Raw genomic sequence first — 44606 nt, 5'->3', positions numbered from 1 at the left:
CGACAAACATCTTTGACCAATCTACCAGCTTCAACCGCTTTCAATATTCCAATGATCTGTGTCTCTGTAAATCTGCTCTTACGCATTTCTGTTCTCCTTTGGCATATAAGTTTGCCTCAAGAACTCTGGTTATGCATGGCTTGATTTTACGGGAGGGTTACAAGGGAGTAGATGCAAAGCCATAATCAGGCCGAGAGCCCCCAATACAACGTTGAGAATGCGCTTAGCGATTAAATTTGTCCCACTATATTTCTTTGCTGCGATTAACCCAGCCATTGCGGCGATGCAAACGACCCCGGGAAACGTAATGAGATTCTCAATGTAAGCACAACTCATCGTGAGAACTAAGAGCACGATCCAAACCGCAGCCCGATAAATAAATAAAACGGATAACGCCGTCGCTACAAACAGATAGGCAGACAATGGAAGATGCATATTCAGTCGCGGAGAGATTTTTACTTAACAAAACAATACCAACGAAAAACAATAGCAGAAGTTTGACATTGATTGCTATTTTGAAATAAATATTTCATCGCTAGTTGTTACGGTGAACTCAATATAGGCTCAATTAATTATAAATATAATAATTATATTAAAACTTTTCTTATACCAATTATTTGTGGAATGAATACATGCCCGAAACCAAAATTAACACTTAAGCACTTAACAAATATTCCATTAAGAAGTACATATGTAGGTAATGATTAGATTAACCCGCAATTTTCAGATCCAATATTAAAAAAGGTGAACACGATCGACAGAATCAGATCTCTTTTCGCTTATGTTGAAGTTGCAAATAGTATCGGCGTTCATAGCTAAAACAAACTAACATGAGAAAAACAATGGATCGTTCGACATACTCGAATCGAATACATCATGGCAATTTATTAGTTTAAGTAACAAGTGGTTCATTAGAAATATGTTGGTTTTAGGACGCACCAAAGCATTTTGGCTAGTCAAAAATGAATCGCGGTACCTGATAGTGCAGCGATGACCGGAGACGCTTGTTATGGAGTTGTTTGCCAGCAATGAAACGGTTTCAACCCTGGAACAAGCCCTCAGCGATCGGACTGATGTGGCTTCTATCGCTATGCAGCTTGAGCTGGCATGGTATTTACGTCAGCGCGACGGGCAACGCGCACTTCGCATGTGCGAAGTGATAGAACAACTGCTGGCGACATATCAACTCAATGCCGGAGAGCAAAAAAAAATACAAGCACGTTTGCAGTTAATACGTGCAGAAAATGATTGGTTAACGACCAACTTCGACAATGCGCGTCAGCAAATCGATATAGCTCTTCAATTATTTTCCGACATTGCAGACCATCCGGGTTTAGCAGACACGCATTGGCTAGCAGCGCAAATTGAAGCCGATGCCGGCGAAATTCAACTTCAGCAACAGGAACTTGCTTTATGTATGGTACAGGCAGAATTGGCACAAGATAAAATCAGGTATGAAATTGCTAATGCCTGCATTGCCCGTCAAAATGTACTGCGAATGCACCATCCCGATGAAGAACAATGGGTGCGTCACTTTGAAAGTTTGACCATATATCAAAATCAGGGATTACTGACGTGGGTATTTGACTTCCTCGGTGTACAGGCCGGTCAATACAGTGATTTTGCAACTGCTACAACCCAGTTGATACGAGCGACAGAGGCAGCAGCTAACAGTGGTCAGATTACCCGAGCGATTGTTATCTCTGCCAACATTTGTTATAGCCTGGCAGGTCTGCGGGATACTGAGGGATCGCTAAAATGGGGCCAACACGCTCTCAAACTGGCACGCCAAAAAGATTGGCCTATTTCTTTGGGGATTAGCCTCACGCAAACAGCTGACGCATTTCGAAAAATCGACCAGTTGGATTCCGCGAAAGAATTATTGAATGAGGCTTTGCAAACGCTGCACAATGTAACCGAATCGCGCAGTTACGTGATTGCATTGCGCTCCCTGTCTGACATCGCGCTAGCACAATTGGAATTTCACAACGCCTACAACTATTTTAAACGCTTAGAAAGTCACCCGGTCGCCAGGCTACAACAGGATTTTCAGTGTATTGCTCTACGTGGTCAGGCACAGGCCTTATTACACTTAAACCAGATTGACGCTGCGTTAGAGGCGGCCCAAACAGCTCTCACAATTGCCAATGCAAATAATTACCCTGACTATCAAATTGCATCGCTTTGGGCACTGGCGGATATTTTTTCTGCTCATCCTGAACTCCGCTCCACCAAATTAAACCAAGGTGTATCGAGTCTGCAGTTTTTACTGCAAGCAGTTGAAATTGGAGAAAAAATTCAAGATTACGCCATCTCAGACAAACTGTACGCAAGAATCGCTGCTGAGTATGCAACACTAGCAGACTTTTCAAATGCCTATGCCTACTCATTACTGGCATTTTCCTCACGTGAAAAAAGTCTCAATATTGATGTTAAAAACAGTGCAATTGCATTGCAATTAAGGTTGCAAACAGAAAAAGCGATCAGCGAAAGTGAACACCATAAAGCGATCGTCGAAGAACAGCAACGCCGAGCAACGATCCTCGAACAAGCCAACGAGACGCTTTGTGTCCTTGGCACCATCGGGCAGGAAATCACGACGCAGCTGCAGATCGATAACATTTATCAAGTGATATCACATCACGTTAACGCATTGTTAGATGTAACGCATTTTTCTATTTTTCTTCTCGACAGCACAGGTTCAACACTGACCCTCACTTATGGAATGGAAGCGGGAAAGCGATTACCTCAACATCAATTTTCGGTTGACGACCAAATTTATTACTCATCACGTTGTATCCGTGAACGTCGTGAAATTTTGGTCGACAATTTTGAAACAATCAATGCAGCAGCGCAATTGCCGGACACACTGAAAATGGAGAGCCTCTTGTTCTCACCTCTGATTGTAGCTAACCGTATTATCGGTGTGATGACCATGCAGTCAAGAAGGAAACGCGCATACGGAGAAAGAGAACAACTCATTTTCCGCACGCTTTGCTCATATAGTGCGATCGCACTAGACAATGCACACGCTTACAGTCAGTTAATGGATGCAAGAAATCAATTAGTCGATCAGGAAAAAATGGCAGCGCTCGGCTCTCTGGTTGCAGGCGTTGCTCATGAGATGAATACACCAATTGGCAATAGCTTGCTCATCGCTAGTACAATTTCTGAACGGACGAAAACCCTTAGCAGTCTGATTGAAAATCAAAACTTAAAGCGGACAGAACTCCTGGATTACCTGGATAATGTCAAAGAAGGATCTAAACTCATACTCAATGGTTTGACTACCGCGGCGACAATGTTAAGTAGTTTTAAACAGGTGGCGGTTGACCGGAATACTGAACATAAGCGCCAGTTTAATTTACGCACGACTTGTCAGGATATTGCCGCGTCGATTCGCAACAGAATCACAAATTCAGGACACGAGTTACAACTCCTTATTCCAGATGATATTGAGATGAAAAGCTATCCTGGTCCGCTGGGGCAAGTGGTAACCAATATGATAGAAAACGCCCTACTCCATGCCTTCGCGGATCGTAGTCATGGTCACATGATTATCGCGGCCGAGCGCTATGGGACCGATCAGATACGTCTGCAATTCAGCGATGACGGAAATGGTATCAGCGAAAAAAACATTGGCCATATTTTCGAACCTTTTTTTAGCACGCGCTTCGGGCAAGGAGGTAGCGGTTTAGGTCTGAGCATCAGCTACAACATCATCACATCGATTTTGCACGGACAATTAAACGTCAAAAGCAAAGTAGGTGAAGGCACTTGTTTTACGATGTTGTTGCCTATCGAAGCGCCAGATATGAAAGACTAACCACTTTTTACGATTGCTGATTGAGTAAAATTAATTAACCAGCTCTCGCATCATCACAACCGATGTTTGCTGAAATCCCTCACGTTCAAAAAAGTCGTGTGCTTTATGATTAGTGATACCACTCTCCAAAAATAATCTGTGCACGTCGTTGACCTTCAGGTTCTCAATAATAAAATCTAAAAATCGCTTGCCAACGCGCATCCCTCTTGCATCGGGTGAAATAATAATGTCTTCCAGAACCGCAAAGCGTTTGGTGTTAAAGACACCGTTCGTATCTCCACTCAAGCTGAGGAAAGCAACACCAAGCAGGCGATGCTGAAGATATACGCAATAGATCTTTGCCGTGCATGAAGCATCACCCTGCGTTTTTAATATCGCATTTGCCTGATCAAAAATAAGCCGGCGTAAATCCGGATTCCATACGCCTGGCGCAAGAGCACGTCCGCCTTGCAATTCTGAGTGAGAAATATAGTCAGCATTTGCATTTGCACAAAAAAAATCAGCGATATCGTCCGCCGTCGCCAGTCTTGAAAAGTTTAATTCATCTTGAGTCATAAGAGAGTTCAGGTTTTATGGAAAAGCTCTGTTAAGGCGAGCCAACATGGTTGCATTGAGTTCACGGTTATGACGATTCCAACGACTGATCGTCTGATCGAGATCGGCTTTCAGTTTCAATGCAGTCTCTTTGTCACCACGACTTATTGCCCATATCGCATATTCCGCGCGGGTATCAAAATTGCCGAATTTTTGTAATGCAAATTCAAATTCAGTACGTGCTTCATCCGTATGTCCTGCGCCAGCTAAAGCTTTTGCCATCAGTACTGATACTACTTCCGGCGCATTATTAGGGGCACTTTCTTTTAAAATTCTCAAATGCGAGATACAGGCTTCATAACGTTGGCACGCAAAATTAGCACGGGCGGCGCCCAGACGAATTGCAGGGTCACTGGCGAACGGGCCTTGCAAACAGGTTTCGTAATTTTTTGCGGCATCCTCTGCCTGATCTGCCGCCAATAACGCCGCTGCAAGACGCATCTGATTTTGCGCCGTCGGTGTGTAATCAAAAGCAGCATGCGCTTCACGTAACTCACGATTCGGGTCTAATATTTTACCTGCGGCAGACATCACTTTTTTTGCACCATGCTGTATGCGTGTACTCGGTAAATAAATCGCAACGCCATAGACCAGACTACCTAATAGTGGGAACATAAACAAAATCATCAGCCAGTACATATTCTGACCACTACGTATTACGTGAATCGCGAAAAAAACAGCGATAAAAACATGAATACCAATACCAAAGAAATACATTATTTTTCCTAAAATTTATTATTAACGCTGTCACCAGCAAAGCCGGTCAGTGTCGCATTCGCCCAATTGGCGCAAACCGCTTGCTGATGCTCACTTTTTACACCTGTCGTTTTCAGTTTCAGTACCTGAATGCCACGTACATCAATTTCTGGTTTTACTACCGCGGGTACTTGTATCAAACCGCTGTCAAACAAGAGTTTATCATCTCCCCACACCTGAAATTGCAAACCACCGTGGCTACGGCATAGATCATCAATACCGACATCGGCACGGAAAATTTGCCAATCGCCATGCAATTCATAGGCGATCTGATGTTCACCTGATGTTCCGATACCTTTATGAAATTGCAGACCATTCATCTGCATGAGCTTTTTCTCTTTCTTCGCTTGTGGCGTCGCCACCTGGTCAAGGTAGAAATCCCTCGCTACCTTGGATTGAAGTGCAACATCCGATAAGAACAACTGTTGCTTTTTCAGATGCGGTAATGGTTTTTCTAAAATGCTAAATTCAGAAATTGTGATCGGCGTTACCACCACCGGATTCAAAGAATTGTAAGCTTTGGCATTATTTTTAACTTCATTCACCGTCAACACCATCGCGTCTTGTGCATCGCCATCATCGTTCTGATCATACGTACTCAGAATGCGGAAACGGAATAAGCGACCTGGCTTTGCAGCGAATTCGATTTTTTGCTTTTCTTGCTGACGTTGGAGACGCCCAGAAAACACTGGCTTACCCCACTCGCCATTATTATCCGCCAGATAAACCTCAACATCTTTTGCTTGTCCGTATTCCCAATTTTTATCATTGCGCGGCGCAATTTCAAAGCCGTTTACCATGCGGCGTTCGCCCAAAGTCAATGAAAATTCATGTGCACCATTTTTTTGAGCCTGATCACGGACTGTTCTGAACCAGGTGTCAGGTTTGCCATCAAACGCATTTTCTAAAGGGTATCCGGGTTCTTCAGGTGGTCGGCTGAGAACACTGATACTGTCAGGCGGTACCGTGTTGCCCAAATCTGGTGCTGACGGATAGCCAGCAGTAACGGTCAACATTTTATCCGCAGCGATCTTGATCACAAAATCGTGTGCCTGATTAACTGCCAGCGCAGCTGTTTTAACGTAGACAACTCCGTACTTATCTTGCGCATCGAAATACCAACCGGCATTCGCTTTTTCAAATTCAGTTTTGGTAGAAAAAGAAGTGATTTTATGTCCGGCGAATGTAACGCTATCCGGCTGCACTCGTGTATGTACCTGGAGTTGCAAAGCACGTTGCGTCAGCATGCCTGCATACTGCCCCTGCACTGGAGCGATATGTATCTTTACATCTCCGGCGACAAGTTCCGGGGCATCAACCTCAAAGGTTTGGGTACTGAATTGTCCGGCTTGATACTGACGCGTTTCACCATCATCTTCGTAGAGCGTAAAGTGTGATTTACCATACGGATAGATATCGAGGGTCAACACATCCTTAGGCACTTGACCGTCATACAGCGCAACCGGATACATAGGCAAGATAGCCCCAGCCTTGACCATCACCGACAAACGCTCCAGCGTTACTTGTTGATCGATGGAAAGTCCCTCAGAACCAGCCTTGACGACGCGACCATCCCAATAATCTATCCATACGCCTTGCGGCAAATAAATATCTTTGCGCCAGCCTCGACTAGCCGCCTGACTACGAAATACCGGCGCTATCAAAAAGTCTTTACCCAGGAAAAATTGATTTTGATATCGCTCATCGTTGGCATGCAGATCTTGCGCGTGATCCCACATCAGCCCGCGCACTAGTGGTGCTCCAGTTTGTGCAGCCTCGTGCGCATACGTGTACATATACGGCATCAAGCGCATTTTTAGTTTCAAATAGTCGCGGTTGATGCTGCGGTAAGGCTCATCAAACCACCACGGGTGTTTGCGCTCTGCCTTAGACCAGCCGGACATGCCCATCAAGACGGGGGTAAAAGTCTTCCATTGCAAATCACGGGTATAAGTCTCCGGACTTCCACCAAAAATACCGTCGACGTCACCGGTCGCGTAAGCCTGACCCGACAAACCGGAACCGATCAGCGTTGGAATGTGCCACCGTATGTAATCCCAACTGCCCGATTGATCGCCCGTCCAGGTCACTGCGTAACGCTGCGTGCCAGCCCAGCCCATGACAGTCCAGACAAAAGGACGCGCATCAGAGTGATCTAAAATTCCTTGGACAGCGGCCATATTGGCGTCTAAAGAAAACTGATAACCTTTGCCAGTCCACGCAACGTCAAGCTTCTGCGCACGGGTTCCGGCAGTGCCGACTTCCCACTTAATTTTATCGACGCCACTTTCTGTCCACAAACCAGTTTTAAAACCATATTTTTTAAGACCAGCCACGACTTCTGGCAATTGGCTATAACCGCAGCCATAGCCGTCATTCGGTAAAATCCAGCCGCCTGGCATGTCGTATTCACGGTATTTTGCGGCAACGGATAGAATCACGTCCGGAGTTTTGCCGGTAGGTCCATCGCTCCAACCTGCTGGTACGGTGCCTGGCTTTTTAATGTTATCGCCATCGTTATAACAATCGGCATCGCCAAATTCGTAGGCCCAGCGTGGCAACAATTGTGCTCTTCCAGTCAGTTCGGTATAAGCAGCAAGAACCTCATGGATAGACGGTCCAACAAAATAGTAGGCATCAAAGCGTGCTTCCTGATGCTTCGTGGTCAAAAAGTCGTTCGCCCGAAAATCATAGCTGCCATTGCTCCAGGTATTACGCAATACCCCATAGCCCTTGTTGCTCATGTAAAACGGTGCCGGGCTGGGACGATCACCCTCCTCCCAACCGCCAGAGTAAGACACTTCGAGATTCTTACCTTTGAACACCACGCTACCATTTTGCTGTCCACCACCATACAATATTTCATCCGCTGCACTGCTGAGGGTCTGAAAGCTTGCCTTTTCACCGATTTCTAAAGCTTGGCGCTCTTGCCAAATTGGGGTTTGGTTATCCGCGTGGTACAAAGCCAGACGTAGAGGCTTTTTGTAGATACGCAAAGACATGGAAGCGGTTTGCAACAATTGATAATCCGTGTGATCCGTCAATGCATAACTTACTTGCGGGTAGTCGGTTTTGATAACAATCGGAGCAGCCCGGTTGCCAGCTTCACTTAATTGTCCGTGCAACCCCGCCTGTATCCTGAACATATCCGGACGTAGCAGGCTGATACGCATCAGGCTGCCATTGTCGGTGTTGAGGTCTATCTGCGTTTGCGCAGCATTAGCTAAGGATTTCGGACTGCCGGATAAATTTCCTATGGATACTGCCGAAACAGGCGCTACAAAGGTCAAGCTGATGGCGCTAGCGATGAAGGTCTTACGTAACCACGTCTGCATTGTTTTTTCTCCAGGTAACTTAGCAATTGTTACTTATTCACTATTATCGTTTGTCAAGGTTGGGATTTCCATCAAAAATATCCGTTGCTGCGACCCGAGCTATCGATTCCGATGCAATAGGAAACTTTATATTGCGAGAAGTTCATATCATTTCGTTGAAATTTTATTTATTCATAGGTAATTTTCTGTGCTTTACCAAAAAATCGCAAGAAAACACCATTGCATGAAGAAATATCAAAGTTTGCTTCAGTTTCCTATGACAATATGTATAAATCTATCTACGAATTTGGTATAAAGTTGAGTCAGGATGAAAGCTGATTTTTAGAGCGATAAAAATGATCCCAGTGCCGGTATTTTTGAAAAAATTAAAGACTGGCAATAAAAAAATAAACGCAAAAAAGACGCCGAGCAGCCCGGAGACCTATTTTTTAAGATATAACGCCCCTGAGCTGATGGTTTCTTTTTTATGAGACAAATTCACCTTGTAACCCCATCATGCGTATCTTGCTTGCAGAAGACGATAGTGTCCTGGCCGACGGCCTGACCCGTTCATTACGCCAATCTGGTTATGCCACCGATTGCGTGCACAACGGACAAGAGGCAGACACTGCCTTAACCACACAGGATTTTGATTTACTGATACTAGATCTTGGTCTGCCGAAAATGAGTGGACTGGAAGTGTTGCGTCGCCTGCGCGCTCGCAACTCCCACTTGCCAGTACTAATTTTGACCGCAGCAGACTCAATTGAACAAAGGGTTAAAGGTCTGGATCTGGGCGCAGATGATTACATGGCAAAACCGTTCGCCTTATCCGAACTCGAAGCCCGCGTCCGTGCATTGACCAGACGCGGCGCCGGCGGTGGCCCGACCATCATCAAACACGGGCCGCTCAGCTACGATCAGGTCGGACGCATCGCCTATATCCATGAGCAAATGCTGGATCTATCAGCGCGTGAGTTAGGTTTATTGGAAGTTTTACTTCAGAGAACCGGGCGTCTGGTATCTAAAGATCAATTGGTTGATCATCTATGCGAATGGGGTGAAGAAGTCAGTAATAATGCGATTGAAGTCTACGTCCATCGCTTACGCAAAAAAATTGAAATCGATGGCGTCAGGATTGCGACAGTGCGCGGTTTGGGCTATTGCTTAGAAAAATTCTTTGTTGCACCTGCTGCTAAAACAGTAACTGATGCAACCACGGTCACCCACAGCGAAACACAATGAATACAGAAAGCAGTGTAAAACCAGTGGCAGCGCAGCCATCGTCCGAGAATACACTGCTCAATCTATCCGAGGAAGTCAACCAACGCTCCTTGTTTGGTGAGATTCTGGATTGGATGCTGGCACCGTTGCTGCTGCTTTGGCCTATGAGCATTGCAATCACTTATCTGGTCGCGAAGTCAATTGCTAACCAACCATTTGACCATACGCTTGAAAATAAGCTCACAGTATTGTCGCAACAAATCAAACAAGTTGATGGCAAGCTGGTGTCGCAAATGACCCAGCAAGCCCGCGATATGTTGCGCGCTGATGATCTGGATACGCTATATTTTCAGGTAAAGTCGATGAACGGTACGGTGATTGAAGGCGATCCCAATCTTCCCCCACCCGACGAAGATGAAAAGCCTGCAGCGGGTAACACACAGTTTCGAACAAGCAGTTTACGTGGCGTCGACTTGCGCATCGCTTATGCCTATATCGAAGTCCCCAATACATCTTTGACTGACGCAGGCACTGCAGAGGTGGCAACACAAAGTTCGAAAAGCAATCGTCAACTAATTCTGGTTCAGTTAGCAGAAAGTCTCGAAAAACGCTCCAACCTCGCTAACGAAATCATCAAAGGTGTGATTCTCCCACAATTCATCATTCTGCCGATTGCGCTGGCACTCGTGTGGTTTGCACTTAGTCGTGGTCTATCACCGCTCGCCGAGTTACAGCAAAGAATACGTGCGCGTCGTCCAGATGATCTAAGCCCGATTGATCCGCGTCAGGTACCAGAAGAAATTACTCCGCTGGTCAACTCGCTCAACGACATGTTAGGCCGACTGACAATGACCATCAATAGCCAAAAACGGTTTATCGCTGATGCTGCCCATCAAATGAAAACGCCGCTAGCGGGTATGCGCATGCAATCGGAGCTTGCCCTACGACAAACTGATAGGGAAGAAATCCATCGTTCCTTGTTGCAACTATCCACCAGCTCAGAAGCCGCGACCCGTCTGATTAATCAATTGTTGATGATGGCAAAAGCGGAAAATCAAACGCCATCTAACCGATCTTTAGAGCGCGTTAATTTAAATGAATTGGCGATGGATGTTGTACGTGAATGGATACCGTCTTCATTTTCTAAACACATAGATCTCGGTTTTGAACAAACAGATGAAGCGATCATCATTTTTGGCAATCCCATCATGTTGAAAGAGATGTTGAGCAACCTGATCGATAATGCGATTCGCTACACGCCCGCAGGGCATAGCGTTACCGTCAAAGTCAATGACAACCAGGCACAACAACTTGCGATTTTAGAAGTGGAAGACAACGGACCTGGCATTCCACTTGCGGAACGTGAGCGTGTATTTGAACGCTTTTACCGGATATTAGGAAGTAATGTGCAAGGCAGCGGTCTGGGGCTTGCCATCGTGCGTGAGATCGTTTTGCAGCATGACGCGCAAATTACCGTCAGCGAAAATCCACATCCGCAAGATAAGCAATTTCCGGGTTGTGTATTCCGTATTTATTTCAGATTAAATCCTTTTGATGACTTCATTCCTGAGTCCGACTGAGACCTATTCCAATGCAAAAAAAGACTGGCAAAATATCCTCTGACTATTGGCGCAATGCCAAGCGCTTAACCAGCATATTGCTACTTTTATGGTTCAGCCTGACATTCGGCTGTTTGTTTTTTGCCCGCGAGTTATCGACACTACATTTTTTTAGCTGGCCTTTGTCATTCTACATTGCCGCACAAGGATTAACTCTGAGCTTTGTCTTCATTTTGGCGACGTATTCGATTGGGATGCACTGGATCGGTCGAACAAAAAAAGAAGGTGACGATTAATGTCTCAAGCAAATTATTCCCGAAAATTAACCAAGTATTATCTCTGGTACACGGCACTGTTTTTTGTGTTCCTGATCAGCCTGGCGATACTTGAGCGCGAAGGTGTTCCACGGTCATGGATAGGCTATCTGTTTATGTTCGTGACCATCGTCATTTACGCCGGCATTGGCGTTTTATGCCGGACATCGGATATCACTGAATACTATGTTGCGGGACGCCGGGTCCCCGCCGTTTTTAACGGCATGGCCACTGCGGCAGACTGGATTTCTGCGGCCAGTTTTTTGAGTCTGGCAGGAGGATTATTTTTACAAGGATTTGACGGCTTTGCGTACATTGTTGGCTGGACCGGAGGATTCTGTCTGGTGGCAATGCTGGTCGCGCCATACATACGTAAGTTTGGGCAATACACGATCCCGGATTTTTTAGGCGCCCGTTTTTCTGGTCCGGCCGGAACCAACATGGTCAGATTGCTTGCCGTATTTGCGACGGTGTTTATTTCTTTCATTTACGTTGTTGCGCAAATCTATGGTGTCGGGCTGATTACCTCGCGCTTTACGGGTGTGGATTTTTCAGTGGGCATTTTTCTTGGACTAGCGAGTATTTTGGTATGTTCGTTTTTGGGTGGCATGCGCGCTATCACTTGGACGCAGGTGGCGCAATACATCATTATTTTGATTGCATTTATGATCCCTGCCATATGGTTATCGATCAAACATAGCGACAATCCCATTCCGCAAATATCTTATGGTACATTTTTACCGAAACTCAGTAGCCTGGAACATACGTTTGAAAATGATCCTAAAGAAAATGAAGTACGGGCAATTTACCAATTGCGCGCCAATGAGTTTCAGGAAAAAATTCAGCTCCTTCCGACTTCCTGGGAAAATGGGCGTGCGGAGTTAGCCAAAGACTTAGAAAAACTAAAATCTGAATCGGGCAATCTGATTGCCATCAAAAATGCCAGCCGTATTTTGGCGAATTACCCAGCCACACCCGAAGAGGCGCGTAATCGCTGGACCGAGGTCCGAAATACCTACCTCACCAAAGCGCAACCTGGTTTCTCACAATACTCACCGTATGCAGCAAAGACCACATCTGAATCTGACGTCAAGCGAAATAACTTTATCGCCCTGGTATTGTGCCTGATGATGGGTACAGCTGCACTACCACATGTATTGACACGCTACTACACCACACCGTCAGTGACCGCTAGCCGTGACTCGGTATTCTGGTCGCTTTTCTTTATCATGTTGCTCTACATTACAATCCCGGCGATTGCTATTTTGATCAAGTATGATATCTACACCTCATTAGTCGGCACACAGTTTTCTAATTTGCCGTCGTGGGTGACGTATTGGGCAAATATTGACAAGCTCAACCCGCTCATCAGCATTATTGACGTAAATAAAGATGGCATCGTGCAGCTATCTGAAATCAATATTGACGGCGATATCATCGTCCTGGCGACACCAGAAATTGCCGGATTGCCGTATGTCATTTCTGGTTTAGTTGCTGCGGGCGGATTAGCTGCTGCGCTATCAACCGCAGATGGTTTGCTGTTGACGATTTCCAATTCTTTATCACACGATGTCTATTACAAGATTCTTGACCCATCAGCCTCAACGCAAAAGCGTGTGACGATTTCCAAATTGTTTTTGCTCGTTGTCGCTTTGTTCGCGGCGTATATTGCTTCATTGAAACCTGCTGATATTTTGTCCTTAGTTGGTGCAGCTTTTTCTGTTGCAGCCTCGACCTTATTTCCTGCACTGGTATTGGGCATATTCTGGAAACGGACGAACCATCAAGGTGCAGTCGCTGGCATCATTACAGGCTTTTGTGTATGTGTGTTTTACATGCTTTACACGCATCCCTTGTTCGGCGGCAACATGCAAAATCAATGGTGGCATATCGCACCGATATCCGCCGGTGTATTTGGCGTACCTGCCGGGTTTATTACGATGGCGATTGTTAGCCTTTTTACGCCTAAACCAGATGCAAAAACCCTGGAACTGATTGATTACCTACGCGCCCCCTGAGATCGATGCAGATACCAGGTGTCAGGTGGCATGTTTCTTGATATAGTCAAAATCAACAGCACTCGCGGAACGATGACATGGCAAAATTTTTTAATGAAATGACTGCTGAAGATGCAACCAGCGCAAATGGTCTCAATATCACGCGTGAGCATTATCGCGATTTTGATCAGTGGCTAAAACAACAAACTGCCGAACGTCTTCAACGTAAACGGGCAGAAGCTGACCTGAGTTTTCGCCGCGTCGGCATCACTTTTGCTGTCTATGGTGATGATGCAGGCACAGAACGCCTGATCCCTTTCGACATCATTCCACGCATTATTCCGGCGCATGAGTGGCAACAATTGCAAACAGGCCTGGTACAGCGCGTGCAAGCACTGAATATGTTCATTCATGATATTTATCACGATCAGAACATCATTAAAGCCGGCATTATTCCGCCCGAGCAAATTTATAAAAATGCGCAGTATCGACCTGAGATGCAAGGCATATCAGTCGCGTCTGATATCTATGCCCATATTGCCGGCGTCGATATCGTGCGCGCTGGTCAGGGTGAATTTTACGTTCTGGAAGACAATCTACGTGTCCCCTCTGGTGTGTCGTATATGCTGGAAGACCGCAAGATGATGATGCGCCTTTTTCCAGAATTATTTAGCAGCAATAAAATCGCGCCAGTCGATCATTATCCAGATATGTTGCTCGACAACCTGCGTTCCGTCGCACCGATGGGCATTGATGATCCTACTGTGGTCGTGATGACGCCCGGGATGTATAACTCTGCCTATTTTGAGCATGCATTTCTGGCTCAGCAAATGGGCGTGGAGCTGGTTGAAGGGAAGGATTTGTTCGTCAACGATAACGCTGTCTACATGCGCACCACCCGCGGTCCCAAACGGGTGGATGTGATCTATCGCCGCATCGATGATGATTTCTTAGATCCACTCGCATTCCGGCCTGATTCTTCCCTCGGCGTGCCGGGTTTGTTATCCGTTTATCGCTCTGGTCGCGTGACCCTCGCCAATGCGATAGGCACGGGCGTTGCTGATGACAAATCAATTTATCCTTACGTGCCGGATATGATTAAGTTTTATTTATCGGAACAGCCGATTTTAAATAATGTCCCGACTTATCAATGTCGCAAACCCGAGGATCTGGCTTATACCTTAGCCAATCTCGCCGATCTGGTTGTCAAAGAAGTACACGGTGCGGGTGGCTATGGTATGTTGGTGGGCCCGGCATCGACCAAACAACAAATTGAAGACTTCCGTCAGCGTGTGATTGCTAAGCCTGATGGCTACATCGCCCAACCTACATTGGCCCTGTCAGCATGCCCGACTTTTGTGGAGAGTGGCATAGCCCCAAGGCATATCGATTTAAGACCGTTTGTGTTGTCGGGCAAGACTATTTCTATGGTACCCGGCGGCTTGACCCGCGTTGCGTTGCAAGAAGGTTCATTGGTCGTCAATTCATCGCAAGGCGGTGGCACAAAAGATACCTGGGTCTTAGAAAAATAAACGTCAGATCACAAAAATAGTTCGTCGCGCAACCATGCGTACAAGGAAACATCATGTTAAGTCGCACCGCTGATCATTTATTCTGGATGGCACGCTACACTGAACGTGCCGAAAATACCGCCCGCATGTTAGATGTGAACGTGCAAACCTCAATGCTGCCGCAATCCGCAGAAAATGCAGAACAAGGCTGGCGTGCCATGTTGGGCATTTCCGAACTGCAATCAGCGTATGATCATCACTACGGCTTACTGACCAAAAAAGATGTGTTGGACTTTATGGTGCGTGATCCCATGAATCCTTCCTCCATCGCATCCTGTTTGAAAGAAGCCCGCGAAAATGCACGTGCTGTGCGTGGCACACTGACGACGGAAGTATGGGAAACGCAAAATGCCACCTGGCTGGAAGTGCAAGAAAAACTCGCCAGCGGCATGCTGGAACAAGACCCGGGACAATTTTTCGAATGGGTCAAATTCCGCTCACACCTATCCCGTGGTGTGACGCTGGGAACGATGCTCAAGGATGAGGCTGTGCACTTTATACGCCTGGGTACATTTTTAGAACGTGCCGATAACACCGCGCGGATATTGGATGTGAAATTTCATAGTGCAAAAGAAATTGAAAGCGGCAAGCAACTCATGCAAAGAGATTTCTATTATTGGGGTGCGCTTTTGCGTTCAGTTTCTGGATTTGAAATCTATCGTAAAGTGTATCGCGACGTGATTACGCCAGAACGTGTCGCCGAACTGTTAATGTTACGCGGTGATATGCCACGCTCTTTATTGGCTTGCATGGATGAAGTAGTCGCGAACCTGGCCGAAGTACGCAATGATGTGTCGGCGGATACGGAAAGACTGGCCGGAAAACTGCATGCGGAATTTAAATTCGCCAGAATTGAAGATATTTTGCAGGCTGGCTTACACGATACACTGACAGAATTTTTGGAACGTATTTTTGAATTAGGCAATCGCATCAGCCGCGATTTTCTGGTTCCTTTAGCCGCTTAACGTTATATGCAACTCGTCATTTCGCATCAGACAACGTATCAGTATTCGCTGCCGTCAACCTATACCATTCAGCAATTGCGGTTGACGCCACGCATAGAACAGCATCAACAAATCATCCATTGGGAAGTACAGACCGCGGGCAATAAAACGGCATTTATCGATGCTTATGGCAATCAGTCGCATACGTTGACGATTACCGGTGCTCACTCAGCAATTAGCATTCTGGCACAAGGTATCGTCGACATCAGCGCACCTGCATACGGGCGCATTAGCGACGCAGAAAATTTTTCGCCGTTGGTATTTACTGTACCGACGCGCCTGACTGAGGCAAGCCCGGCAATTATGGCGTTTGCGCATCAAGCATTACCGCGCAATCAGTCCGCCACAACGACCGAATTACTTGATCTGGCAAGCAAAATACAAATGACGGTAGCTTACCGCAGCGGCACCACAATCGTCACCAGTACGGCCGATGATGCACTAAGTATGGGTCTGGGCGTTTGCCAGGATCACGCTCATTTGTTTCTGGCCTGCTGTCATGTACGTGGCATACCAGCCCGTTATGTGTCTGGCTATATCGATCCTGAAACCAGCGGTCATGCTGATAGCCATGCCTGGGTCGACGTCTGGGCGCAAGACGCCGATTACGACGGCTGGGTTAGCATCGATGTAACGCATGCTCGTCTGATGGATGATACGTATTGCCGTCTGGCGATAGGTCGAGATTATGACTCGGCGGCGCCAGTACGTGGCGTACGACGCGGCGGTGGCACAGAAACCTTACAAGTGAGTGTACGGGTCACACCACGATAATCTCGATTCAGACCATCCTGCCTTGAGCTTGAGGTAAAATTCAGACTTTGCAGCTATTTGCTTGATTGAAATTATGACTTACTGTGTTGGCATGCGCCTCGACGCCGGGCTGGTTTTTTTGTCGGATTCCCGTACCAATGCTGGGGTGGATCAAGTTGGCACCTTCCGCAAAATGTCGGTATTTGAAAATCCCGGCGACCGTTTAATGGTCTTGATGACTGCCGGTAATTTATCTATTTCACAATCCATCCGCGAACTCCTGTCTGATTTCAAAGACAGCAACGGCAATAGCATCTGGAATGCACCTAACATGTACGAAGCCGCCCGTATTCTGGGTGAAACTGTACGCACAGTGCATCAGCGTGACGCCAAAGCATTGGCGGATTTTGGCATCGACTTTAACGTCAGTCTGATGTTTGGCGGCCAAATCGGTGAGGAGCGTTGTCGTTTATTTCAAATTTACGCCGCCGGTAATTTTATCGAAGCGCATAACGAAAATACCTATTTCCAAATCGGTGAAGCCAAATATGGCAAGCCGATTTTAGACCGCGTTATCAATCCATCAACGAGCTTAGACGATGCCGCAAAATGCGCGCTGATTTCAATGGATTCCACCTTGCGTTCCAATGTTTCTGTCGGATTACCTTTGGATTTGCTAGTGTATGAAAATAATCGGCTTGCAGTGACACGCTTTGTTACCATCGATGAAAAAAACCACTATTTCCAGATGATACGCAGTAGCTGGGGTCAGCAATTGAAAGCAGTGTTTGAAGGCATCGATGCACCAATCTGGGATGCTGACAACACGGTCAATACAAACAGTCCCGCCGGACATGCGACGAACTCTACTGTGTTATCCCATGCCAGTTCGCGCAACACACCAGTGATGGTCGCGCATCCACGCAACCAGGATAACAAAACTTCTTCCGGCGAAATTCAATCGTTTGCCGAACAAAATGGCTCCGGTAAACAACATTAAATTTATCGTTGCCTTAAGTACGCTTTGAGCTAAGCAGGGCGATGCCAGTCGCAATTGGCTGCATGGTCATGCACCATGCCAATTGCCTGCATATAAGCGTAAATAATGGTTGAACCAACGAATTTAAAACCGCGCTTACTCAGATCTTTGGATATCAGATCTGACAGCGGTGTGGTGACAATACGCTCACCATTGTTGTGTATCGGTGTGCCATTCACATAGGCCCACAGATACGCGTCCAGGCTGCCTTTTTCTTCGCACAAACGCAAATAGGCTTTGGCATTGTTGATTGTCGCAGCGACCTTAAGACGATTACGGACGATGCCTGGATTAGCCAATAAACTCGCCACCTTAGCGTCGTCATAGGTTGCAATTTTATGGGCATCCCAATGATCAAACGCCAGCCTGTAATTTTCGCGCTTATTCAAAATTGTTTCCCAACTCAAGCCCGCCTGAGCACCTTCCAGATTCAACATCTCAAATAAGCGACGCTCGTCATGGCAGGGGACGCCCCACTCATGATCATGATAGTGAAGATACAACGGATTGGCGGGGTTAGCCCAGGCACAACGTATTTTTTGCATAAAAATGTGTAGATAATCAGATAACGGATTTTCTCATTTTACATCCAAAAAGACGAATTTCTCGTTTAAAAATATATCGCTTCAATGGCCGTTGTTGATGGCGTGATCAAAACCAAGCACGCACCTGACTCTCAATAATTGCAAATTACACACCATACCAGTTTGGCAGTTGATGAAGACAACTTGTCACCTTTCGAGGTGTTTGATTGAAATCATACGCCATAAACTGTTTACGCGATGTTTTAAAACTACATAGAAAGCCTGTCAGAACATCGGCGTAGCAAGCCCTACCGTATCGCATCAGAAATCGAAATATTTTGTGAACTTCATTCAATTTTTAGAATTGAAAAGGAATTTTCATGCCAAATAATAAAAATAGAATGTGGGATATTTTTGTCAATATCGCCATGGCTGGCGTCTTCATTTGTATCTGCAATACATCCCCCGCCTTGGCCGCAACAGGAGACTTAGGCGTTTCCATAAATGAGCCTACCTCGAATAATTCATCTTTGGAAGTTGCGGTCGACAAACAGCAGAAAAAAAACACTGATAATTGCAGCGACTACAGAACACTCACCATCAGTGGTCTGGAACTACTTTCAAAACAATCCCGCACGCAAATCCTGAATAACTTACCAGGCTGCATAGAACAAGAAGAGCTCAATCAATTTTCGAGACTTGTAACTGAAGTCTTTATACAAGCCGGATACTTCAAAATTCAAATAAGCAATCAATCGCCATTCGGCAGCCAACAAATTCACCTACATATTGAACCTGTTCGAATCGACAATATTCTCGGCGCCAGTAAGACCATCAATCCCAATTTTATTTTCCCAAACTATAAAGATCATCCTTATCTCAATGTCCAGGATCTTGATCAGGCTTTAGAACAAATCAATCGACTCAGCAGTAACCAGGCAGAAATAGAGATTTATCCAAGTTCAGAAAATGGCGTCACGATCAGCGTGAAGAACCAGGATAAAAGTCGCTTTCACGGCAGCCTGATGATAGACAACACTGGCCAGAGTGGAACTGGGAAAATTGTGAAGCGAGCGAATTTCTCTCTGGATAGTCCGCTGGGCTTTTCCGACTTGATGATGTTTGGAGGTAGCAAATCGTCGAGTAGCCAAAGCGCCTATTTTTCATACAACCTTCCATTGGGGTATTGGTTAATCAGTGCCAATATCAGCCAATCAAACTATCAATCGCTATTACAACTCACGAACAGTACAGCCCAACAAAGTGGTCAAACACCACAAGATTCAATCCGATTAGAACGAGTCATTCAACGTAACACAAACACTATTAGTAACGTATTTGGACAATTGTCTCGCACTAATACACGCAGCGAACTCTTAGATAGTGTGATTGATGTATAAAGTCCGGTCATCACTAAATCACAACTTGGATTTAGTTGGACAAGTCTGTTCCCGTCTTCTAGTTTGAATACCAGTTTCGAATGGCAAAGAGGATTGGGAATGTTCAAGTCGACAAAGGATGTCTCTGACATTTCTGTCGATTATCCACATGCACGATTCGATAAATTTTTGCTGTCTGCGAACTGGAGCGGCAATACCCTTATTCAGAATCAAGCTCTGATCTATGAACATCAATTCTTTACTCAGTATTCAAAACAGCGCTTATACGCAATTGAACAAATGAGTGCCACGGACAGATCCAGTGTTCGTGGTCTGTCTGACTGGGGTGCGGCTGGTGATAATGGCTTCACATTACGCAATACATATTCCCTTCCTATCAATCAATACAGCATCTTTTTCCGCCCAAGACTCGGTCTTGATATCGGAGAAGTATGGAACTCCGGAACAAATCATCAGAAGCAAAAAGCTGCCAGTGCAAGCATAGGTCTGACTCTTCAACTAAAAACCGCGACCTTAGATATGGAATACGCGAGAGGAAAGACCTCGCTGATGCCAACCTTGTTAAATAAATTTTCGGCCACTAGCTCATGGTCGTTCTGAAGTCATAGGCGTGAATAGCTTATGACTTGTTGAAGTAGTTGAGCCTTTATTGTTTCTATGTTTTACACTCAGGGAGTAAAAAAAATGAAAACTAAATCTAAGTATAAGTGGAAATTATCACAAACGAGCCGGGTGGCTGTTCTGATTGGTCTTGCCTGCCTCAGTATGCGCCCGGTAACCGCGCAAATTGTGACTACCGGTAGCACCTCAGTCAGAAATCAAAATGGCGTAGACATTGTCAATATGCCAGTAAAGCGTTTCAGAGTAAGCTTAAGGAGTTTGGCATGGTTTGCTCCATGAGTCGTAAGGGAAATTGCTGGGATAACGCACCTACCGAGAGCTGGTTTAACAGCTTCAAGAATGAGCGTTATCATGGAATTCGATATGCAACCCATGATGCAATGAAAGCTGCGAGCTTTGAATATATTGAGGTGTTTTATAATCGAACACGGCAGCATTCGACATTAGGTTACCGCTCTCCAGTTCAATATCTGGAAGACTGGATGAAGAAACAAAATCAAGAGAATCTCGCTGCATGACATTCACCTGATGGTGAACTAATTATCGAGGGAAGCTCATTGTTAGGGCCGATTCTTGCAAAAATGGGGGGTATTGGCTTGACACTTTTGGCAAAAATAGCGCTTCTTTTTATTCCATTAGGAATGACATCTGCAGTGATACCTGCGCATTTCGCATGTGGGAAATACTCTTAAGTAAATGGAGGGAATATGAATAATAATGAAAAAAGAAATGGGGCGCGTTTCGACGACGAGCAGAAAAAATTATTTATAGAAACCATTATCTTGTCTTGTCTTGGGCCAATTGGTCTCGTACAACTTATCTTAAAAAAGACTATAAATTTAAAGCAATTTTTCTGTTTACTTTTGGTTTGGATTTCATTTTTTTGGTGTCGATATTACACAGGTTTCCTGTTTCCAGAAGTTTTATACGAAGTTTTTATTATTAGCTTCTTTGTGTATGGGACTATGATTTTCTATTTAATTAAAACCGAAGTTGATGTATTAACTATTATTTTAGTGATGAGTGTCTTTCTAATTATGAATTTAATTGGGTACTCAGAGCTCGTTGTTTTTCGTTCTGAAAAGCATCTGATTTTTATAGATATGTTAATTTCTGGGTCGGGTATTTTGGGATATGTAATTGCTACTTATTATGCGTTTGAGAATAGAAAATGAATGCAGGGAAATTCGAGATGTCTGAGAACATTATTTTTTTGTCTAAATTGCATAAAAAATTAATCAATAAATATGGTACTAAAACATTTTATTCAAGAGCTATGGTAAATGGTGAGATCGGAAATCAATCGATTCCTGTTGAACTTCGAATACTTTCATATGCGAGGTTTATGTCACCTGCTGAATTTGATGAGTCACAAAAGAAAATGCAATTAGATTTTAGCTACGAAGAAATTCGCGCTCAATTACAAAAGAATGAAGTCAGAATAAGCGAGATTAATCCTTCTTCCTCCTCTTGTTTAGAAATATTTTTGCCTGTGGTCGTTGACAAAATGTTTGACTGAATTTACCACATTGACTATCTGCGCAGAAGTGGTTCCGGATTTTCGAACAGTAGTTTAAGTGGACGCTTTGCTTCAAAATCTCGGCCAGAAGGCCGAATTCAGGAGCATAATCATGACCAAGAGAACAAGACGTAATCACTCAGGCACTTTTAAAGCGAAAGTGGCGCTGGCGGCGCTACGCTGTGACAAGACGTTGATCGAAATAGCGCAGCACTATGAGGTTCATCCAAACCAAGTGACAAAATGGAAGTGTTGATCTGTTCAAGAGTCAAGCCAGACACACCCAGCACCTTGAGAGCGTCAACATCACGGGCCAAAAGTTGGGAATAAGTGCGTCGTACATAAGACGAATGCACGTAATAAATTTCCAATTTTTGGTGCACTGTCATTGTTGACTCCACTAAATTTCTTTAAGGAATTTTAAATGACTCTATTTGCACCAATCAACTGTGGAAACAAAATACAACGTAAAGTAACAAAAAATATCAACATGATAGATAAATTTCCACTTCATCAGTGATACTGGTGAAATTTTGACTTTGTAATGTTGGCGCATGATCGACACTTTTACCAAAAAAAAACCTCTGTAAATTCGATACAGAGGTTCTTTTAGAATTGCCATTTGCTAATCTATTTCACATGACATTGCACCTGGTGCAGAGACTCACTGCGCCCAGTGTTCAGATCAATTAGGAGGCATTGATTTGCTCGCTTAAGTAAACGAACCCTGTGCGGCATCTCAATATCTCGCCCTTGTATCAGATCGCCTTGCGGATTGCGTTGATGACGGCGTTCCAATACAACGTCGCTGTCTTGCATCCAGTCCTTCTCGGACAACAGGACATCGCTAAAACCACTGATCCTGGCTGTAACCTCTTGCAGCTCCTGCAAGGCGAGCTGGCTAGCATTGCATAACAAAGCTGGCCGCTCTTCTGGCGTTGCACCACCTGACTGGCACGCTGTTAAGGCAATGACAGTCAATGTGTGTAACAAGATCCGGTGTGTTTTCATATACCAGGTTTAGGTGTAACGATTCGCATTTCCTGACTTTGCGGACGAATTAAATTGAATTTAAGTGAATCGAATCCAGTTACGGTTGTACTGGTCACATTCGCCGGGCAAACATTGGTCAGACGATAGTTGAGCGCCGTCTTTAACATGGCCTCAGAAGGATCACCCCGCAGACGAGTGAAGTCGTCGGGAGCATTACATGTTGGTGCAAAGCCATCCGCATAATCACCATAGCCGATGTTATTTTGACCTTTGAACTGAATTGAAAAATAGGTGTAAGAACAGTTATCCTGCGGAACAAAACCATATGGCTTACCACGTGTTGTCGCACCGATCAAATCAACTTTTACGCCAACGCCACGCAAACTATTAATAATAGATTCGCTAGCGGATGCTGTTCCTCCCGACACCAACAAACTGACGTGATTCAGTCCCAGAGTTGGCAAGGCTTGATTCGTCGTACTTGATGAATAAAATGGATAGATTTGATTTTTCGAGGTCAACTTATCATTGTAAGTGAGTTGTTCGAAAATTTTGTTAGAGGTGATCGTCGGACCAGCAATCATGTACGCCAACTCACTTGCAATGTATAGCAGACCGCCACCGTTATAACGAAGATCGATGACGAGATCAGTAACACCCGCGGCTTTCAATTGGCTAATCGCACTCATTAATTCGGCTTCGGATTTTTGAATGTGTGTATCGAAAGCAAAGTAGCCAACAGCACCATTTGCAGTTTGAATCGTACTCACGTTTTTAACGGTCGCAACAGTATAGGTTGCTGGTGTCATGGTGACTGGTGATTTTCCGCTAAACCCTATGGTATGTGCAGCCAATTTGCTTGGAAATAAACCTTCGTTCAGAATGTTGATGCCGGCCTGAGTATTGTCGTTGACCAAATCAACTCCATCCACCGTCAATACTTTGTCGCCACGTTTTACGCCAGCAAGTGCTGCAGGTGATCCACTGGCAACTTCAGCTGCAATAAATACTCTTGGAGGCACAAGTGATTGTGCTGCCCACTGAACGCCATAGTCCTGCGAAATACCAGAAGAAGCCGCATTCCAGGATGCCGTCGTTTGAGACCAGTGAAATTGATCAACAGGTTTGCCAGATGCAGTGGTTAAAGGTGTTTTAAGCGCATCAAAATATGTTTGTGGCGTCGCATAACTAGCTGGAACCAGATTGGCAGGAACATCTTTATACCAAAGATAGGTTTCATCCACAAAAGAGCGCAAATAAGCTTTTTCTGTATCGGCTGAACCTTGAACATCGGATGTATTAGGGCGCGGAGCAGCGCATTGATTCGCCAGGCTAGAGGAAGGCGGTAATACAGTTGAAACTGGGGGAACTACCGCCGAACCTCCTGAACTGCTACTATCACCACCACCGCCTCCGCCACATGCAGCAAGAATACTGACCAAACTTAAAGAAAGAATTTTTTTCATTTTAATTTTTCAAAAACAAGTTTCACAATAGCAGCAAAAAGCTTTCTGCTTATCCATCAACCTCATCCGACTGAACGATCAGGTAGTTTATTTTAATACAATATTTAATGATTATTTATTTTATTCTTTTGCTTAGAGGATTAACCCTAGCTACCACAATATAAATCGCGGTCAGGCAAGACACAACTGCATTAGGTGTCGAAAAAAGCCACGAAAATCACCAGCCCTCTGAGAGATCAGAAGTAACATCAGTGCCAATCAAGGCTATCAGCCATTTTTTATTTGTAGAAGACATTTTTTTGGCTCAAAATAAAACGCTGCACTTTAATTAAAAAGTGCAGCGTCTCGAATGACAAAAATAAAAATCAGACGACGATCGTTGGGTGCTCGTTACCTTCACGTGCACGGATTTCACCGATACGTGAAACCGTCTCACCCGAGGCTGCCAGATGGGCAATTGCAGCATCCGCATTGTCGGCAGAAACAATCACAACCATCCCGATACCGCAGTTAAATACACGGTGCATTTCTGCGTCAGCAACGCCACCGTGTTGTTGCAACCAGGTGAACAGCGGTGGCATTTCCCAGCCATCTTTGTGCAAGACGGCTGTCAATTTGTCGCCCAAAACGCGCGGTACGTTTTCAACCAAACCGCCGCCAGTAATGTGAGCCATACCTTTGACTTCGATCGCTTCCATCAGCGCCAGCAAAGGTTTAACGTAAATGCGGGTTGGTGCCATCAAGGCATCACCCAGTGTACGGCCATGGAAATCGGCGTTCAGATCTGGCTTAGCAACTTCAATGATTTTGCGTACAAGAGAGAAACCGTTTGAATGGATGCCTGAAGACGCCAGACCGAGGATTACATCGCCTGGTTGGATTTTGCTGCCATCGATAATTTTAGATTTTTCTACCGCGCCAACCGCAAATCCAGCCAGATCGTATTCGCCATCTGGATACATAGAAGGCATTTCAGCAGTTTCACCACCGATCAGCGCGCAACCAGCTTGTTCGCAGCCAGCGGCAACGCCTTTGATGACGTCTGTTGCTGTAGCAACATCCAACTTACCGCAGGCAAAATAATCCAGGAAGAACAAAGGTTCTGCACCTTGTACCAGAATATCATTCACACTCATCGCCACCAGATCGATACCGACTGTGTCGTGCTTATTCAGATGAAAAGCCAGCTTCAATTTAGTACCGACACCATCCGTACCAGAAACCAACACTGGTTCTTTGTATTTTTTGCTGACTTCGAACATGGCACCGAAGCCACCAATACCTGCCATTACGCCTTCGCGCATGGTTCGTTTAGCAAAAGGTTTGATTGCATCGACGAGGGCGTCGCCAGCAACCATATCGACACCAGCGTCGGCGTAAGAGAGAGAAACAGAGGTAGGAGTGCTCATGATAGTCGTCAGTAGGGGCTTGAGGCGGTAAAATAGAGGAATTGCCAGAAAACTCCGGCAAAAACGCTATTTTAACAAAATGACCGCGGCTTGACCTATATTTGGACAAGACCTCATCAACACATCAGCAAATAATTTTATAAGCGACCAGTCAATACGATGTCACTCTCTATTACAACCGAGCAAAAACAAACCATGCTATGGCTGGCGACAGGATGCGCACTATTAATCTTATTCTCTATGCTGGGTCCGGTTCTGATGCCATTTATTGTGTCGGCGACAATTGCCTATGTGCTCAATCCCTGGCTTGATCGTCTGTGTGCGCTACGCCTCGGGCGCTTGCGTTTGCCGCGCTCGGTAGCGGCAACATTATTGATCGTGTTGTTTATTGCGCTGGTATTGGGCTTAATTTTCGTCATCGTCCCGATATTAAAACGGGAGATACCGCAATTACAAGATGAAATTCCGCTGTTTTTGGACAGATTAGATCAGTTTCTCGGCCCAAAGCTGGCAGAATACGGCTACAACATTAAACTCGACAGCACCGGCATTAAAGCATTATTAAGTGAACAATTTACCGGAAGCAGTGATGTTATCGGTAAAGCCATCTTGTCTTCTATCCGCGTTGGCGGTACGGCAGTCATCGGCATGGTTGCCAATCTGTTGTTAATTCCCATCGTTTTATTTTATTTATTGCTGGACTGGCACGCTTTGATTGAACGCTCGGCACAATTTATTCCTCGCCGCTGGACACATCGTGCCACTACTGCGTTATTAGAAGTCGACGATATCCTCGCACAATATTTACGTGGGCAGCTGTTGGTGATGCTGGTATTAGCAATTTATTATTCCGCAGCATTGAGTATCGCGCGCTTTGACTTGGCATTACCAGTGGGCATTATTACCGGATTTTTGGTCTTTATTCCATATCTGGGTTTTGGTCTGGGTCTGGTGCTGGCATTGATCGGTGCTGTATTACAATTTGATGGCGCGCATGGATTGATTGCAGTCGCGATCATTTACGGTATCGGTCAGACACTGGAATCTTTTTTCCTGACGCCACGACTGGTTGGAGAACGCATAGGTTTACATCCTTTAACTGTGATTTTTGCCCTAATGGCGTTTGGACAGTTATTTGGCTTTATCGGCATACTGGTTGCCCTACCCGCATCAGCGGTCGTGTCGGTAGCAGTCAAACATCTGCGCGCCTCGTATTTTAATAGTCCTTTTTATCGACAGTCATGAGGCAATTACTTTTAGATCTGGATGCACAAAAACTGCCATCCCTGACTACCTTCGTGGTTGGTCAAAATGCCGAACTGGCACAATTATTGGGATTATTTTCTCAACGCATCGCTAGCCAGTACGGCGAACGTTCCGTCTATATCTGGGGTGAAGCCGGTGCTGGAAAAACGCATTTATTGCATGCACTGGCCGATCATAACGAATCACGTTACATTCCCGCTAACGCCCCTGAAAGCGCATTTGATTTTAGTGAAGCGGTGAGTTTGTATTTATTAGATGACTGCGACTTGCTGTCACCTTTGAATCAGATTGCGGCATTTAATCTCTTCAATGAAGCGCGTGCTCATGGTGGCTTTCTGGTCGCAACCGGCAATCATCCACCGATGATTTTGAATGTACGCGACGATTTGCGTACGCGCTTTGGTTGGGGCCTGATTTATCAGTTACACGGGCTGACAGACGAAGATAAAATTGATGCTTTAGAGCGGGCAGCCAGCGCCAGAGGAATTCAATTGTCCGCTGGCGTGTTACCCTATTTAATTACCCATTACCAACGCGACATGAGCTCGCTATCAGACATGCTGGACCAGCTCGATCATTATTCTTTGGTCACCAAGCGTCCGATCACCTTGCCGCTGTTGCGTGAACTCATGCTGCAGCAACCCTGACAATGAACCAGACTATTTTGCAGACTATTTATGCGTCAATTAGCTTTATTTGATCTCGACCACACGCTGATACCAATTGATTCAGATTATGAATGGGGTCAATTTTTATGCCGTATCGGCGCCGTCGATGCCGCAGCATTTGCCCGCCGCAATGCCGATTTTTTTGCGCAATATCAGGCTGGTACTTTAGATCCTGTGGAATATCTGGAATTTGCCTTAGGAACCCTGTCGCAATTCAAACGCCCGCAACTCGATGAGTTTCATGCGCAGTTTATGCAAGAGGTAATACAACCTGCCTTGCTACCTGCAGCATTTGATCTATTGAAAAAACATCAGGACCAAGGTGATCTGATTGCGATCATCACTGCTACCAACCGCTTTGTGACAACTCCCATTGCCGCCGCCTTAGGAGTAGAACATTTATTAGCAGCAGCGCCAGAACTGGACGCACATCTCAATGTCACCGGTAAATTGATTGGCGTACCTACTTCTGGCTCTGGCAAAGTCGTCCATCTGCATGATTGGTTGCGCCAGCGTGATCAAGAACTCAGTGATTTTAGTCATAGCTATTTTTACAGCGACTCGCACAACGATATACCTCTGCTTGAGGTTGTAACGCATCCGGTCGCCACCAATCCAAACGCCAAACTCAGTGCTCATGCACAAGCGCGCGGATGGCCTCAGATTAACCTGTTTCATCAGCAATAACTCGCAAGCAATGATTAAGAAATTTATCCGCAAAATACTCGGTGTAAAAAATTCCGCTGAGTCTGGCAAAGCTAATCCTAAGCCAACCATGTTGACCGCCAAAGAGCATGGCATCAACCCCAAATTGGTATCAGCCAACGCCATCCGCGTCACGCAGACTTTACAAGAGAACGGTTTTAAAGCCTTTATCGTCGGCGGTGCCGTGCGTGACCTGCTAACCGGCGTCAAGCCAAAAGATTTCGATATTGCGACCAATGCGACACCTGAGCAGGTAAAGCGTTTGTTCCGTCGCGCCTTCATCATTGGCCGCCGTTTTCAAATCGTCCACGTCATGTTTGGTCAGGATTTGCTCGAAGTAACAACCTTCCGCGGGCCGTCCAATGACGCGCCCCCCAAAGATGAACATGGGCGCGTGTTGCGCGACAATACGTTCGGTGAACAGCATGAAGATGCTGCGCGCCGCGATTTCACGATTAACGCAATGTATTACGATCCTGCATCACAAACGGTGTTCGACTATCACGGCGGTATTAAAGATATCCGTAAAAAGACACTGCGCATCATCGGCGTTCCCGAAGCACGTTATCGAGAAGACCCAGTACGCATGCTGCGCGTAGTGCGCTTTGCAGCAAAGCTGCAATTTGAAATTGATGCCGCAACCCGGGCACCGATCGGCGTCATGGCACCGTTGATTAACAATGTTCCAGCCGCTCGCGTATTTGATGAAATGTTGAAATTGCTGACCAGCGGACACGCAATGGCATGTTTGCAGCAATTACGCAAAGAAGGTTTACATCACGGTCTGATGCCCCTGCTAGACGTGGTGATGGAACAACCTTTAGGTGAAAAATTTGTCACACTGTCACTCGCCAATACCGACGAACGTGTACAACAAGGCAAACCAGTTTCGCCGAGCTTTTTGTTTGCGTCATTGCTTTGGCATCAAGTGCTGGAAAAATGGGATGCTTACAAAGCCGCGGGTGAATTCCCTATCCCGGCCTTGCATCTGGCCGCCGATGATGTGCTGAATGCGCAAACAGATGCCTTGGCTATACAACGCAAAATCGGCGCGGATATGCGTGATATCTGGGCTATGCAACCACGTTTTGAAAAACGCGTCGGTAAAACACCCTACAAAATGCTGGAACATCAGCGTCTGCGCGCTGGCTATGATTTCTTGCTACTACGCTGCGCCAGCGGTGAAATTGATGCTGAAATCGGTGAATGGTGGACCGGTTTCATCAACGGCGATGCTGAACAGCGTGAAAAGCTCATCAACACTAAGCCTAAAGCGAGTGGCGCACCTGCCGCAAAAAAACGTAAGCCGCGCCGACGTGCGCCAAATAAGGCAAAAGCCGAAGAATGATTAAATCGTACATTGGCATCGGTGCCAATCTGGGTAACGCACGGCAAACCGTAAGAGAGGCGATTGACCAGCTTGCACACATAGCAGGATGCAAACTAACGAGCGCTTCCACCTTGTATAGCAGCGCACCGATAGATTCCAGCGGCGACGACTACGTTAATGCGGTCGTCGAGTTACAAACAAGTCTGAGTGCGCAAAGTCTGCTGGAGGCCTTGCAAGCGATAGAACTGACATTTGGTCGTGAACGCCCGTATCGTAACGCCCCACGCACACTGGATCTGGACGTATTACTCTACGGCACAGAAAAGATAGCCACGGAAACCCTGACCGTGCCGCATCCGCGCATGACCGAACGTGCGTTTGTGCTGCTACCTTTAGTGCAAATTGCACCAGATATTAGTATTCCAGAACACGGAAAAGCAGCTGATTTACTCGATAGCGTCAGGGATCAGGTAATTTTTCAATTAGCAGATAGCGAAGTAACGCCTTAATAGCAAAAATAGAATTTGAGTTAGACTGCGCAACACGAGTGCACAGCTTGGCTCATGAATGTCAACTCAATAATAAAATCGTAGTCTGAGGTTATGGTGGAGACCAAACCAGCTGTCACAAAAAAATCAAATGGCAGCATCACCTTTGGAGAAAAGAATGGCTGAATATTTACAAGATCGTAAAGCTGTCAGTGTTCCTGGCTTACAGAACATGAGAGTTCAGGGCGAGAAAATCACCATGCTGACTTGTTATGACGCGAGTTTCGCAGCACTCATGGACCGCTGTGGTGTCGATATTTTATTGATAGGCGACTCCCTCGGTATGGTTTGCCAGGGCCACGAATCGACTTTACCAGTGTCGGTAGCAGATGTTGCTTATCACACTGCGGCTGTGGCACGTGGCAATAAAAAAGCTTTAATCGTCGCTGACATGCCGTTTGGCAGCTATGGGACACCAGAGACCGCGTTCCAAAACGCCGTGCAACTAATACAAGCTGGTGCGCAAATGGTTAAACTTGAAGGGGGTAACTGGCTAGCACCGACGATCAAATTTCTGACCGAACGCGCAATTCCGGTTTGCGCACATCTAGGCCTGACGCCACAGTCTGTCAATGTATTAGGTGGCTATAAAGTACAAGGAAAAACCGACGCCACCGCAGGTTTACTCAAAATGGAAGCCTTGGCAGTACAAGCCGCAGGTGCCAGTTTGCTGGTTTTAGAAGCAATTCCAGCAACTTTGGGTAAAGAAGTGACTGATAGTTTAGATATACCTACTATTGGCATAGGCGCTGGTGTTGATTGTTCTGGTCAGGTGTTGGTCATGCACGACCTGCTTGGTGTTTTCCCAGGTCGTAAAGCGCGCTTCGTGAAAAATTTCATGGAAGGTCAAACCAATATCGACGCCGCAGTATTGGCCTATGTTGCAGCAGTAAAAGACAAAACCTTCCCTGCACCCGAACACTGTTTTTAACACACCAACTACTAACTGCGCCCAAAGTGCAATAAAAATTGCCCCCCCTGAAAATGAGGCTGGGGCAATTTTTTAATCTTTTCAACGCTCACTCGGCTAAAAAATATTTCCAAAATGGATTTTTTGGATCAGAAACCGACATTTTTGGCACAATTTCACTCGTTGATGCTTTTTTTACAAATCCAGGTTTACGCGATCTATACATTCACCTAGACTATCTTTGCACCGTTTTTACACCTTCACCGTTATTCTGACCACTATCAAGTCGCCATGTTGGCGGCGATAAAAAGGAAGATCACATGAAGAAAAATATCCTGTTTTTGAGCGTCATTGCTACTCTCATTTCCTCTGGCGCTGCATTTGCAGATGAAGTTAAACCAGATAACGAAGTTACTTTCAACGCCAGCCTGGCAAGCGACTATCGCTATCGTGGCATCTCTCAAACACGTTTAGACCCAGCATTACAAGGTGGGGCAGACTACACCAACAATCCGACTGGCTTGTACGCTGGTACCTGGTTGTCGACAATCAAATGGATTTCTGACACACCAGGCGCTGGCAGCACTCCGGCAGAGTGGGATATCTACGCTGGTAAACGCGGTGAAGTAACAAAAGACATCTCTTATGACGTCGGCGTACTGGGCTACGTCTATATCAACAATAATCTGACTAACGTTGGTTTAAAAGATGCAAACACACTAGAAATCTACGGTCAGCTCGGCTACGGTCCTGCGTATATCAAATACTCTCACGCAGTAACACCATTGTTCGGTATCGTTGACAGTAAAAACAGTGGCTACCTGGACGCAGGTGCAAATATCGAAATCAGCGAAGGTTTAACACTGAACCTGCACGTTGGTTACCAAAAAGTACAAGGCATGAACTCCAGCGCTGCGACTTACACTGACTACAAAGTCGGCGTCAGCAAAGAATTTAAACAACTGGGTGGCGTTGTCGTCAGCCTCGCTGCTGTCGGTACCAATGCAGACAAAACATTCTATGCTTCTGCTGCGAATGGCAAATTCATGGGTAAAAACAGCGCAGTATTGATGGCTACAAAAACCTTCTAATTTAGTCTCCCATAAAAACAAGGTGGGTTTCTCCTCCCTGCCTTGTTTTTTATTTGCAATAGCAATTCAGTAAAACCCCTATCCCCATCTACATCTCCCATTCCGCATTTTTATGCTGTCCGGGCAACGCGGTTGCTGATAAAGTTGCGTCCCCGCGCACCAAGTAAAGCATCGCCAACCATACTGTCCCAGCTTTCTTTAATCCCATATGCATTCGGATTAGTACTTACTTCTAAATTTTCCAAAAATGTTGTCAGTGCAATGATCGCATCAGTAGCATTATTAACCTCAAAAATATTAAGCAAACAAGCGTCGACCTCAGGATCATAAGCGAACGCTAATCGCATCACGTGCGGCAAAGAAAAGGAACAGGCAATGCCGTGTGCCACGCCATGATGCAAAGTAATGTCATACGAAAGCGCATGCGCCAATGCTGTTTTGGTATTGGAAAATGCTAATCCGGCTTGCAATGCAGCCGTCGCCATCAGTTCACGCAAGTGTAACTGTTGCGGCTCTTTCATTAAAAGTGGCAGCGTTTTGATGATGCTGTGCGCTGCAGACGCCGCAAGACTCATAGAAACGGGATTGCGATGAATATTCCAAATAGATTCTAATGCATGCGACAGGGCATCCAACCCACTCGCCAGCGTTACTGCAGGTGGCAGACTGAGCATCAAACCGGGATCGATGATTGCCACCTCTGGCCAGGTCCAATCCTGATGCAAAGAATATTTTTTATTCGCATCTGTGTCCCAGATCGTCGCCCATGGCGTTACTTCACTACCTGTACCAGCGGTAGTAGGAATAGCAATTAAACGCTTAGCGTCAACACCGGATAATGCAACGCCATCACGTAAGTGGGCAGCGATTTCTGCAAAGCCTCCAGAAGCAGTTTTAGTTAATATCGCTTTGGCGCAATCAATCACGCTACCGCCGCCTAAGGCCAACAAACATTCAACATCCGGATGAGCAGACCAGATTCGTTCATACATAGTTGCCAGCCAGCGCACATCAGGATTCGGCAAGACGTCCGACTCAATCGCGACCAACTGATCACCCAATAAGGCGCGGACACGCGCGGTCAACCCAATTTGTTCCGCTTCTTTAAATGTAATCAATAAGGCACGCCGACCTTGCAACACCTGTGGCAGATGGACGAGACTATCCAGTCCCGCGTGGATCGCCACCGGATTATAAAAATTCCACATAATATTTTCCAAAGAATGCGGCGATGCCTCTAGATCTAGATCAATATCTACATCAGCATCAACCGCTTTGATTTGTAATAGGCCAGAACGTCGTTAAAAGCAATCAGTGGCTACCGTCTTGAATCGCATAACGTAGTCGGCTAGACACGGTATCGGCAATCACTACCATCAACGTCACGACAATGATGCAACTCGCGGTATCCTGATATTTAAACAGCTTCAGGCTATTCACCAGCTCAAATCCAAGACCTCCTGCGCCCACCATACCCAGCACCGTCGCCTGTCGTAAATTGACTTCAAAGCGATATAAAATAATGGCAATCCACGCCGTCAAAACTTGCGGAATCACGCCAAACGCGATCACTTGCAAAGGTCGGGCACCGGTCGATCGCAAAGCTTCCAAAGGCCCTTCATCTATCTCTTCTATGCTTTCGGCAAAAAATTTTCCTATCATGCCAATGCCATGTAAAGCCAAAGCCAACACGCCAGGAAATGGTCCGAGTCCCACCGCAGAAACAAAAACCAAAGCCAAGATCAATTCGTTGATACTACGAATCACATTCAACAGCTGACGCACCGTTTGATATAAATAGCGGTTCTTGTTCAGATTTCTGGCGGCTAAAAAAGAAATCGGAATAGCGAAAAATAGCCCCAACAAGGTGCCCCAAATTGCGATCTGTACAGTCTCAATCGCTGGTTTGAGTAAATTCCCCATAACCTGCCAATTGGGAGGAAACGAGCGCTGTAAAAAATCTGCAATCTGCGGCAAACCACCCGCCAATTCATTCCAATTCAGTTCTGTTCCCTGCGCACTCCAACGCAGCACATAGATGACCGTCACCAGAGTAGCAATTGATATTAACCAGGATCGCAAGCCGCTTGGTCTTGGCGCAATCCAGACATGGTTTTTATAGCTGGCAAATTTCATGATGCAACTCCCTGTACCAACAGTTCTGTTGATGTATTGGTCTCTGCGGTTACAGGTAAAATTTGAGGAAAGGTTGTACCCGAATAAATCAAATTTAATGCGCTGTCGCGTAACTCATCACTCGTGCCGTCAAACACCAACTTGCCACCGGAAAGTCCGACAATACGGTCACCAAATTCACGCGCATAATCGACCTGATGTAAATTACAAATCACCGTGATACCCAGTTCATCACAAGCAGCACGCAAATAGTGCAACACCATGCGTGAGGTTTTGGGATCCAAACTAGCCACGGGTTCATCAGCCAGTATCACCTTGGGTTTTTGTGCCAGAGCACGTGCAATCCCTACCCGCTGTCGCTGCCCGCCCGACAATGCATCGGTTCTGGCATGGGCTTTGTGATCAAGCTCCACACGCCGTAAACAATCCATCGCCAGTTCCACATCCGCTGTCGAGAACCATTGGCAAATCGATGCAAACACTGACATTTGTCCTAACCGGCCAGTCAAAACATTTTTCAATACAGACAAACGCAACATAACATTGTGATGCTGGAATATCATCGCAACCTGCTGCCTCAAGTTACGATATTGCCGCGTATCCATGGCATCAAAACCCACAGCTTGCAACTCGCCAGCATCCGCTTGTACTAAGCCATTGATACAACGTAACAAAGTAGATTTGCCCGCGCCGGATGGTCCAAGAATGACAAGAAATTCACCCTGTTTTACGTCGAGATCAATTCCGCGCAAAATGTGGTTGTCACCATAGTACTTGTGTAATGCTCTAATGCGTATCATTTCATGGTCTTCAGGTTCAGGTTCAAAATCTGTGCAGTCTCACGAACCGGATTGTAGGCAGCATCATTAGTCTTCTGAAAGCCGTTCAACACACCTTGGTCACCCCATTCGAGATTTTTGACATTCGCAAATGCAGCTGCAATTTTCACCTTTAATTCAGGCGACAAATCTTTGCGCCAGACCATCGGTGACTCGGGAATATCCGGTGAAGTCCAGACAATATTGAAATCACTTTCTTTCACGGTACCACTAGCGATGGCTGCGAAATAAATGCGATCAGCTACGGCGGCGGCATCTACCTTTTTATTGGCGACGGCAAGAATACTGGCATCATGCGAACCAGAGAAAATCACACGAGAAAAAAATTTATTCGGATCGATACCATTTTTTTGCAAACCAGCTGCCGGAAATAAATGTCCCGATGTGGAAGTCGGATCAACAAATGCCATGGTGTGGTCTTTGAGTTGATTCAAATCTTTGAGATTACTGTCTTTACGAACAATGATCAGGCTCTTGTAAGAGCTTTTACCGGTTTTCTTAGTTTCAGCAACGGCAAACGCTTCCACGTTAGCAATACTGCTGGCGAGTACATAAGAAAATGGTCCCAGATAAGCAACATCAAGTTTTTTGGCGCGCAGTGCCTCTATGATGCCGTTGTAATCCGTTGCAATAAATGGCCTTACTGTCATGCCTGTCTGCGTTTGGATGCTGTCCATCACAGCTTTACTATTTTTTAACATTGCCTGAGCATCTTCAGATGGAATCAGACCAATAGTCAGAGTTTCAGCCGAAGCACTAAGGCTGCTAAAGGATAATGCCAGGAGGAGAGCAGCGAAGCGTCGTATGGTTTTTTTCATCATTTTTCTCGCAAGCAGGATAAAAGAAATTAAATATAACTGACCAACATTTTGGTCAGGTGTAGAAAGTATAAAAAGCAATTGTGACTAGTTCATTATTGATATAATCAAAAAAATCATATCAAACTATAGATAAAATCTATACATTAAATCGATATATGACCCCAAGCCAACTCCGCGCGTTTTTAGTCGTTGCCCGCCATGGCGGTTTTAGTGCTGCTGCACGTGTGCAAGGCGTTAGTCAACCGACGCTAACAGCCCAGGTTCAGGCGCTGGAAAAGCAATTTAATGTCGAACTTTTTCATCGCCGTGGGCGACGCCTGCAATTGACCGACACGGGACAGCGCTTGCTTCCTATTGCCCAAAAGATTGCGGAATTAGAAGTCGATGCGCATAGCTTGTTATGTAATTCCGGCGAGTTAAATACCGGACATCTGAAAATCGGCGCGGTCGGGCCTTTTCATGTGGTGGAGATCATTGATGCATATCGACAGTGTTATCCGAATATCGAGTTATCCGTTCGCCTGAGTAATTCGGTCGATACCTTGAACGATCTGGAAAATTACGTCACTGATGTGGCAGTTTTAGCGAGCTATAACGATGATCCGCGCTTTATGGCGATCCCGTACGCAGAACATGCGGTAGTGTTATTTGCCCATGTCAACCACCCGTTTGCCAAACGCGATGTTATTTCTTTGAGCGAGCTACAGGGGCAAGCTTTGATCATGCGCGAACACGGTTCCAAAACACGCCTGGAATTAGAAAGTGTACTAAAAGCTGCTGGCGTAACGCCACGTATTGCAATGGAAATAGGCAGCCGTGAAGCACTACGCGAAGCAGTCGCACGCGGGCTAGGTTTAGGCGCTGTTTCTGAGGCTGAATTTGTTCCAGATCCAAGAATTCACCGCCTCCGCATTGAAGGCGATCCGGTCGTCACAAAAACCTATGTCTACTGCCTTGCCGAACGCAAAGAGAATCGCTTGGTGAAATCTTTTCTTGAACAAGTTAACTTAATAAAAAGTCAGCATTCAAAAACAGCGTAAATATGTACCGTTACGAGGAAAAGTCGACTCAATTGATGAGAGCCGCTCCGGTGTTAATCGAGCAGGCACCTTTCGTAAAAATGGACTTTTGACCATATATATAACGACGTTTACACATTTTTTATACAGCACCATTCAAGCTATACGACATCTTTATCCCATTTTCCATATCGTGCTAACTGTCATTAAAGGAATTCACTGGAGGTCATATGGAATTTTTATATTTGGGATACATGCTGGTATTTGCAGTATGTACATTTGCCCTGATCAAGGGTTGCAGCCATCTTGGAGGCGGCTTATGAGCCTGTTTCAAATTATCGCAGCGGTAGTTTCCGCTTTGTTGTTGGTTTATCTGGTGTATGCCCTGTTGAAACCGGAGGCATTCTGATGAATCACTCAGCCTTTTTCCAAATCGCACTGTATATGGTGGTACTGACAGTACTTGCCGTGCCTTTGGGTCTGTATATCAATAAAGTCATGAGCGGCGAAAAGAACGCCCTTTCATGGTTGTTGCAACCTGTAGAAAAATTCTTCTACAAAATTTTCGGAGTTGATCCTGCTGAAGAAATGTCGTGGAAGCACTATGCCGTCACATTAATGGCATTTAACGTCCTTGGCGTGATCGTAGTTTATGCCTTGCAACGTCTGCAACTAGTTTTACCATTGAATCCTCAGGCTTTGCCTGGCGTTGGTACGGACTCATCGTTCAATACAGCGATTAGTTTTGTCACCAATACCAACTGGCAAAGTTATACGCCAGAAACCACCATGAGTTATTTGACTCAAATGACGGGTTTAAGCGTACAAAACTTTTTCTCCGCTGCGACAGGTCTGGCCGTCGCAGTTGCACTGATTCGCGGTTTTGCACGTCACACCGTACAAAGCATCGGTAATTTTTGGGTTGATCTGACACGCGGCACTTTGTACATTCTGGTTCCGTTGTCGTTTGTATTTGCTGTTGGATTTTTGAGCCAAGGCGTGATCCAAAACTTTGACGCCTACAAAACTGCGCAATTAGTTGAAAAGCTCGACTACACCATTCCTAAAGTCGATGCTGCTGGCGCACCAATCAATGATGCGGCTGGTAAACCAGTCATGGAAGCGCAAAGCACGACGACACAAACTTTGCCTATGGGTCCGGTCGCTTCACAAGAAGCGATCAAAATGGTCGGCACCAATGGTGGTGGTTTCTTCAATGCGAACTCCGCACATCCTTATGAAAACCCAACGCCGTTTTCGAACTTTTTACAAATGATCGCGATCTTTATTATCCCAGCGGCATTGTGTATCACGTTCGGCAAAATGGTAGGTGATAAACGTCAGGGTTGGGCAATTTTTGCAGTCATGGCTATCTTGTTTGTGACGTTTGCCGGTATCGCTATCGTCGCAGAACAACAAGGTAATCCGGTGTTCGCAAAATTAGGTCTCGATCAGGCGATGAACAGTACGCCAGCAATGTCTCAGGCTGGCGGCAATATGGAAGGGAAGGAAACTCGTTTCGGTATCGCAGCTTCTGGCTTGTTCGCAACAATTACCACAGCAGCATCCTGCGGCGCCGTGAACTCTATGCATGATTCATTTACACCGATCGGCGGCATGGTACCACTGGTATTGATGAAGCTGGGTGAAGTGGTGTTTGGTGGTGTCGGTGCAGGTATGTACGGCATGTTGATTTTCGCGATCATGGCAGTGTTTATTGCGGGCTTGATGATTGGTCGTACGCCAGAATATCTGGGCAAGAAAATCGAAGCATTTGAAATGAAAATGATCGCCATCACTATTCTGATTGGCCCATTGTTGGTACTGGTTGGTACGGCGATCTCGGTCATGGTTGCAGATGGTAAAGCAGGCATATCAAATCCGGGTGCGCATGGCTTCACAGAAATTTTATATGCGTTCGTCTCTGCAGCAAATAACAACGGTAGCGCATTTGCAGGTTTGAATGCAAACACACCGTTCTATAACACGATGTTAGCAATTGCAATGTGGTTTGGTCGTTTCTTCATCATCATTCCTATTCTGGCAGTTGCCGGTGCGATGGCACGTAAAAAACGTCTGGCAGCGACTGCAGGTACCTTGCCTACGCATGGCCCGCTGTTTGTCGCTCTGCTGCTCGGTACAGTGATTATTGTAGGTGCATTGACCTACATCCCTGCATTGGCGCTCGGTCCTATCGTTGAACACCTGACCATGATCGCCCAATAAAAGAAAGAAGAAAATGAGCCATAAAGTCGAATTATCGTTGCTGAATTCCAGCATAGTAAAACCAGCGATTGTCGATGCTTTCCGCAAATTGCAACCACAAATCCAGATGAAAAATCCGGTTATGTTTGTGGTGTATATCGGTAGTATTCTGACCTCCGCATTAACCGTTCAAGCCTACGTCAGCAAAGGCGAAGCACCAGCAGGTTTCATTCTTGCTGTCAGTTTATGGTTGTGGTTTACCGTCCTGTTTGCCAACTTTGCAGAAGCATTGGCAGAGGGCCGTAGTAAAGCTCAGGCAGAATCCCTGCGTGGTGCTAAACAAGATGTACGCGCTAAAAAACTGGCGACAGCTAAACGTAACGCACCACAAATGTTAGTCAGTGGTTCGACCTTACGCAAAGGCGATATCATTCTGATCGAAGCCAATGACGTCGTACCAGCTGATGGTGAAGTCATCGAAGGTGTTGCTTCTGTCGATGAATCCGCGATTACCGGTGAATCTGCACCCGTCATCCGCGAATCCGGCGGTGACTTCAGTGCCGTCACTGGTGGTACCCGTGTATTGTCTGACTGGATCATCGTACGCGTGACTGTCAATCCAGGGGAAGCATTCTTGGATCGTATGATCGCCATGGTCGAGGGTGCGAAACGTCAAAAAACACCAAATGAAATCGCCTTGACGATTTTGTTGGTCGCATTGACTATCGTGTTCCTGTTAGCGACTGTCACTTTGCTGCCATTCTCCCAATTCAGCGTTGAAGCTTCCGGTGCTGGTACACCAGTAACCATCACCGTATTGGTCGCATTGCTGGTGTGCTTGATCCCAACGACCATTGGTGGGTTGTTGTCAGCGATTGGTGTGGCGGGTATGAGCCGTATGATGCAAGCCAACGTGATTGCAACTTCTGGTCGTGCGGTTGAAGCAGCTGGTGACGTTGACGTTTTGTTGCTGGACAAAACCGGTACGATTACTTTGGGTAATCGTCAGGCGTCCACGTTCTACCCTGCCCCAGGCGTAACTGAAGAACAATTGGCAGATGCAGCACAATTGTCTTCGCTGGCAGATGAAACACCAGAAGGTCGTAGTATCGTTATTCTGGCGAAGCAAAAATTCCAATTGCGTGAACGTGATATTCAAGCGCTGGGTGCAGAATTCATCCCCTTTACGGCACAAACCCGTATGAGTGGTGTTGATCTGAACCAGGCTGGTGTCGTTCGCAAAATTCGTAAAGGCTCTGTCGATGCGACCCGCAAATACTTCACTGAAATGGGCCATAGTTTCCCACAAGCAGTGATAGACACCGTTGATCAGGTTGCACGCCAGGGTAGTACACCTTTGGTGGTCATTGATGACCAACGTGTCATGGGTGTAATTGAGCTCAAAGATATCGTGAAAGGTGGTATCAAAGAACGCTTCGCCGAATTGCGCAAAATGGGTATCAAAACCATTATGATCACCGGTGACAATCGCTTAACAGCTGCTGCCATCGCGGCTGAAGCAGGCGTGGATGATTTCCTGGCGGAAGCAACACCAGAAGATAAATTGAAATTAATCCGTTCCCATCAGGCCGAAGGCAAGTTGGTGGCGATGACTGGTGACGGTACCAACGATGCCCCAGCACTGGCACAAGCTGACGTAGCGGTAGCGATGAACAGCGGTACTCAGGCAGCGAAAGAAGCCGGTAACATGGTCGATCTGGATTCTAACCCAACCAAATTGATCGAAATCGTTGAGATCGGTAAGCAAATGCTGATGACACGCGGTTCTCTGACGACCTTCAGCATTGCCAATGACGTTGCTAAATACTTCGCGATTATTCCTGCGATGTTTGCCACAACCTACCCACAGTTGAATGCATTAAATCTGATGCATTTGACCAGCCCGGCAAGTGCGATCATGTCGGCAGTTATTTTCAATGCATTGATCATCGTGTTCTTGATTCCATTGGCATTGAAAGGTGTTAAATATCGTGCCCTGGGCGCTGATGTTTTATTGCGTCGTAACTTACTGGTCTATGGTGTAGGTGGTTTGATCGTACCGTTCATTGGTATTAAATTGATCGACATCATCCTTACCATCTTTGGTCTGGTATAAAACGAAAAGAATCGAAAGCACATCATGAAAATTTTACGTCCCTTAGTCGCTTCCTTCGTTTTGTTGACCGCAGTGACCGGCATCGTTTATCCATTAGCGGTAACAGGTGTAGGCAAGGTCGCTTTTAACAATCAGGCGAATGGCAGTATTATCGAAAAAGATGGAAAAATTTTAGGCTCGAAATTAATTGGCCAAAATTTCTCTGATCCAAAGAATTTTTGGGGCAGACCATCCGGCGCTGGTACTTTTGCTTACAATGGTCTGGCATCTGGCGGTTCTAACCAGGGTCCAACTAATCCAGCATTGAAAGCAGCTATCGAAGATCGCATCAAGGCATTGCACGATGCAGACCCAGAGAACAAAGCAGCAATTCCTGTTGATCTGGTCACAGCATCAGGTAGTGGTTTGGATCCTGAAATCAGTCCAGCGGCAGCAACTTATCAAGCGCAACGTGTAGCAAAAGCACGCGGCTTGAAAGTGGAACAAGTCCGTGATTTAATTGCAAGCAACACTAAAGAACCACAATTTGGCTTATTTGGCGAAGCACGCGTTAATGTACTTGAACTGAATCTGGCGCTTGATCAATTGCATTAAGTTGTTATAAATCAGAAATACATTGTGCATGCAATCGGCATGCACAATAATCCTGCCCGGTCTTGCATAGTCTTACCGGGCAATTTCACTATTGAGACAATGAATACCTACCGTCCCGATCCAGATGCACTGCTAGATAAAATCCAGCGCGATGACCAGCGACAACAACGTGGTCGCTTGAAAATTTTTTTCGGTGCCTGTGCCGGAGTCGGTAAAACCTACGCGATGCTGAATGCCGCGCACGCGCAGAAAGCCAATGGCGTTGACGTATTAGTCGGCGTCGTCGAAACACATGGTCGACAAGATACGGTACAAATCAGTCAAAACCTCGACGTCTTACCGCCGAAAAAAATTCAGTACAAAGACCGCATTCTGTCCGAGTTTGATATTGACGAAGCTTTGCTGCGTCATCCCGATCTGATATTGATGGACGAATTAGCCCATTCCAACGTCGCCGGATCACGCCATGCCAAACGCTGGCAAGATATCGAAGAATTACTCGCCGCCGGAATCAACGTCTACACGACCGTCAATGTACAGCATTTAGAAACACTCAATGACGTCGTGGGGCAAATTACCGGCATTCGTGTTTGGGAAACGGTGCCAGACAAAGTGTTTGATCAAGCCGATGAAATTACGCTGGTTGATCTGCCACCGGATGAATTACTACGCCGCCTCAAAGAAGGCAAAGTTTACCTGGAACAACAGGCCCAACGGGCTGCCAAGAATTTTTTCCGCAAAGGGAATCTGATCGCCTTGCGTGAACTGGCATTGCGCCGCACCGCCGATCAGGTTGACGTCCAAATGCGCGATTACCGCGCAGACCAGTCTATCAATACAGTCTGGCAAGCCAAAGAGCGTTTGCTGGTTTGCATAGGCCCCGATGAAAGCGCCAGCAAATTAGTACGCGGCGCAGCACGCCTTGCTGCTAGCCTGCGGGCTGATTGGATCGCGGTTTATGTCGAAACGCCAAAGCTACAGAATCTTAACAACGACAAGCGCGAAGCGATTATGAAAACGCTCAAACTTGCGCAAGAGTTAGGTGCCGAGACCACAACGCTGGCAGGTGAAAGCTTACCAACGCTGCTATTGAGCTATGCACAAAGTCGCAATGTCTCAAAAATCGTTATTGGCAAATCTTTACGTCCTGCTTGGGAACGTTTGCGTCGGAATAGTCTCGCTGATGAACTGGCAAACCGCACCAAAGATATCGATATTGTGATGGTGGGACATGATCTGGAAGCCAGTTCAGAAAAATCACGCGGCATCGTTGGCACAAGCCATTTGAACTCTGAACAAGAAAAGAAAACCAGCACCAGCGATTACATCTGGACAGCAGTCGTTTGTATGGGTGCGACTCTCATCAGTGCAGGTTTGACGCAAATTTTTGATCTCGCTAATGTGGTAATGTTGTATTTGTTGGCCGTTGTATTTATTGCGATTCGCTTTGGGAGAGGCGCATCTATACTTGCGTCTTTCCTGAGTGTGGCGAGTTTTGATTTTTTCTTCGTGCCCCCACGATTTTCTTTCAGCGTCAGCGATAGCCAGTATTTATTTACGTTTGCGATTATGCTGGCGGTATCGCTAATCATCAGTAATTTGATGGCGAATCTGCGCTTTCAGGCACGTATCGCGCACTACCGCGAACGCCGTGCCGATGCGCTCTATACCATGACAAAATCTTTGTCAGGCGCATTGATGATAGAGCAAATTATCGAAATCAGTACCGAACATGTAGCACCAGTGTTCCAGGCCAAAGTTGCAGTCTTGCTGCCAGATAGCCACGAAAAAGTACGTCCACCAGTGTCTGGTGGCAATGAGAAATCAACCTTACAAGAGCTCGATACCGATGTCGCGCAATGGGTCTACGATAACGCACAAAAAGCTGGGCTAGGTACCAATACTCTGCCCTCTAATGCGGTGTTGTATATCCCTTTGCAAGCGCCCATGCGCACGCGCGGCGTGCTGGCGATTGCACCGCATGATCAGCAACAGATTTTCCAACCAGAGCAGCAGCAATTATTGGATACCTTCGCTTCCCAAATTGCACTGGCTTTAGAGCGCGTACATTATGTCGACGTTGCCCAAGATGCGCTGATCAATATGGAGGCAGAACGTCTGCGTAACTCACTGCTCTCGGCTATTTCGCATGATTTACGCACACCATTGACCGCCATCGTTGGTTTAGCCAGCACCCTTGATGAACAAACTGATTTAACCGAAGAAAAACGTCACGAATTAAGTCATGCTATTCATGAAGAAGCCCTCAGGATGAGCGGTTTGGTGGCCAACTTGTTAGATATGGCACGCCTGCAATCCGGTAAAATCAATTTGAATTTGCAATGGCAACCATTGGAAGAAGTGGTTGGCAGTGCACTGCGCGCATGCCACCACAGTCTGATCGGTCATCAATTGGAAACCAATATTCCAAAAGACCTTCCTTTGCTTTCTTTTGATGCGGTGTTAATTGAACGT

At 46.0% G+C, this 44606-nt stretch carries 37 protein-coding genes and 3 pseudogenes (1 of these 40 only partly in view); 28 read left to right on the top strand and 12 right to left on the bottom strand.

The window, feature by feature from the left end; genetic code table 11:
• A partial coding sequence (locus ACO0KY_RS14970; protein WP_423047340.1) for a transposase occupies positions 1-86 on the bottom strand: 86 nt, incomplete at its 3' end.
• A gap of 923 nt (positions 87-1009) precedes the next feature.
• On the opposite strand from ACO0KY_RS14970, the gene ACO0KY_RS14965 reads away from it, so the two are divergent.
• Complete coding sequence (locus ACO0KY_RS14965) at positions 1010-3826, top strand: ATP-binding protein (protein ID WP_423047336.1); 2817 nt, start codon at positions 1010-1012, stop codon at positions 3824-3826.
• A gap of 30 nt (positions 3827-3856) precedes the next feature.
• Here the strand turns inward: ACO0KY_RS14965 and ACO0KY_RS14960 are convergent, their stop codons facing one another.
• Genes ACO0KY_RS14960 through ACO0KY_RS14950 form a run of 3 tightly spaced genes read right to left on the bottom strand, consistent with a single transcriptional unit; the run spans position 3857 to position 8511 of the window.
• The gene (locus tag ACO0KY_RS14960; RefSeq protein ID WP_423047334.1) at positions 3857-4381 is read right to left on the bottom strand and encodes a GNAT family N-acetyltransferase; all 525 of its coding nucleotides are present in this window, start codon (positions 4379-4381) and stop codon (positions 3857-3859) included.
• A 15-nt stretch (positions 4382-4396) separates the two neighbouring features.
• Positions 4397-5137, bottom strand: a complete 741-nt coding sequence (locus ACO0KY_RS14955; RefSeq protein ID WP_423047332.1) for a hypothetical protein — start codon at positions 5135-5137, stop codon at positions 4397-4399.
• Positions 5138-5145: 8 nt separating this feature from the next.
• A complete protein-coding gene (locus ACO0KY_RS14950; RefSeq protein WP_423047330.1) occupies positions 5146-8511 on the bottom strand; it encodes a TIM-barrel domain-containing protein in 3366 nt (1121 codons plus the stop codon).
• 495 nt (positions 8512-9006) lie between these two features.
• Here ACO0KY_RS14950 and ACO0KY_RS14945 point away from each other — a divergent pair, with 495 nt between their 5' ends.
• The 8 genes from ACO0KY_RS14945 (at position 9007) to ACO0KY_RS14910 (ending at position 17912) form a co-directional block, all read left to right on the top strand.
• Positions 9007-9735 carry a response regulator gene (locus ACO0KY_RS14945; RefSeq protein ID WP_423047328.1) on the top strand — a complete coding sequence of 243 codons (729 nt, stop codon included), beginning with the start codon at positions 9007-9009 and terminating at the stop codon, positions 9733-9735.
• A complete protein-coding gene (locus ACO0KY_RS14940; RefSeq protein ID WP_423047326.1) occupies positions 9732-11294 on the top strand; it encodes a sensor histidine kinase N-terminal domain-containing protein in 1563 nt (520 codons plus the stop codon). Before ACO0KY_RS14945 ends, ACO0KY_RS14940 begins: the two co-directional genes overlap by 4 nt.
• A gap of 11 nt (positions 11295-11305) precedes the next feature.
• The gene (locus tag ACO0KY_RS14935; protein ID WP_186913787.1) at positions 11306-11569 is read left to right on the top strand and encodes a DUF4212 domain-containing protein; all 264 of its coding nucleotides are present in this window, start codon (positions 11306-11308) and stop codon (positions 11567-11569) included.
• Positions 11569-13605 (top strand): sodium:solute symporter family protein, encoded by a 2037-nt coding sequence (locus ACO0KY_RS14930; RefSeq protein WP_423047323.1) that lies wholly within the window; start codon positions 11569-11571, stop codon positions 13603-13605. Before ACO0KY_RS14935 ends, ACO0KY_RS14930 begins: the two co-directional genes overlap by 1 nt.
• Positions 13606-13682: 77 nt before the next feature.
• Positions 13683-15116, top strand: coding sequence for a circularly permuted type 2 ATP-grasp protein (locus tag ACO0KY_RS14925; protein ID WP_423047321.1), 1434 nt, complete (start codon positions 13683-13685; stop codon positions 15114-15116).
• 53 nt (positions 15117-15169) lie between these two features.
• Positions 15170-16120 carry an alpha-E domain-containing protein gene (locus ACO0KY_RS14920; protein ID WP_423047319.1) on the top strand — a complete coding sequence of 317 codons (951 nt, stop codon included), beginning with the start codon at positions 15170-15172 and terminating at the stop codon, positions 16118-16120.
• Positions 16121-16126: 6 nt separating this feature from the next.
• A complete protein-coding gene (locus tag ACO0KY_RS14915) occupies positions 16127-16933 on the top strand; it encodes a transglutaminase family protein (RefSeq protein ID WP_423047317.1) in 807 nt (268 codons plus the stop codon).
• A 73-nt stretch (positions 16934-17006) separates the two neighbouring features.
• The gene (locus ACO0KY_RS14910) at positions 17007-17912 is read left to right on the top strand and encodes a proteasome-type protease (RefSeq protein ID WP_186913782.1); all 906 of its coding nucleotides are present in this window, start codon (positions 17007-17009) and stop codon (positions 17910-17912) included.
• A 29-nt stretch (positions 17913-17941) separates the two neighbouring features.
• On the opposite strand, the gene ACO0KY_RS14905 is transcribed toward ACO0KY_RS14910, so the two are convergent.
• Positions 17942-18496: a DNA-3-methyladenine glycosylase I gene (locus ACO0KY_RS14905; RefSeq protein WP_423047315.1), complete on the bottom strand. Its 555-nt coding sequence runs from the start codon at positions 18494-18496 to the stop codon at positions 17942-17944.
• A 359-nt stretch (positions 18497-18855) separates the two neighbouring features.
• Between ACO0KY_RS14905 and ACO0KY_RS14900 the strand changes: the two are divergent.
• The 6 genes and pseudogenes from ACO0KY_RS14900 to ACO0KY_RS14875 all read left to right on the top strand — a co-directional run.
• Positions 18856-20475 (top strand): annotated as a pseudogene (locus ACO0KY_RS14900) (ShlB/FhaC/HecB family hemolysin secretion/activation protein).
• A gap of 84 nt (positions 20476-20559) precedes the next feature.
• The gene (locus ACO0KY_RS14895) at positions 20560-20775 is read left to right on the top strand and encodes a hypothetical protein (protein ID WP_423047313.1); all 216 of its coding nucleotides are present in this window, start codon (positions 20560-20562) and stop codon (positions 20773-20775) included.
• Positions 20706-21014: pseudogene (locus tag ACO0KY_RS14890) on the top strand (IS3 family transposase); the annotation flags it as partial. The gene ACO0KY_RS14895 and the pseudogene ACO0KY_RS14890, both read left to right, overlap by 70 nt.
• 189 nt (positions 21015-21203) lie before the next feature.
• A complete protein-coding gene (locus ACO0KY_RS14885) occupies positions 21204-21671 on the top strand; it encodes a hypothetical protein (protein ID WP_423047311.1) in 468 nt (155 codons plus the stop codon).
• A gap of 17 nt (positions 21672-21688) precedes the next feature.
• Positions 21689-22015 carry a hypothetical protein gene (locus ACO0KY_RS14880; protein ID WP_423047309.1) on the top strand — a complete coding sequence of 109 codons (327 nt, stop codon included), beginning with the start codon at positions 21689-21691 and terminating at the stop codon, positions 22013-22015.
• Between the two features lie 112 nt (positions 22016-22127).
• Positions 22128-22265: pseudogene (locus tag ACO0KY_RS14875) on the top strand (transposase); the annotation flags it as partial.
• Between the two features lie 380 nt (positions 22266-22645).
• Here the strand turns inward: ACO0KY_RS14875 and ACO0KY_RS14870 are convergent.
• The 3 genes from ACO0KY_RS14870 to purM form a co-directional block, all read right to left on the bottom strand.
• Positions 22646-23026 carry a hypothetical protein gene (locus ACO0KY_RS14870; RefSeq protein WP_423047307.1) on the bottom strand — a complete coding sequence of 127 codons (381 nt, stop codon included), beginning with the start codon at positions 23024-23026 and terminating at the stop codon, positions 22646-22648.
• The gene (locus ACO0KY_RS14865; protein WP_423047305.1) at positions 23023-24474 is read right to left on the bottom strand and encodes a S41 family peptidase; all 1452 of its coding nucleotides are present in this window, start codon (positions 24472-24474) and stop codon (positions 23023-23025) included. The genes ACO0KY_RS14870 and ACO0KY_RS14865 overlap by 4 nt, the downstream gene beginning before the upstream one ends.
• A gap of 365 nt (positions 24475-24839) precedes the next feature.
• Positions 24840-25883, bottom strand: coding sequence for a phosphoribosylformylglycinamidine cyclo-ligase (gene purM / locus ACO0KY_RS14860; protein ID WP_423047303.1), 1044 nt, complete (start codon positions 25881-25883; stop codon positions 24840-24842).
• 159 nt (positions 25884-26042) lie between these two features.
• On the opposite strand from purM, the gene ACO0KY_RS14855 reads away from it, so the two are divergent.
• From ACO0KY_RS14855 to ACO0KY_RS14825, 7 genes are all read left to right on the top strand, one after another.
• Positions 26043-27128: an AI-2E family transporter gene (locus ACO0KY_RS14855; protein ID WP_423047301.1), complete on the top strand. Its 1086-nt coding sequence runs from the start codon at positions 26043-26045 to the stop codon at positions 27126-27128.
• Entirely contained in the window at positions 27125-27796 is a 672-nt protein-coding gene (gene hda, locus ACO0KY_RS14850) for a DnaA regulatory inactivator Hda (RefSeq protein ID WP_423047299.1), read from the top strand. The genes ACO0KY_RS14855 and hda overlap by 4 nt, the downstream gene beginning before the upstream one ends.
• Before the next feature lie 30 nt (positions 27797-27826).
• Positions 27827-28504 carry an HAD family hydrolase gene (locus tag ACO0KY_RS14845; protein ID WP_423047297.1) on the top strand — a complete coding sequence of 226 codons (678 nt, stop codon included), beginning with the start codon at positions 27827-27829 and terminating at the stop codon, positions 28502-28504.
• A 10-nt stretch (positions 28505-28514) separates the two neighbouring features.
• Positions 28515-29870, top strand: a complete 1356-nt coding sequence (pcnB, locus tag ACO0KY_RS14840; RefSeq protein WP_423047295.1) for a polynucleotide adenylyltransferase PcnB — start codon at positions 28515-28517, stop codon at positions 29868-29870.
• On the top strand, positions 29867-30361 hold the full coding sequence (folK, locus tag ACO0KY_RS14835) for a 2-amino-4-hydroxy-6-hydroxymethyldihydropteridine diphosphokinase (RefSeq protein WP_423047293.1): 495 nt from the start codon (positions 29867-29869) through the stop codon (positions 30359-30361). Before pcnB ends, folK begins: the two co-directional genes overlap by 4 nt.
• 157 nt (positions 30362-30518) lie before the next feature.
• Positions 30519-31331 (top strand): 3-methyl-2-oxobutanoate hydroxymethyltransferase, encoded by an 813-nt coding sequence (panB, locus tag ACO0KY_RS14830; RefSeq protein ID WP_423047291.1) that lies wholly within the window; start codon positions 30519-30521, stop codon positions 31329-31331.
• Between the two features lie 299 nt (positions 31332-31630).
• Positions 31631-32401, top strand: a complete 771-nt coding sequence (locus tag ACO0KY_RS14825; RefSeq protein WP_423047289.1) for a TorF family putative porin — start codon at positions 31631-31633, stop codon at positions 32399-32401.
• A 110-nt stretch (positions 32402-32511) separates the two neighbouring features.
• Here the strand turns inward: ACO0KY_RS14825 and psrA are convergent, their stop codons facing one another.
• From psrA to phnD, 4 genes are all read right to left on the bottom strand, one after another.
• Positions 32512-33609, bottom strand: coding sequence for an iron-containing alcohol dehydrogenase PsrA (gene psrA, locus ACO0KY_RS14820; protein WP_423047287.1), 1098 nt, complete (start codon positions 33607-33609; stop codon positions 32512-32514).
• A 103-nt stretch (positions 33610-33712) separates the two neighbouring features.
• Positions 33713-34537 carry a phosphonate ABC transporter, permease protein PhnE gene (phnE, locus tag ACO0KY_RS14815; protein ID WP_423047286.1) on the bottom strand — a complete coding sequence of 275 codons (825 nt, stop codon included), beginning with the start codon at positions 34535-34537 and terminating at the stop codon, positions 33713-33715.
• Positions 34534-35337 carry a phosphonate ABC transporter ATP-binding protein gene (gene phnC / locus ACO0KY_RS14810; RefSeq protein ID WP_423047284.1) on the bottom strand — a complete coding sequence of 268 codons (804 nt, stop codon included), beginning with the start codon at positions 35335-35337 and terminating at the stop codon, positions 34534-34536. Before phnC ends, phnE begins: the two co-directional genes overlap by 4 nt.
• Complete coding sequence (gene phnD / locus ACO0KY_RS14805) at positions 35334-36194, bottom strand: phosphonate ABC transporter substrate-binding protein (RefSeq protein WP_423047282.1); 861 nt, start codon at positions 36192-36194, stop codon at positions 35334-35336. Before phnD ends, phnC begins: the two co-directional genes overlap by 4 nt.
• A gap of 158 nt (positions 36195-36352) precedes the next feature.
• Here phnD and ACO0KY_RS14800 point away from each other — a divergent pair, with 158 nt between their 5' ends.
• From ACO0KY_RS14800 to ACO0KY_RS14775, 6 genes are all read left to right on the top strand, one after another.
• Positions 36353-37237, top strand: a complete 885-nt coding sequence (locus ACO0KY_RS14800) for a LysR substrate-binding domain-containing protein (protein ID WP_423047280.1) — start codon at positions 36353-36355, stop codon at positions 37235-37237.
• A 298-nt stretch (positions 37238-37535) separates the two neighbouring features.
• Positions 37536-37625, top strand: coding sequence for a K(+)-transporting ATPase subunit F (kdpF, locus tag ACO0KY_RS14795; protein WP_186913766.1), 90 nt, complete (start codon positions 37536-37538; stop codon positions 37623-37625).
• The gene (gene kdpA, locus ACO0KY_RS14790; protein WP_423047278.1) at positions 37625-39442 is read left to right on the top strand and encodes a potassium-transporting ATPase subunit KdpA; all 1818 of its coding nucleotides are present in this window, start codon (positions 37625-37627) and stop codon (positions 39440-39442) included. Before kdpF ends, kdpA begins: the two co-directional genes overlap by 1 nt.
• 13 nt (positions 39443-39455) lie before the next feature.
• Entirely contained in the window at positions 39456-41537 is a 2082-nt protein-coding gene (gene kdpB / locus ACO0KY_RS14785; RefSeq protein ID WP_423047276.1) for a potassium-transporting ATPase subunit KdpB, read from the top strand.
• A gap of 24 nt (positions 41538-41561) precedes the next feature.
• A complete protein-coding gene (kdpC, locus tag ACO0KY_RS14780) occupies positions 41562-42131 on the top strand; it encodes a potassium-transporting ATPase subunit KdpC (RefSeq protein WP_423047274.1) in 570 nt (189 codons plus the stop codon).
• Positions 42132-42230: 99 nt separating this feature from the next.
• On the top strand, positions 42231-44606 hold the 5' portion of the coding sequence (locus ACO0KY_RS14775; RefSeq protein ID WP_423047272.1) for a DUF4118 domain-containing protein. It continues 339 nt past the right edge of the window; only the first 2376 of its 2715 coding nucleotides appear in the window; its start codon is at positions 42231-42233; the stop codon falls past the right edge of the window.

This window comes from Undibacterium sp. Dicai25W (genome assembly GCF_049340505.1).
Classification (GTDB): domain Bacteria; phylum Pseudomonadota; class Gammaproteobacteria; order Burkholderiales; family Burkholderiaceae_D; genus Undibacterium; species Undibacterium jejuense.
This window is presented reverse-complemented; position numbering and strand designations above follow the sequence as displayed.

Bases quoted from the DNA above. Each gene is read 5' to 3' on its own strand.
- ACO0KY_RS14965 (WP_423047336.1), top strand. From the start codon at position 1,010: ATGGAGTTGTTTGCCAGCAATGAAACGGTTTCAACCCTGGAACAAGCC.
- ACO0KY_RS14960 (WP_423047334.1), bottom strand. From the start codon at position 4,381: ATGACTCAAGATGAATTAAACTTTTCAAGACTGGCGACGGCGGACGAT.
- ACO0KY_RS14955 (WP_423047332.1), bottom strand. From the start codon at position 5,137: ATGTATTTCTTTGGTATTGGTATTCATGTTTTTATCGCTGTTTTTTTC.
- ACO0KY_RS14950 (WP_423047330.1), bottom strand. From the start codon at position 8,511: ATGCAGACGTGGTTACGTAAGACCTTCATCGCTAGCGCCATCAGCTTG.
- ACO0KY_RS14945 (WP_423047328.1), top strand. From the start codon at position 9,007: ATGCGTATCTTGCTTGCAGAAGACGATAGTGTCCTGGCCGACGGCCTG.
- ACO0KY_RS14940 (WP_423047326.1), top strand. From the start codon at position 9,732: ATGAATACAGAAAGCAGTGTAAAACCAGTGGCAGCGCAGCCATCGTCC.
- ACO0KY_RS14935 (WP_186913787.1), top strand. From the start codon at position 11,306: ATGCAAAAAAAGACTGGCAAAATATCCTCTGACTATTGGCGCAATGCC.
- ACO0KY_RS14930 (WP_423047323.1), top strand. From the start codon at position 11,569: ATGTCTCAAGCAAATTATTCCCGAAAATTAACCAAGTATTATCTCTGG.
- ACO0KY_RS14925 (WP_423047321.1), top strand. From the start codon at position 13,683: ATGGCAAAATTTTTTAATGAAATGACTGCTGAAGATGCAACCAGCGCA.
- ACO0KY_RS14920 (WP_423047319.1), top strand. From the start codon at position 15,170: ATGTTAAGTCGCACCGCTGATCATTTATTCTGGATGGCACGCTACACT.
- ACO0KY_RS14915 (WP_423047317.1), top strand. From the start codon at position 16,127: ATGCAACTCGTCATTTCGCATCAGACAACGTATCAGTATTCGCTGCCG.
- ACO0KY_RS14910 (WP_186913782.1), top strand. From the start codon at position 17,007: ATGACTTACTGTGTTGGCATGCGCCTCGACGCCGGGCTGGTTTTTTTG.
- ACO0KY_RS14905 (WP_423047315.1), bottom strand. From the start codon at position 18,496: ATGCAAAAAATACGTTGTGCCTGGGCTAACCCCGCCAATCCGTTGTAT.
- ACO0KY_RS14895 (WP_423047313.1), top strand. From the start codon at position 20,560: ATGAAAACTAAATCTAAGTATAAGTGGAAATTATCACAAACGAGCCGG.
- ACO0KY_RS14885 (WP_423047311.1), top strand. From the start codon at position 21,204: ATGAATAATAATGAAAAAAGAAATGGGGCGCGTTTCGACGACGAGCAG.
- ACO0KY_RS14880 (WP_423047309.1), top strand. From the start codon at position 21,689: ATGTCTGAGAACATTATTTTTTTGTCTAAATTGCATAAAAAATTAATC.
- ACO0KY_RS14870 (WP_423047307.1), bottom strand. From the start codon at position 23,026: ATGAAAACACACCGGATCTTGTTACACACATTGACTGTCATTGCCTTA.
- ACO0KY_RS14865 (WP_423047305.1), bottom strand. From the start codon at position 24,474: ATGAAAAAAATTCTTTCTTTAAGTTTGGTCAGTATTCTTGCTGCATGT.
- purM (WP_423047303.1), bottom strand. From the start codon at position 25,883: ATGAGCACTCCTACCTCTGTTTCTCTCTCTTACGCCGACGCTGGTGTC.
- ACO0KY_RS14855 (WP_423047301.1), top strand. From the start codon at position 26,043: ATGTCACTCTCTATTACAACCGAGCAAAAACAAACCATGCTATGGCTG.
- hda (WP_423047299.1), top strand. From the start codon at position 27,125: ATGAGGCAATTACTTTTAGATCTGGATGCACAAAAACTGCCATCCCTG.
- ACO0KY_RS14845 (WP_423047297.1), top strand. From the start codon at position 27,827: ATGCGTCAATTAGCTTTATTTGATCTCGACCACACGCTGATACCAATT.
- pcnB (WP_423047295.1), top strand. From the start codon at position 28,515: ATGATTAAGAAATTTATCCGCAAAATACTCGGTGTAAAAAATTCCGCT.
- folK (WP_423047293.1), top strand. From the start codon at position 29,867: ATGATTAAATCGTACATTGGCATCGGTGCCAATCTGGGTAACGCACGG.
- panB (WP_423047291.1), top strand. From the start codon at position 30,519: ATGGCTGAATATTTACAAGATCGTAAAGCTGTCAGTGTTCCTGGCTTA.
- ACO0KY_RS14825 (WP_423047289.1), top strand. From the start codon at position 31,631: ATGAAGAAAAATATCCTGTTTTTGAGCGTCATTGCTACTCTCATTTCC.
- psrA (WP_423047287.1), bottom strand. From the start codon at position 33,609: ATGTGGAATTTTTATAATCCGGTGGCGATCCACGCGGGACTGGATAGT.
- phnE (WP_423047286.1), bottom strand. From the start codon at position 34,537: ATGAAATTTGCCAGCTATAAAAACCATGTCTGGATTGCGCCAAGACCA.
- phnC (WP_423047284.1), bottom strand. From the start codon at position 35,337: ATGATACGCATTAGAGCATTACACAAGTACTATGGTGACAACCACATT.
- phnD (WP_423047282.1), bottom strand. From the start codon at position 36,194: ATGAAAAAAACCATACGACGCTTCGCTGCTCTCCTCCTGGCATTATCC.
- ACO0KY_RS14800 (WP_423047280.1), top strand. From the start codon at position 36,353: ATGACCCCAAGCCAACTCCGCGCGTTTTTAGTCGTTGCCCGCCATGGC.
- kdpF (WP_186913766.1), top strand. From the start codon at position 37,536: ATGAGCCTGTTTCAAATTATCGCAGCGGTAGTTTCCGCTTTGTTGTTG.
- kdpA (WP_423047278.1), top strand. From the start codon at position 37,625: ATGAATCACTCAGCCTTTTTCCAAATCGCACTGTATATGGTGGTACTG.
- kdpB (WP_423047276.1), top strand. From the start codon at position 39,456: ATGAGCCATAAAGTCGAATTATCGTTGCTGAATTCCAGCATAGTAAAA.
- kdpC (WP_423047274.1), top strand. From the start codon at position 41,562: ATGAAAATTTTACGTCCCTTAGTCGCTTCCTTCGTTTTGTTGACCGCA.